This is a genomic window from Kribbella sp. NPDC056861, from assembly GCF_040687575.1.
Lineage (GTDB): Bacteria > Actinomycetota > Actinomycetes > Propionibacteriales > Kribbellaceae > Kribbella.
In genome coordinates, this window is the sequence record NZ_JBFBNQ010000001.1 from 962390 (window position 1) to 1019657 (window position 57268).

The 57268-nt window shown below is 68.7% G+C and carries 54 protein-coding genes, 1 tRNA gene and 1 pseudogene (2 of these 56 cut by a window edge); 14 read left to right on the forward strand and 42 right to left on the reverse strand.

From position 1 onward, the window contains the following. A protein-coding gene (locus AB0P21_RS04340) for an extracellular solute-binding protein (protein WP_363693633.1) crosses the window boundary here: on the reverse strand, positions 1 to 87 show its 5' portion. 1677 nt of this gene lie to the left of the window's left edge; 87 of the gene's 1764 nt are visible here — the first part of the coding sequence; the start codon lies at positions 85 to 87; the stop codon falls past the left edge of the window. 152 nt (positions 88 to 239) lie between these two features. On the opposite strand from AB0P21_RS04340, the gene AB0P21_RS04345 reads away from it, so the two are divergent. Then, on the forward strand, positions 240 to 710 hold the full coding sequence (locus tag AB0P21_RS04345) for an NUDIX domain-containing protein (RefSeq protein WP_363693634.1): 471 nt from the start codon (positions 240 to 242) through the stop codon (positions 708 to 710). Here the strand turns inward: AB0P21_RS04345 and AB0P21_RS04350 are convergent. Beyond that, positions 707 to 1582 (reverse strand): hypothetical protein, encoded by an 876-nt coding sequence (locus tag AB0P21_RS04350; protein WP_363693635.1) that lies wholly within the window; start codon positions 1580 to 1582, stop codon positions 707 to 709. The genes AB0P21_RS04345 and AB0P21_RS04350 overlap by 4 nt on opposite strands. 120 nt (positions 1583 to 1702) lie before the next feature. Beyond that, positions 1703 to 4414 (reverse strand): DNA polymerase I, encoded by a 2712-nt coding sequence (polA, locus tag AB0P21_RS04355; protein ID WP_363693636.1) that lies wholly within the window; start codon positions 4412 to 4414, stop codon positions 1703 to 1705. Positions 4415 to 4510: 96 nt separating this feature from the next. Between polA and AB0P21_RS04360 the strand changes: the two genes are divergently transcribed. Further along, entirely contained in the window at positions 4511 to 4939 is a 429-nt protein-coding gene (locus AB0P21_RS04360; protein ID WP_363693637.1) for a hotdog fold thioesterase, read from the forward strand. Here the strand turns inward: AB0P21_RS04360 and AB0P21_RS04365 are convergent. Then, complete coding sequence (locus AB0P21_RS04365; RefSeq protein ID WP_363693638.1) at positions 4902 to 5561, reverse strand: GNAT family N-acetyltransferase; 660 nt, start codon at positions 5559 to 5561, stop codon at positions 4902 to 4904. The genes AB0P21_RS04360 and AB0P21_RS04365 overlap by 38 nt on opposite strands. Positions 5562 to 5702: 141 nt before the next feature. On the opposite strand from AB0P21_RS04365, the gene AB0P21_RS04370 reads away from it, so the two are divergent. Continuing rightward, complete coding sequence (locus AB0P21_RS04370) at positions 5703 to 6443, forward strand: DUF554 domain-containing protein (RefSeq protein WP_363693639.1); 741 nt, start codon at positions 5703 to 5705, stop codon at positions 6441 to 6443. A gap of 70 nt (positions 6444 to 6513) precedes the next feature. On the opposite strand, the gene AB0P21_RS04375 is transcribed toward AB0P21_RS04370, so the two are convergent. The 10 genes and pseudogenes from AB0P21_RS04375 to AB0P21_RS04420 all read right to left on the reverse strand — a co-directional run bounded on the left by AB0P21_RS04375 (position 6514) and on the right by AB0P21_RS04420 (position 14544). Next, positions 6514 to 7230 (reverse strand): ABC transporter ATP-binding protein, encoded by a 717-nt coding sequence (locus tag AB0P21_RS04375; protein WP_363693640.1) that lies wholly within the window; start codon positions 7228 to 7230, stop codon positions 6514 to 6516. Then, positions 7227 to 8108: an ABC transporter ATP-binding protein gene (locus tag AB0P21_RS04380; RefSeq protein WP_363693641.1), complete on the reverse strand. Its 882-nt coding sequence runs from the start codon at positions 8106 to 8108 to the stop codon at positions 7227 to 7229. Before AB0P21_RS04380 ends, AB0P21_RS04375 begins: the two co-directional genes overlap by 4 nt. Then, positions 8105 to 9814, reverse strand: coding sequence for a branched-chain amino acid ABC transporter permease (locus AB0P21_RS04385; RefSeq protein ID WP_363693642.1), 1710 nt, complete (start codon positions 9812 to 9814; stop codon positions 8105 to 8107). Before AB0P21_RS04385 ends, AB0P21_RS04380 begins: the two co-directional genes overlap by 4 nt. Beyond that, complete coding sequence (locus AB0P21_RS04390) at positions 9811 to 10740, reverse strand: branched-chain amino acid ABC transporter permease (RefSeq protein ID WP_363694419.1); 930 nt, start codon at positions 10738 to 10740, stop codon at positions 9811 to 9813. Before AB0P21_RS04390 ends, AB0P21_RS04385 begins: the two co-directional genes overlap by 4 nt. A 33-nt stretch (positions 10741 to 10773) precedes the next feature. Beyond that, positions 10774 to 11127 (reverse strand): annotated as a pseudogene (locus AB0P21_RS04395) (branched-chain amino acid ABC transporter permease); the annotation flags it as partial. 83 nt (positions 11128 to 11210) lie between these two features. Next, positions 11211 to 12440, reverse strand: a complete 1230-nt coding sequence (locus AB0P21_RS04400; RefSeq protein WP_363693643.1) for a branched-chain amino acid ABC transporter substrate-binding protein — start codon at positions 12438 to 12440, stop codon at positions 11211 to 11213. A gap of 373 nt (positions 12441 to 12813) precedes the next feature. After that, positions 12814 to 12987, reverse strand: a complete 174-nt coding sequence (locus AB0P21_RS04405) for a hypothetical protein (RefSeq protein ID WP_363693644.1) — start codon at positions 12985 to 12987, stop codon at positions 12814 to 12816. Between the two features lie 51 nt (positions 12988 to 13038). Then, a complete protein-coding gene (locus AB0P21_RS04410; protein WP_363693645.1) occupies positions 13039 to 13629 on the reverse strand; it encodes a response regulator in 591 nt (196 codons plus the stop codon). Between the two features lie 16 nt (positions 13630 to 13645). Beyond that, positions 13646 to 14428, reverse strand: a complete 783-nt coding sequence (locus tag AB0P21_RS04415) for a transcriptional regulator (protein WP_363693646.1) — start codon at positions 14426 to 14428, stop codon at positions 13646 to 13648. 33 nt (positions 14429 to 14461) lie between these two features. Then, positions 14462 to 14544 (reverse strand) — tRNA-Leu (locus AB0P21_RS04420). Positions 14545 to 14680: 136 nt separating this feature from the next. Between AB0P21_RS04420 and AB0P21_RS04425 the strand changes: the two genes are divergently transcribed. Then, entirely contained in the window at positions 14681 to 15082 is a 402-nt protein-coding gene (locus AB0P21_RS04425) for a transposase (protein WP_363693647.1), read from the forward strand. A 411-nt stretch (positions 15083 to 15493) separates the two neighbouring features. On the opposite strand, the gene pyk is transcribed toward AB0P21_RS04425, so the two are convergent. From pyk to hisI, 17 genes are all read right to left on the reverse strand, one after another. After that, the gene (pyk, locus tag AB0P21_RS04430) at positions 15494 to 16936 is read right to left on the reverse strand and encodes a pyruvate kinase (protein WP_363693648.1); all 1443 of its coding nucleotides are present in this window, start codon (positions 16934 to 16936) and stop codon (positions 15494 to 15496) included. Between the two features lie 75 nt (positions 16937 to 17011). Further along, a complete protein-coding gene (locus AB0P21_RS04435) occupies positions 17012 to 18562 on the reverse strand; it encodes a metallophosphoesterase (protein WP_363693649.1) in 1551 nt (516 codons plus the stop codon). 112 nt (positions 18563 to 18674) lie between these two features. Next, positions 18675 to 20141, reverse strand: a complete 1467-nt coding sequence (locus AB0P21_RS04440) for a glutamate synthase subunit beta (protein WP_363693650.1) — start codon at positions 20139 to 20141, stop codon at positions 18675 to 18677. Then, positions 20141 to 24679 carry a glutamate synthase large subunit gene (gene gltB, locus AB0P21_RS04445; protein ID WP_363693651.1) on the reverse strand — a complete coding sequence of 1513 codons (4539 nt, stop codon included), beginning with the start codon at positions 24677 to 24679 and terminating at the stop codon, positions 20141 to 20143. The genes AB0P21_RS04440 and gltB overlap by 1 nt, the downstream gene beginning before the upstream one ends. Positions 24680 to 24884: 205 nt before the next feature. Beyond that, positions 24885 to 25697, reverse strand: coding sequence for a hypothetical protein (locus AB0P21_RS04450; protein ID WP_363693652.1), 813 nt, complete (start codon positions 25695 to 25697; stop codon positions 24885 to 24887). A gap of 10 nt (positions 25698 to 25707) precedes the next feature. Then, on the reverse strand, positions 25708 to 26436 hold the full coding sequence (locus tag AB0P21_RS04455) for a VIT1/CCC1 transporter family protein (RefSeq protein WP_363693653.1): 729 nt from the start codon (positions 26434 to 26436) through the stop codon (positions 25708 to 25710). Then, positions 26429 to 27583, reverse strand: coding sequence for a prolipoprotein diacylglyceryl transferase (gene lgt, locus AB0P21_RS04460; RefSeq protein WP_363693654.1), 1155 nt, complete (start codon positions 27581 to 27583; stop codon positions 26429 to 26431). Before lgt ends, AB0P21_RS04455 begins: the two co-directional genes overlap by 8 nt. 72 nt (positions 27584 to 27655) lie before the next feature. Then, positions 27656 to 28432, reverse strand: a complete 777-nt coding sequence (locus AB0P21_RS04465; RefSeq protein ID WP_363693655.1) for a thioredoxin domain-containing protein — start codon at positions 28430 to 28432, stop codon at positions 27656 to 27658. Further along, positions 28429 to 28893 carry a MauE/DoxX family redox-associated membrane protein gene (locus AB0P21_RS04470; protein WP_363693656.1) on the reverse strand — a complete coding sequence of 155 codons (465 nt, stop codon included), beginning with the start codon at positions 28891 to 28893 and terminating at the stop codon, positions 28429 to 28431. Before AB0P21_RS04470 ends, AB0P21_RS04465 begins: the two co-directional genes overlap by 4 nt. Continuing rightward, complete coding sequence (locus tag AB0P21_RS04475; protein WP_363693657.1) at positions 28890 to 29552, reverse strand: SCO family protein; 663 nt, start codon at positions 29550 to 29552, stop codon at positions 28890 to 28892. The genes AB0P21_RS04470 and AB0P21_RS04475 overlap by 4 nt, the downstream gene beginning before the upstream one ends. A gap of 7 nt (positions 29553 to 29559) precedes the next feature. Further along, on the reverse strand, positions 29560 to 30384 hold the full coding sequence (gene trpA / locus AB0P21_RS04480) for a tryptophan synthase subunit alpha (RefSeq protein ID WP_363693658.1): 825 nt from the start codon (positions 30382 to 30384) through the stop codon (positions 29560 to 29562). Continuing rightward, a complete protein-coding gene (gene trpB, locus AB0P21_RS04485) occupies positions 30381 to 31589 on the reverse strand; it encodes a tryptophan synthase subunit beta (protein ID WP_363693659.1) in 1209 nt (402 codons plus the stop codon). The genes trpA and trpB overlap by 4 nt, the downstream gene beginning before the upstream one ends. 51 nt (positions 31590 to 31640) lie before the next feature. Then, entirely contained in the window at positions 31641 to 32447 is an 807-nt protein-coding gene (gene trpC, locus AB0P21_RS04490) for an indole-3-glycerol phosphate synthase TrpC (RefSeq protein ID WP_363693660.1), read from the reverse strand. Positions 32448 to 32463: 16 nt separating this feature from the next. Further along, positions 32464 to 32724, reverse strand: a complete 261-nt coding sequence (locus AB0P21_RS04495) for an HGxxPAAW family protein (RefSeq protein WP_363693661.1) — start codon at positions 32722 to 32724, stop codon at positions 32464 to 32466. 55 nt (positions 32725 to 32779) lie between these two features. Then, entirely contained in the window at positions 32780 to 33310 is a 531-nt protein-coding gene (locus AB0P21_RS04500; protein WP_363693662.1) for a Trp biosynthesis-associated membrane protein, read from the reverse strand. Beyond that, entirely contained in the window at positions 33310 to 34800 is a 1491-nt protein-coding gene (locus AB0P21_RS04505) for an anthranilate synthase component I (RefSeq protein WP_363693663.1), read from the reverse strand. Before AB0P21_RS04505 ends, AB0P21_RS04500 begins: the two co-directional genes overlap by 1 nt. Further along, a complete protein-coding gene (gene hisI, locus AB0P21_RS04510) occupies positions 34797 to 35126 on the reverse strand; it encodes a phosphoribosyl-AMP cyclohydrolase (protein ID WP_363693664.1) in 330 nt (109 codons plus the stop codon). Before hisI ends, AB0P21_RS04505 begins: the two co-directional genes overlap by 4 nt. Before the next feature lie 56 nt (positions 35127 to 35182). Between hisI and AB0P21_RS04515 the strand changes: the two genes are divergently transcribed. Then, positions 35183 to 35629: a hypothetical protein gene (locus tag AB0P21_RS04515; protein ID WP_363693665.1), complete on the forward strand. Its 447-nt coding sequence runs from the start codon at positions 35183 to 35185 to the stop codon at positions 35627 to 35629. A 12-nt stretch (positions 35630 to 35641) separates the two neighbouring features. Continuing rightward, the gene (locus tag AB0P21_RS04520; RefSeq protein ID WP_363693666.1) at positions 35642 to 36754 is read left to right on the forward strand and encodes a dipeptidase; all 1113 of its coding nucleotides are present in this window, start codon (positions 35642 to 35644) and stop codon (positions 36752 to 36754) included. Between the two features lie 3 nt (positions 36755 to 36757). Here AB0P21_RS04520 and AB0P21_RS04525 read toward each other — a convergent pair whose 3' ends face one another. After that, complete coding sequence (locus AB0P21_RS04525; protein WP_363693667.1) at positions 36758 to 37624, reverse strand: GNAT family N-acetyltransferase; 867 nt, start codon at positions 37622 to 37624, stop codon at positions 36758 to 36760. A 116-nt stretch (positions 37625 to 37740) separates the two neighbouring features. Between AB0P21_RS04525 and AB0P21_RS04530 the strand changes: the two genes are divergently transcribed. Then, complete coding sequence (locus tag AB0P21_RS04530) at positions 37741 to 38037, forward strand: Fe-S cluster assembly protein HesB (protein WP_363693668.1); 297 nt, start codon at positions 37741 to 37743, stop codon at positions 38035 to 38037. A gap of 56 nt (positions 38038 to 38093) precedes the next feature. On the opposite strand, the gene AB0P21_RS04535 is transcribed toward AB0P21_RS04530, so the two are convergent. Next, complete coding sequence (locus AB0P21_RS04535; protein ID WP_363693669.1) at positions 38094 to 39890, reverse strand: ABC transporter ATP-binding protein; 1797 nt, start codon at positions 39888 to 39890, stop codon at positions 38094 to 38096. Beyond that, positions 39887 to 41740, reverse strand: coding sequence for an ABC transporter ATP-binding protein (locus tag AB0P21_RS04540; protein WP_363693670.1), 1854 nt, complete (start codon positions 41738 to 41740; stop codon positions 39887 to 39889). The genes AB0P21_RS04535 and AB0P21_RS04540 overlap by 4 nt, the downstream gene beginning before the upstream one ends. 99 nt (positions 41741 to 41839) lie before the next feature. Between AB0P21_RS04540 and AB0P21_RS04545 the strand changes: the two genes are divergently transcribed. Next, positions 41840 to 42481 carry a TIGR03085 family metal-binding protein gene (locus AB0P21_RS04545; protein WP_363693671.1) on the forward strand — a complete coding sequence of 214 codons (642 nt, stop codon included), beginning with the start codon at positions 41840 to 41842 and terminating at the stop codon, positions 42479 to 42481. 13 nt (positions 42482 to 42494) lie between these two features. Here the strand turns inward: AB0P21_RS04545 and AB0P21_RS04550 are convergent, their stop codons facing one another. The 4 genes from AB0P21_RS04550 to AB0P21_RS04565 all read right to left on the reverse strand — a co-directional run bounded on the left by AB0P21_RS04550 (position 42495) and on the right by AB0P21_RS04565 (position 47498). Then, entirely contained in the window at positions 42495 to 43112 is a 618-nt protein-coding gene (locus AB0P21_RS04550) for a VTT domain-containing protein (RefSeq protein WP_363693672.1), read from the reverse strand. Continuing rightward, entirely contained in the window at positions 43109 to 43876 is a 768-nt protein-coding gene (locus AB0P21_RS04555; RefSeq protein WP_363693673.1) for an MBL fold metallo-hydrolase, read from the reverse strand. Before AB0P21_RS04555 ends, AB0P21_RS04550 begins: the two co-directional genes overlap by 4 nt. 2 nt (positions 43877 to 43878) lie before the next feature. Continuing rightward, entirely contained in the window at positions 43879 to 46032 is a 2154-nt protein-coding gene (locus AB0P21_RS04560; protein ID WP_363693674.1) for an alkaline phosphatase family protein, read from the reverse strand. A 155-nt stretch (positions 46033 to 46187) separates the two neighbouring features. Next, positions 46188 to 47498 carry a family 43 glycosylhydrolase gene (locus tag AB0P21_RS04565; RefSeq protein ID WP_363693675.1) on the reverse strand — a complete coding sequence of 437 codons (1311 nt, stop codon included), beginning with the start codon at positions 47496 to 47498 and terminating at the stop codon, positions 46188 to 46190. A 126-nt stretch (positions 47499 to 47624) separates the two neighbouring features. On the opposite strand from AB0P21_RS04565, the gene AB0P21_RS04570 reads away from it, so the two are divergent. From AB0P21_RS04570 to AB0P21_RS04585, 4 genes are all read left to right on the forward strand, one after another. After that, positions 47625 to 48512, forward strand: coding sequence for a MurR/RpiR family transcriptional regulator (locus tag AB0P21_RS04570; protein WP_363693676.1), 888 nt, complete (start codon positions 47625 to 47627; stop codon positions 48510 to 48512). Between the two features lie 125 nt (positions 48513 to 48637). Next, positions 48638 to 50203, forward strand: a complete 1566-nt coding sequence (gene dacB, locus AB0P21_RS04575) for a D-alanyl-D-alanine carboxypeptidase/D-alanyl-D-alanine-endopeptidase (RefSeq protein WP_363693677.1) — start codon at positions 48638 to 48640, stop codon at positions 50201 to 50203. Between the two features lie 40 nt (positions 50204 to 50243). Beyond that, a complete protein-coding gene (locus AB0P21_RS04580; RefSeq protein WP_363693678.1) occupies positions 50244 to 51197 on the forward strand; it encodes a GNAT family N-acetyltransferase in 954 nt (317 codons plus the stop codon). After that, positions 51197 to 52138 (forward strand): GNAT family N-acetyltransferase, encoded by a 942-nt coding sequence (locus AB0P21_RS04585; protein WP_363693679.1) that lies wholly within the window; start codon positions 51197 to 51199, stop codon positions 52136 to 52138. The genes AB0P21_RS04580 and AB0P21_RS04585 overlap by 1 nt, the downstream gene beginning before the upstream one ends. A 42-nt stretch (positions 52139 to 52180) precedes the next feature. Here the strand turns inward: AB0P21_RS04585 and AB0P21_RS04590 are convergent, their stop codons facing one another. Beyond that, positions 52181 to 52786, reverse strand: a complete 606-nt coding sequence (locus AB0P21_RS04590) for a hypothetical protein (RefSeq protein WP_363693680.1) — start codon at positions 52784 to 52786, stop codon at positions 52181 to 52183. Further along, positions 52779 to 53294 carry a sigma-70 family RNA polymerase sigma factor gene (locus AB0P21_RS04595; RefSeq protein WP_363693681.1) on the reverse strand — a complete coding sequence of 172 codons (516 nt, stop codon included), beginning with the start codon at positions 53292 to 53294 and terminating at the stop codon, positions 52779 to 52781. The genes AB0P21_RS04590 and AB0P21_RS04595 overlap by 8 nt, the downstream gene beginning before the upstream one ends. A 96-nt stretch (positions 53295 to 53390) precedes the next feature. Here AB0P21_RS04595 and AB0P21_RS04600 point away from each other — a divergent pair, with 96 nt between their 5' ends. Then, positions 53391 to 53978, forward strand: coding sequence for an ArsR family transcriptional regulator (locus AB0P21_RS04600; RefSeq protein WP_363693682.1), 588 nt, complete (start codon positions 53391 to 53393; stop codon positions 53976 to 53978). 17 nt (positions 53979 to 53995) lie between these two features. Next, positions 53996 to 55261: an MFS transporter gene (locus AB0P21_RS04605; RefSeq protein ID WP_363693683.1), complete on the forward strand. Its 1266-nt coding sequence runs from the start codon at positions 53996 to 53998 to the stop codon at positions 55259 to 55261. Positions 55262 to 55264: 3 nt separating this feature from the next. Here the strand turns inward: AB0P21_RS04605 and AB0P21_RS04610 are convergent, their stop codons facing one another. Beyond that, positions 55265 to 56851 (reverse strand): MDR family MFS transporter, encoded by a 1587-nt coding sequence (locus AB0P21_RS04610; protein ID WP_363693684.1) that lies wholly within the window; start codon positions 56849 to 56851, stop codon positions 55265 to 55267. Further along, positions 56851 to 57268, reverse strand: the 3' portion of a protein-coding gene (locus tag AB0P21_RS04615) for a MarR family transcriptional regulator (RefSeq protein WP_363693685.1). 68 nt of this gene lie beyond the right edge of the window; only the last 418 of its 486 coding nucleotides appear in the window; its start codon lies beyond the right edge, outside the window; it ends in the stop codon at positions 56851 to 56853. The genes AB0P21_RS04610 and AB0P21_RS04615 overlap by 1 nt, the downstream gene beginning before the upstream one ends.

Sequence of the window (57268 nt, forward strand, 5' to 3'; positions counted from 1 at the left end):
GGCACCCGCCGCGGCGGTGATTCCCAGCGCTCCCGCGACAAAAGAGCGCCGGCGTACTCCGTCCTGCTGAGCCTGATCTTCTGTCATCCCGCCTCCTGATGCAGATGATGAGATATCCGATAGGATCTCGGATTCTTGTGAGCAGACTGGCACAGAACGTTTAACCAGGGAAGGGGGTAACGCTTTCCAAGCCCGGCTCCAGGCGGTGAATTCACCCCTGGCTGGCTAGGCTCGCCGCTATGACGACGCCGAAATTCATCCTTGAACTCCGCGAGAAGATCGGCCACGATCTGCTCTGGCTGACCGGGATCGCCGGGGTGGTGCTCGACGACCAGGAGCAGATCCTGCTGGTCCGGCGGTCCGACACCGGGCGCTGGTCGGTACCGGCCGGCATCCTCGAGCCCGGCGAGCAGCCGGCGATCGGACTGCTGCGCGAACTCCAGGAGGAGACCGGCGTCGAGGCGGAGATCGTCCGCCTGCTCAGCGTCGAATCACTGCCGCCGAACGCCTATCCGAACGGCGACCAGGTCCAGTTCCTCGACCTCTCGTTCCTCTGCCGTCCGCTGCGCGGCGAGGCGCGAGTCAACGACGACGAGAACCTGGAGGTCGCCTGGTTCCCTCTGTCCGACCTGCCACCGCTCCCCGACTACAGCCTCACCGTGATCGCTCACGCGTTGGCGCCCACCGACCAGCCACTCTTCGCCCGCTAGCGTCGCAGCTCCACCTGGAGCTCACGAGACCACCGCTCACCGGTGGTCGGCTCCTTCGCCATCCCCGCCGCCAGCTGCCGACGTACTTCGGCTGATCTCCCCCGCTCGACCAGCAGCGCGGCTTCGGCCAGCGCGTACCGCGTCCCGCGATCCCGCCGCGGTACGCCGACCTTCGGATCACTCCACCTGGTACGCCGGAACGACACCGCGGTCTTGGCTTGGTGGTTGCCGAAATAGCTCCAGACCCGGCCGTCCAGCGACACATTGCGGATCGACGACGCGGGCAACTCCGCTGTCCAGTCCGCGTGCTGCTGCCAGCGCCACGCCTTCGGACTGGTCTTGTCCCGCCAGGTGATCCCGACGAACCGCAGTTGCCGCCGGATCACGTCCCATTGCGCGCGGTCCTCGTCGATCCAGTCGCGCAGCAGCTCGTAGAGGTTTTCGAAGGTGGATCCCTGGTAGACCAGGTCGACGAAGACCGTCGGACGGCCCCGCATCAGATCCGCCGGGGTCAGCCCGGCCGCAGTGAGGTTTGTCCGCAGCTGGGCCGTCTCGGCGGGGGTGAGTCCTTGGCCGTCCAGTCCGTATAAGGACAGCGGCAAGGGGTGCAGGCGGTCCTGCCAGGTGGTGTCGACGAGGGCGCCACTCAACAAGTCGAACAAGCTGTCCACCGAGCGTCCGACGAAGTACAGGTCACCGCCGGCGGACTGGGCGAGAACACGCCCCGCACAGGCGACCAGCTCGTCGACGTACCCGAGACTCACCTCGGGTACGTCGTCGAGCAAGGAGCCGAGCTGGTCCGGCCGGACCAGATCCCACCGGAACGGCCGGTTCGGCTCCCCGGACAGCAGCTCTGGCTCGTCGCCGGACATCAGCTCAGCTCGCAATACGGCCCGCCGTCGCCACGAGGCTCGGGCTCGGGCTCGGGCTCGGGCTCGGGCTCGGGCTCGGGCTCGGGCTCGTCGGACATCAGCTCAGTCGGCGGCCGGGGACTAGTGCGCGGCCTCGTGCCAGGTGCGGCCCACGCCGACCGAGACGTCCAGCGGGACCGCCATCTCGACGGCCGCGCCCATGTCGCGGCGGACCAGCTCCTCCAGCGCCTCGCGCTCACCCGGGGCGATCTCGAAGACCAGTTCGTCGTGGACCTGGAGCAGCATCCGCGACTTCAGCCCGGACGCCTTCAGCGCCGCGTCGACCTTCAGCATCGCCATCTTGATCACGTCCGCCGCCGACCCCTGGATCGGCGCGTTCAGCGCCATCCGCTCGGCCATCTCGCGCCGTTGCCGGTTGTCACTGGTCAGGTCGGGCAGGTAGCGCCGACGCCCGAGGATCGTCTCGGTGTACCCGCTCTTGCCCGCCTCGAGCACGATGCTGCGCAGGTAGTCACGGACGCCGCCGAAGCGCTCGAAGTACTCGTCCATCAAGCCCTTCGCCTCATCCACGCCGATCTTCAGCTGCTGACTCAACCCGTACGCCGACAGGCCGTACGCCAGGCCGTAGTTCATCGCCTTGATCTTGGCGCGCATCTCCTGCGTCACCGCGCCGGGCTCCACCGAGAAGACCCGCGCGGCGGTCACCGAGTGGAAGTCCTCACCGGAGTTGAAGGCGTCGATCAGCCCTTGGTCCTCCGACACGTGCGCCATGATCCGCATCTCGATCTGGCTGTAGTCGGCCGACATCAGCGCCTCGAAGCCCTCGCCGACCACGAACGCCTCGCGGATCCGGCGGCCTTCCTCGGTCCGGATCGGGATGTTCTGCAGGTTCGGGTCGGTGGAGCTCAGCCGCCCGGTCGCCGCGATCGTCTGGTTGAACGTGGTGTGGATCCGCGCGTCGGACGGGCTGATCGTCTTCAGCAGCCCCTCGACCGTCTGCCGCAGCCGGGTCGCGTCCCGGTGTGCCAGCAGGTAGGCCAGGAACGGGTGCTCGGTCTTCTCGAACAACGACTGCAGCGAGTCCGCGTCGGTGGTGTAGCCGGTCTTGGTGCGCTTGGTCTTCGGCATCTGCAGCTCGTCGAACAGCACCACCTGCAGCTGCTTCGGCGAGCCGAGGTTGATCTCCTTGCCGATCACCTCGTACGCCGCTGTCGCGGCCTCCCGGACACCGGTGGCGAAACGCGCCTCCAGCTCCTCCAGATACGGCCGGTCGACCGAGATGCCGTCCCGCTCGAGCGCCGCGATCACGTCGATCAGCGGCAGCTCGACATCGGCGAGCAGAGCAGTACCGGCCTGCTTCTCCAGCTCGGCGTCGAGCGTGTCGGCCAGATCGGCGATCGCCCGCGCACGCAGCATCGTCGCGTCCGCCGCCGGGCCGCCCTCGATGTCGTCGAAGCTCAGCTGGCCGTTGTCGACCTCTTCGGTGCGCAGCTCACGCTTCAGGTAACGCACCGTCAGGTCGGCGAGATCGTAGGACCGCTGGTCCGGGCGAGCCAGGTAGGCGCTGAGCTGGGTGTCGGAGGTCAGTCCGCCGAGCGTCCAGCCGCGCTCCAGGAACCCGAGCAGCGGGCCCTTCGCGTCGTGCAGCGCCTTCGGCTGGTCCTTGTCGGCGAGCCAGGCCTGCCACGCCGAGTCGTCATCCGGAGTCAGCGTGCCCGGGTCGAACCAGGCCGCCGCACCCGTGGACGTCGCCAGCGCGAGACCGGTGATCTCACCGGTCCCCCGCCCCCAACTCCCCTGTACTGCGACGCCGGTGCGCGCGCCGGTGGAGACGTGCTCCTTGATCCAGGCTCCGACCTCACCGGGCTTGAGCTGGGTGCCCTCGAGGTCGAAGCCTTCCTCGATCGTCTCCTCGACCTGCTCGTGCTCGGCGACCAGCCGCTCGCGCAGTACCCGGAACTCCAGGCTGTCGAACAGGGTGTGCACCTTGTCCCGGTCCCACGGATGCCGGACCAGATCGTCGACCGAGACGTCCAGGGTCAGGTCGCGGACCAGCTCGTTGATCTGCCGATTCCGGATCACGTCGGACAGGTGCTCGCGCAGCGATTCGCCGGCCTTGCCCTTGATCTCGTTCACCCGGTCGATCACGTCGTTCAGCGAACCGAACTGGTTCAGCCACTTCGCCGCGGTCTTGTCGCCGACCCCGGGCACGCCGGGCAGGTTGTCGCTCTTCTCCCCCACCAGCGCCGCCAGGTCGGGGTACATCCGCGGCGGGATCCCGTACTTCGCCTCGACCGCGGCCGCGTCCATCCGGGCGATCTCGGAGACGCCGCGTTTCGGGTACAGCACGGTGATGTTGTCGTTGATCAGCTGGAACGAGTCGCGGTCGCCGGAGCTGATCAGCACCTCGAAGCCCTGCTCGTCGGCCTGGGTCGCGAGGGTGGCGATGACGTCGTCGGCCTCCCACCCGTCGATCTCGGTGGTCGGCACCCGGAGCGCCTCCAGCACCTCCTTGACCAGCGAGACCTGCCCCTTGAACTCGTCCGGCGACTTCGACCGGCCGGCCTTGTACTCCGTGTACTGCTCGGCGCGGAAGGTCTTGCGGGACACGTCGAAGGCGACGCAGATGTGCGTCGGCTGCTCGTCGCGCAGCATGTTGATCAGCATGGAGGTGAACCCGTACACCGCGTTGGTGTGCTGACCTGTGGTGGTGGAGAAGTTCTCCACCGGCAGCGCGTAGAACGCCCGGTACGCGAGCGAGTGCCCGTCCAGCAGCAGGAGCCGCGGTCGCGCGGTGGAGCCCTCCACCGTCACACCCGGTTCCTTGGTCATCGTCGAAGAGTCTGTTTCAGGAGCCACGGAAAGACTCTAGTGGACCCCGCCGACAGTTTTCGCATGCGCACGCTGGGGCTCACGTAGCCTGCTGCCATGAGTGACGACAAGAGCGCGGCCGACCTGCCGTCGGGGATGCAGACCACGGGAACGCTGCTCGATCTGATGGGCATCGTGATCACCGAGGCGACCCCCGAGCGGGTGGTCGCGACTATGCCGGTGAAGGGCAACACCCAGCCGTACGGGTTGCTGCACGGCGGCGCGTCCTGCGTGCTGGCCGAGAGCATCGGCTCGATCGGCTCCGCGCTGCACGCCGCGGCGTTCGGGAGGGTGGCGGTCGGCGTCGACATCAACGCGACCCATCACCGGGCCGTCCGCGAAGGAGTGGTCACCGGCGTCGCCACCCCGATCTACCTCGGCCGGACCACCACGTCGTACGAGATCGTCATCACCGACGAGCGGGACAAGCGGGTCTGCACCGCGCGGATCACTTGCCAGCTGATTCAGGCGCCGCCGGGAGCCTGAGCTCGCCGAGGTCGTCGCCGTACTCCGCGTCGTCGTGACCCTCGGTCAACGGCGCGCGGGCGAGCTGGGCGCGGCGGGCCATCACCGACCGCCGGGACGACAGCAAGGCCAGCAGGTTCGGCGCGTGCTCGGCCGCGAGCCGGCGCCGAACGACGTGGGTGCTGGCGAACCGCAGTACGCCGGCCTGGCCCAGCCCCAGCCGGGCCAGGAACCTGTTCGCCTCGCGGGCGACCGGTGGCGCGACGACGGCGAGGTGCGGGCAGTTCTCGTGCTCAGCCCAGGCGGCGGCCTCGGCGATCAGCGCCTTGCCCAGGCCGTGGCGGCGCGCGTGGTCGCTGACGTGCAAGTACTCGACGGTGACGGTGACCTCGTCGTGCAGCGGGCTGATCGCGGCCTGGCGCAGATAGGCCATCCCACCGACTTCACCGTCGATCTCGCCGACAACCAGTCGACCTGCCGGGTCCACCGCGTGCCTGGCCACGGAGGCCTGCGCGGACTCCACGGACGGCGCCGCCAGCAACCTGGCCTGGTGGCCGGCCCCGACCGCCATCTCACGCCACAGCGTGACCAATGCGCCCGCGTCGTCGGGGCGGGCGTCGCGCACCTCGATGGCTGGTGCCACGTGGCCCTCCTAGATTTCTGATCCACCCCCGAGGTGAACAGATCTGAGCCGATACGCTCATCCCCCGCGCAACAGTAGGGCTTCCAACGTCACTTGCAAAGCTGTGACTCGCCCATGCCCGCGGGCGATCGGAGACCAGGTTTGTTCATCGGAATCGGTACTGTCGTCAATGTCGCGACAGTCCTCGTCGGATCCCTACTCGGCGTACTCATCGGCCATCGATTGAGTCAGCGCACCCGCGATCTGGTCACCGACGCGCTCGGCCTGGTCACCCTGCTGATCGCGATCATGTCGGCACTCACCGTGGCCGACCAGGCCCTCAGCGACGCGGTCGGCGACAGCGCGCCGGTCCTGATCGTGCTCGGCGCGATGCTGATCGGCGGCATCACCGGCTCGCTGCTGCGGATCGAGCAGCGGCTGGAGGGTTTCGGCGCCTGGCTGCAGCACCGATTCAGCCGTGGCGACGGAGAAAGCACCTTTGTCGAGGGCTTCGTGTCGGCGTCGATGGTGTTCTGTGTCGGACCATTGACCTTCCTGGGCGCGTTGTCCGACGGGCTGGGCCGCGGTGCCGACCAGCTTCTGCTCAAGTCGGTGCTGGACGGCTTCGCCTCGATCGCGTTCGCCGCGTCGCTGGGTTGGGGCGTGGCGGCGTCCGCGGTCGTCGTACTGGTCGTCCAGGGGTTGATGACGGCTGTTGGCGCAGTACTGGGTGACGTGCTGCCAGAGGCCCACGTGACGGCTCTGGGCGCCACTGGCGGGCTGCTGCTGATCGGTGTCGCGCTACGGCTGCTCAAGATCAAGCAGATCGCCGTCGCGGATCTCCTGCCGGCGCTGATCGTCGCGCCGCTGCTGGTCCAGCTGCTCGTCGTCGTACGCAACTAACTTCGTTGTCAACAGCAAGGAGCCCCGGTCACCAGACCGGGGCTCCAAGCAACATCAGTACCGCGGACAGTCAGTCCTCGCCGAGGTACGCCTTGCGCACGTCGTCGTTGACGAGCAGGTCGCGTCCGGTGCCGGACAGCACGATCTGCCCGACCTCGAGCACGTAGCCGAAGTCGGCGCGCTTGAGCGCCGCCTGGGCGTTCTGCTCGACCAGCAGGATGGTGGTGCCCTGCTTCTGCAGTTCGGAGACCGTCGACATGATCCGCTTCATCATGATCGGCGACAGCCCCATCGAGGGCTCGTCCAGCATCAGCAGCTTGGGCTTGCTCATCATCGCCCGGCCCATCGCCAGCATCTGCTGCTCACCACCGGAGAAGGTTCCGGACGGCTGCTTGCGGCGCTCCCCCAGGATCGGGAACAGGTCGTACGCCGCCTGCAGGTCGGTCCGGATCGCCGCGTGGTCGTTGCGGGAGAACGCGCCGAGCAGCAGGTTCTCCTCCACCGACAGGCGGGGGAAGATCCGGCGTCCCTCCGGCGAGTGCGCCAGCCCCATCGTGACGATCTCGTGGGCCGGCATCTGGTCGATCCGCTGACCCTGGAACAGGATCTCGCCGTGGGTCGGCCGGATCAGCCCGGAGATGGTCCGCAGCGTGGTGGTCTTTCCGGCGCCGTTGGTGCCGATCAGCGAGACGACCTGGCCCTGCTCGACCGAGAAGCTGATCCGCTTGACGGCAACGATCTTGCCGTAGGCGACTTCCAGGTCCTTGACCTCGAGCATCGCGGTCATGCTTTGCCCTCCTCCTCGGCGACGGTGCTGTCCTGGACGTGCGCGGACGTGGTGTCCACCTCGTCCTCGTCGTCGTCCTCACCGGTGCCGATGTAGGCCTCGATCACCCGCGGATCGGACTGCACCTCACCTGGGCTGCCCTCGATCAGGGCCTCGCCGCGGACCAGGCAGAGCACCCGGTCGCACAGGTTGAAGATGAAGCGCATGTCGTGCTCGATGACGACCACGGACAGGCCGGAGTCCCGGATCTTGAAGATCAGGTCACTGGCCTGCTTGGTCTCCTGCGGGTTCATTCCGGCCGTCGGCTCGTCCAGCAGGATCAGCTTCGGGTCGGTGGCCAGCGCCCGGGCGATCTCGAGTCGTCGCTGATCGCCGTACGGCATGTTGCGGGCCAGGTTCTCGGCCGACTTGCCGAGCCCCACGAACTCCAGCAGTTCCTGCGCCCGGGCCCGGGTGGCGGCCTCCTCGCGGCGGAACTTCGGCCCCCGCAGGACCGAGGTGATCGCACCGGAGGAGGTCCGGCAGTACCGGCCCACCATCACGTTCTCGAGCGCCGTCATGTTGGCGAACAGCCGGATGTTCTGGAACGTCCGCGCCATCCCGGCCCGGACGACCGCCCGCGGCTTGGGCGGCAACGGCGTACCGGCGAACCGGACCTGACCGCTGGTCGGCTTGTAGAGGCCGGTCAGACAGTTGAAGAAGGTCGTCTTGCCGGCGCCGTTGGGGCCGATCAGTCCGACGATCTCGCCCTCGTTGACGGTCAGGTTGACGTCGTTGACCGCCAGCAGACCACCGAACCGCATGGTCACGCCGGAGGCCTCCAGCACCGGTACGGCCGAAGCCGCAGCCGGTACCGGGGTCGTGTCGGTGACGGTCATTTCGCCTCCTCGACGAGTTCGCTCTCGATCGCGACGGCGAGTTCCTCGTCGTCTTCGTGGAACTCGAGCTGCCTGCGTCTGCTCGCCACCAGCCCCTCGGGCCGGAACCGCATCATCAGCACCAGCAGCAGACCGAACAGCAGCAGCCGGTACTCCGAGAAGAACCGCAGCTTCTCCGGCAGCAGCTTCAGAATCGTTGCTCCGAGCAACACACCGGCGATGGTTCCCATTCCGCCCAGCACGATCGCCGCGAGCAGGAACGCCGACTCGAGGAAGATGTACTGGTCGGGGCTGATGGCAACATCCTGGTGGGCCTTGATGGTGCCGGCCAGACCGGCCAGGAAGGCGCCGATCGCGAACGCCAGCAGCTTCAGCCCGAAGACGTTCACCCCCATCGCCTCGGCGGCCTTCTCGTCCTCGCGGATCGCCACCCAGCCGCGGCCGATCCGGCTGTCGTTCAGCCGGGCGAAGACCAGGATGACGAAGCCGATCAGGAGCAGCAGCAGGAAGTAGTAGTTCGAGAAGCGCCCCAGCTCGATGCCGGCGAGGGTGTGCTCGTCGCCGAAGTTGAAGCTGCCGATCTCGAGCTCCGGGATGCCCGGGATACCGTTCGGGCCGTTGGTCAGCAGCGGTCCGTTGGTGCCGTCCAGGTTGAACATCGCCAACCGGAAGATCTCACCGAAACCGAGCGTCACGATGGCCAGGTAGTCACCCGAGACCCGCAGCGTCGGCGAACCGATGATGAGACCCAGGGTGGCTGCCACACAGGCGCCGAGCAGCACGACGACCGGGAACGGCGGGTGCCAGTCGATGGTCGCGAACGCCGACTCGGACAGCATCGCCGCGACGTACGCGCCCGAACCGAGGAACGCGATGTAGCCGAGGTCCAGCAGGCCGGCCAGACCGACCACGATGTTCAGGCCCATCGCGGTGGCCGCGAAGATCAGCACCTGGGTCGCGATCGACATGTTGGCGTCCGACCCGTTCTGGGTGAACGGGAAGAAGAACGCCACCGCGAACGCGGCCAGCGTGAGCACCTTCTTGTGCCGCTGCGCGACGTGACCGAACCAGCCCATCACGCCGGTCCGGAACAGCGCCGCGATCACGGCCGCGATGAAGACCAGGCAGAGCACGAAGTTCCAGGCGTCGGTCAGGCCCAGCGCGTACGCCGCGCCGAACAGCACCGCCGCCATCATCAGCGCGATGGAGAGAATCTCCAGCCAGCCGGGCAGCTTCGCGTGGCTCAGGTCACGCAGCTGCCGCAACGGCAGCAACCGCGAGCTGACCAGGATCAGCACGGCGCCGACCAGGCTGACGTAGCCACCGGGGTTGACGTTGATCAGGCCGTCGGACTCGACGGTGATCGCGACCAGCACCAGCACCATGAACAGCGTCAGCACGATGCCGAGCGACCGCAGCCCGAGCGTCGCGTCGAGCCATGGACCTACCCGCTTGGCCAGCGGTCCCTTCTCGATCAGCAGCAACAGCAGGCTGAGCACGGCGAGGATGATCGCCAGGATCTGCAGCGAGCCCGGGTAGAAGTTGATCGACAGGTCACCGAGGATCGAGCCGTCGTAGCTCCAGGACAGGAACGATCCGATGATGACGAAGGCGACACCGGCCAGGCCGAGTGGCCAGGCGACCGGATGCCCGCCGGAGTGCACCGGCGCCTGCGTCGCCGACGAGGTTGTCAGGTCGTCGCTCATGCGCGGTCCACCACCCTTGCTCCGAGAAGACCTTGCGGCCGGAAGACCAGCACCAGGATCAGGATGGCGAAGGCCCAGACGTCCTTCCAGGAACCACCACCGAACTGACCCGGGATGTACTGCGTCGCCATCGACTCGACGACGCCGAGGACCAGACCACCGACGACCGCGCCCTGAATGTTGCCGATACCACCCAGAACCGCGGCGGTGAAGGCCTTCAGACCGGCCAGGAAGCCCATCCGGAACTCGATGTTGCTGTTCTGAAAGCCCTGGGAGATACCGGCCACCGCGGCCAGCGCGGCGCCGAGGGCGAACGCGACCACGATGATCCGGTCGACGTTGATCCCCATCAGCCGGGCAGTGTCCGGGTCCTGCGACACTGCCTGCATGCCCCGGCCGAGCCGGGTCCGGTTGATGAAGTACCACAGCAGCACCGAGCAGATCGCCAGCGCCACGATCGTGAAGACCGCGGCCCGCTGGATGGTGACCCCGCCGATCTCGATCGCCTTACCGGTGACCACGTCGATCTGCGGGAACGGGATCCGCTGCTTCGCGCTCGGCCATTCGACCTTCGCGAGCAGATCCTTGTACGCGAGCCAGGCGATCTCCAGCAGCACCGCGGTCACGGCGGCGATCGCCACCAACGCCTTGACCAGCGACTGCGCCCGCTCCGGCCCACCGGTGAACCGGGCGACGAGGAAGGCGATCGCAGTACCGAGGACCACGCCACCGACGACCACACCGATCGTCGCGACGATCGACAGATCGCGCTCGGCCAGCCGGGCGCCGGCCCACACCAGCAGCGCGACACCGGCCGCGACGAGCAGCGGCGCACGGTCGCGCCACTTGGTGATCGGGTGGTTCAGCGGCACCGTCGTCAGCCGGGTTCCGACCAGGTACGCCAGGCCGACGGCCAGCGCGGCCATCACCGGCACGGTCCAGGCCGGACGCTCGTAGAAGATCCGGATGAACTCCTGCAGGAACACCGAGATGCCGATCGCGGTGATCAGCGGTGCCAGCCGGGGCGCGTTCCGCAGGGGACGGTACGCGACCCGTTCCATCAGCACCGCGGTACCGACCGAGGCGATCATGGCTCCGATGACCATCAGCGGCAGGATCCACACGCTGGTCTGGCCCTCGAAGAACAACAGGTACGTCGTCAGTGCGCCGAACGCACCGATCATGAAGACCTCGCCATGGGCGAAGTTGATGAGCTGCACGATGCCGTAGACGACGGTGTACCCGACCGCGATCAGGGCGTACAGCGATCCGAGAGTCAGCCCGTTCACGAGCTGCTGAAAGAACTGGTCCACGTCGACCTCCCAACTGACTCAGATTTGGACATGCCACGGGGGTGGGACGGAGCTCGTCCCACCCCCGGGGTCATGAGGCCGAACTACTTGGTTTCGAAGTCCTTCGTCTGCACGGTCGCCCACTTGCCGGCGGTGACCTTGTAGACCGTCAGGACCTTGGAGGTGGTGTCGCCGTACTGGTCGAAGGCGACCTTGCCGGTGACACCGTCGAAGCTGACCTTGCCGAGCGCGTCGACGGTCGCCTGACGAGCGGACTCGACGTCCTTGGCGTCCTTCAGGGACTCCTTCAGCGCGGCGATGATCGAGTTGGCCGCGTCGTAGGAGTAGCCGCCGTACGCGCCGAAGGGCTCCTTGAAGCCGCCGGCGTTGTAGTCGGCAACGAACTTCTTGGCCGAGTCGAGCGCCTCGGTCGGCGCACCGACGGAGGTGGCGAGGTCGTTGTCACTGGTCTTGCCACCGAGCGAGACGTACTTCGGGTCGAAGATGCCGTCGCCACCCATCAGCGGGACGTTCAGACCGGCGGCCTTCATCTGCTGCGAGAGCGGACCGGCCTGCGGGTACTCGCCACCGTAGTAGACGGCCTGCGGGGCGGACGGCTTCACGGCCGAGATGACGGCGGTGTAGCTGGCGTCGTCCGGGTTGATCGTCTCGGCGGCGACAACGGTGCCGCCCAGCTTCTTGAACTCCTCGGTGAAGGTGCCGACCAGGCCTTGGCCGTAGGCCTTCTTGTCGTGGATCGTGGCGACCTTGGTGATCTTCGCGGTCTCGAAGAGGTACCGGGCAGCGAACGGACCCTGGACGGCGTCCGTGGTGCAGGTACGGAAGTACGTCGGGTAAGGACGCTTCGGGTTCTTCTGCCAGTCGGCGCCCTGGGTCAGGCCCGGGCCGGTGTTGGCCGGTGAGACCTGGACGATGTTCTTCGGCGCGAGCACCGGCTGAACCTGCTGGCTCACGCTGGTGTTCAGGGTGCCGACGACTCCGATGACGTCCTTGTCGGAGGACAGCGCGGTCGCCGCGTTCTTGCCGACGTCAGGCTTGGCCTCGTCGTCCTTGGCGTCGACCTCGAGCTTCCAGCCAGGGATCGCGTTCGAGTCGTTGGCCTGCTTGACGGCCAGCTCGACCGAGTGCTGGATACCCAGACCCAACGCCGACAGGTCGCCCGACAACGGTGCGATGACGCCGATCTTGGCGACCTTCGTGTCGCCGCCGGAGCCGCCACCGTTGTCGTCGCCGCTGCGTGAACCGCAGGCAGTCAGGGCCAACGACGCAACGATCAGCGACGCGCCGACCCGTACTACGGAACGCTGCTGCACTGTTCCTCCAATGTCTGGATAGTCCGAGCAAACCCTCGGACTCCCGCGATTGCCGCGAGCATCCGCAGGTTAGACCGCGGGATGACCAACATGCGAACGTCACACAGCGTGTGTTGTGAGGTCGTTACCGCCGTAAGCACCATGGGCACAGGTGACGACTGTTACTAGCCGTTTTGCGCTCATCTGAGCCCAACAGAGAGTGATATGACGGTCACTATCAGCCTTGTCAAGATCCAACCAGCCACTCAAATGGACCGAAAGTCCTTCCTCCAAGGCGGCCGTTTGGTTGCCTTCAGCACCGTCCGTGACCGGCCCCGCGGCACGCCGCTACCGCCGACCGGGGTTGGATTCCGTTGGTGTGGCGCTCGCGAGATCAGCGGTAGCGCAGCCAGCGGTACTCGTTGCCGCTGCCGCATTGCCAGTTGATCCGCAGGTGCTGGCCGTCCTGGCCCGGACGCTCGGCGCGATCCCTGGGCAGCCGTTGGCGGGGCGGCACGGGCGTTCGCAGTACGGCGCTCGTCCCGGTCGGCAGCACCTTCTCGTCCATCACGTCTGGGTTGACGCGTTGAGGGTCCGAGAAGGTTGGCTGCCGTCCTGATCAGTCGGTGCCGCCGGCTTCGTCCACCACCAGCTCGGCCACCTGACGCATCGAGACCCGCTTGTCCATCGCGGTCTTCTGGATCCACCGGAACGAGTCCGGCTCGGACAACCCGAACTTGGTCTGCAGCACCGACTTGGCCCGGTCGACCAGCTTGCGCGTCTCCAGCCGCTCGGCCAGATCCGCCACCTCGCGCTCGAGCTCGGCCAGCTCGACGTACCGCGACGCCGCGATCTCGATCGCCGGCAACAGATCGGCCTTGGAGAACGGCTTCACCAGGTACGCCATCGCCCCGGCGTCCCGGGCCCGCTCCACCAGCTCCCGCTGCGAGAACGCGGTCAGCATCAGCACCGGAGCGATCCGCTCCCCCGCGATCTTCTCCGCCGCGCTCAACCCGTCCAGCTTCGGCATCTTCACATCCAGGATCACCAGATCCGGCCGATGCTCGATCGCCAGCCGAATGGCCTCCTCACCATCACCGGCCTGGCCGACCACGTCGTACCCCTCCTCGGCCAGCATCTCGGCAAGATCCATCCGGATCAGAGCCTCGTCCTCAGCAATCACGACCCGTTTGGCATTCACACAGGCCACCTTATCGATCCCCTGCTCAGCTCTTCCCCCCGACGAACCGATCGAGCGCGTCGACCCCCTCCCGCCGACTCACCGCCACCACGTTCACCCGCGGCTTCCGCCAGGGAATACCGAGCAGCTCCAGGGCATCGGTCAGTATGTTGCGGATGTCCTCGGACTCGTTGGAGAACATGTACCGGACGTAGAAGTACCGCTTGCTGCCACCGTCCACCGCCGGTTTGCTGGCCCAGTTCACGAACCGGCAACCATCCGAGTGGAACAACCCCCGCAGCAGCTTTTCGGGGTACTCGGCAACTATCTCCCGCTGCCAGTCCGCCAGCTCGATCCTCCGCAGATGCTTCCGCCCCGGACCGTGCTGAGGAAACAGGCAAGGCCAGTGCTTCCACCGCACCTCGATCCGGGTAGCGGTGGACCCGCCTCTCAGACAGGGGCTCGCAGTCGGCTTGACCAACCGCATCGTCGCCGCCACCTCGTCACTCAGTACCGGGTACTTCTGATCGTTCGCGATCTGCAGGGTGTACACACCACGCTTCGCCGCCACGATGTGCCCGTCACCCAGGTACCAGCCCAGCAACAACGCGTACGCCGCCTCATCGAGCTCGGCACCGTCGCACCGCGGACACGGCGTGGGCCTGAATCCGGTCCCCCGCGGCAACCCCAACTCCTGATATTGCCGCCGCCACCGCTTGATGGTCTTGACCGCGACGTCATGGATCTGCGCGTTGACCCGATCGCTGACGCCGCTGTCCGACATCCGCAACGCGGAGTCAACCGTCTCCTGCGACCTGAAGTGAGGCATGCCCAATGGTGGCGCGAGCCACCGACATTCTTGTGCCGAGTGTGGGATTCGAACCCACAAGCCCTTGCGGGCAATGGTGTTTGAGACCATCGCGTATGCCGTTCCGCCAACCCGGCAAGGTTGCAGAGAAACTCTAGCGGGTCCGGGTTCAACCTTGCACCTTGCCCCCTCCAGCGACGTGCGTGTCGTCCACGCCGACTCTTCGCATGCCACCACAAGCCGACTGTCGGTGGCCGCTGACAAGCTTGGCTCGTGCACGACGGGCGAACGCGGCGGCTGGCGAGGCAAGCACTCGCGGCCGGCGAGAGCTTGAGCTCGGTGAGCCGGCGAACCGGGGTGAGTCGCGCCACGCTCCGGGACTGGCGGAACAAGGTCGGTGCGGAGTACGAGGTGGTTGATTGCCCGCTCTGCGCCGGCAGGAGGCCGCTTGCGGCGCCATACGCGTATTTGCTCGGCTTGTACCTCGGCGACGGCTGCTTGTCCGAGGGCAAGAAGCAGGTCTACGCGCTGCGGATCGCGTGTGATACGAAGTACCCGCGGCTGATCGACGAGGCAGCCACCGCGATCGCGGTCATCCATCCCAGTCGGCCGGTGCACAGGATCCAAGCGGTTGGCTACACGTCACTAGTCTCTTACTGGAAGCACTGGTCTTAGTTCTCCAACGAGTCAGCCGACATCATGGCGCTCTGCCAATGGGCTCTGGACCTGCTCGGGATTCCCTGGCGAATGTCCCGCACCAGTGTCTTGTCCGTAGCCCGACGTGAGGGTGTCGCCGTACTCGACAGGCACGTCGGTCCGAAGTCATAAGCAGGTCGTCCGGCTGCCTTGGCCACAGCTCCGCAGCTTGTCACTGCGGCTGAACCTGGTCTCTACGTGCTTCGCCACCTGCGGTGCACACCTGACATGCCGCCCGAGCCACCACTTCAAAAACTTCTTCTTGGCTTGTCTTTGCTGTTGTTGCTCTTCTTTCGCACGTCGAGGCAGCCGTTCAAGTAACCGGCTGCCTCGAGTACAGCTCACTGAATTTCTTGTTGTTCTTTTTTGGCTTTAATGCCTGGTACTACCTCAGACCCGGTACGCCGGGGCTGCGCCGCCGATGGCGTCGCCCATGCGGTGGACGCGGAGCGCGTTGGTGGAGCCCGGGATGCTGGGCGGTGAGCCGGCCACGATGACGACCAGGTCGCCCTTTTCGAGCTTGCCGAGTTCCAGCAGCCGCTGGTCGACCTGGCGGACCATGTCGTCGGTGTGCTGGACGGTGGGGACGATGTGGGTTTCGATGCCCCAGACGACGCTTAGCCAGGCGCTGACGGACGGGACCGGGGTGAACGCGAGCACCGGGATCTCGGTGCGGTAGCGGGCCAGCCGCAGGGCGGTGTCGCCGCTCTGGGTGAAGGCGACCAGCATCTTCGCGTTCAGGGCTTCGGCGACGTCGGCGGCCGCCTTGGCGATCACGCCGCCCTTGGTTTTCGGCTCCCACTCGATCTCGGCCACCCGGCCGAGGCCGTGCTGCTCGGTGGAGGCGACGATCCGGGCCATCGTCTTGACGGTGTCGATCGGGAACCGGCCGACGCTGGTCTCGCCGGACAGCATCACCGCGTCGGCGCCGTCGAGCACCGCGTTGGCGACGTCGGACGCCTCGGCACGGGTCGGCCGGGGGGCGGAGATCATCGACTCCAGCATCTGGGTGGCGACGATCACCGGCTTCGCGTTCAGCCGGGCCTGGTCGATGATCAGCTTCTGGACCAGCGGGACCTCCTCCAGCGGGAGCTCCACGCCGAGGTCGCCGCGGGCGACCATGAAGCCGTCGAAGGCCTCGATGATCTCGTCCAGGTTGGCGACCGCCTGCGGCTTCTCGATCTTGGCGATCACCGGGATCCGGTGACCCTCCTCGTCCATGATCTTGTGCACGGCCTGGATGTCGGCGGCACGCTGGACGAACGACAGCGCGATCATGTCGGCCGGCAGGTGCAGCGCCCAGCGCAGGTCCTCGGCGTCCTTCTCCGACATCGCCGGCACGCTCACCGTGACGCCGGGCAGGTTGATGCCCTTGTTGTTCGACACCGGTCCGCCGACCACCACCCGGCAGATCACGTCGGTCTCGGTCACCTCCTCGGCGACCAGGGCGATGCGGCCGTCGTCGATCAGCAGCTGGTCACCGGGACTGACGTCACCGGGCAGCCCGTCGTACGTCGTACCGCAGATGGTCACGTCACCGGGGACCTCCCGGGTGGTGATGGTGAAGCGCTCGCCGTAGGTCAAGGTGACCTTGCCTTCGGCGAACTCCGCCAGCCGGATCTTCGGGCCCTGCAGGTCGACGAGGATGCCGACGTTTTTGCCGGTCTCCTCCGCTGCAGCGCGAATCCGGTGGTAGATGCGCTCGTGCTCGGCGTGGGCGCCGTGGCTCAGGTTCAGCCGTGCGACGTCCATGCCAGCTTGGACGAGTTCCAGGATGCGCTCCGGGGCGGCCGTAGCCGGGCCGAGCGTACAAACAATTTTTGCGCGACGCACGTCACAAAACCCTACTCCTACAAGACCACTGCGCCGCTGGTCCGCCCCCGGTTACTGACTGGTCAACCTCCCGTTTCAGGCGGCCAGCGGCTTGTACGGACCTACCGTGACCTCGCCCGTCAGCTCCGCGACGACCGTCTGCAGGCCGACCGGCCGGCCCTTCACGTAGGTGACCAGGGTGACCTCGCCGGGCCGCCGCAGGGTGTACCCCAGAGCGAACGCGTACGCCGCTCCGCCGGTGGTCCCGTTGGTGAAGGTGGTGACCGCTTCGCCGCCGATGATCTTAGTGTCCGGCCCGACCTGGCGATGCAAATGCCCGGACAAAAGAAGCGAGGCGCAGCCTCGGTTCGCGGTGTCCTGGAACGACGACGGGTCGTGTACGACGAAGGTCGAGATCCGCTCGTCCTCGGACTGCTCGCAGGCCACGTCGGCCAGCCGCTTGGACTGCTCGGCGGTGGTCTCGTCCCCCGCCGAGTCCGCGCTGCCGAGGCCTGTCCGGGTCGGGTCGCTGTCCCCCAGGAACCGGATCCCCTCGACCTCGACCGGCTTGCTGTCCAGCACGGTGAACTTGTTCTTCCGCATCGCGTCCTCGATGTGGCCGCCCGCGTCGTGGTTGCCGGCCACCGCGACCACCTTCAGGTCCTTGAAGTGCTGGGCCAGCGAGTTGATCGAGAACACCTCCCACGCCTGGCCCGAGGACGAGTCGTCACCGGCGTCGATCAGCACCTTCGCGCCGGCCACCTTGGCGACCTCGGCGGCGAACGGGTCCATCCCGATGTTGTCGTGCCGGTCCGAGACCAGCAGCGCGATCGTCTCGCCCTCGGCCGCCTGGTGGATCCGGCCGCCGACCCGGCTGACCCGGTCGCGGAGCTGACCGTAGAACTCGGTGGACCGCTCGTAGGTCTCGACCGCGGTCTTGATCACGCCGATCCCGCCGGTGGTGGAGAAACCGGAGGCGACCTCGACCGTCTTCAGCCGGTCGTCGAACGACACCTCCGGCAGCAGCTTCGACAGCGGCTGCCACTCGGTCGGCGGCGTCTCCGGGGTCCGCATCCGGCCGGGCCCGAAGATCGACGCGATCGTGATCAGCATCGCGACCAGTACGACGATCGCGCGATGCTGCACCCGCCGCTCGGACTTGTGCACCGCGACCCACAGCTCGCGGCGGCGACGCGGGCCGACCATCGCCCACGAAGTCGCCGCCACCACCGCGACCAGCAGCCCCGAACCGGCCCCGGCCACCGCGTTGTCGACGGCCATCTCGCGGACCACCTGGCGGATCCGTGCGATCTCACCGTCGGGCTGCGAGGCGATCAACGCGTCCCGGCTGAGCAACGCGGTCAGGTTGTCGGCGTCGGTCTCCTGGATGTCGATGTTGATCCCGAGATCCGCCGGCAGGTCGGTCTGCAACCGCAGCCGCGGCAGCACCGCGCCGAGATCGAGGGTCGCGTGCCCGTCGAAGGTCGGCGAGACGTTGGCCGCGTGCGCGCCGATGGTGACCCGCTCGGAGTCGTTGGCGAACCCGAGCAGCCCGACCGAGACCGACACCACCAGCCAGAGCAGTACCAACCCGGCCCATGGCGCCGCCTTACGGACCCGAGCCCTGCTCACCAGCCGTCCAGACACAGGCACCAACCTATTGCGCGCGATCAAACGGATGCATCCCGGCACGCTGAAACACTCCCCGTACTACGAACGCCGGCCGGCCGCCAGCGTCCGTAGTACGAGGCAACGAACCTCAGACCACCAGCGGGCGAGCCGTCGGCGGGATCGGCGTCGGCAGGGTCGACGAGCCGGTCAGCAGGGTGTCCACCCCAGCCGCGCAGGAGCGACCCTCCGCGATTGCCCAGACGATCAGCGACTGGCCCCGGCCCGCGTCACCGCAGGCGAAGACGCCGTCCACCGAGGTCTGGTAGGACTTGTCGCGCTTGACGTTGCCGCGCTCGTCCAGCTCGACGCCGAGCTGCTCCAGGAAGCCTTCCTTCTCCGGACCAAGGAAGCCCATCGCCAGCAGCACCAGCTGCGCGGGGATGGTCCGCTCGGAGCCCTCGACCGGGGTGAACCGGCCGTCGACCAGCTCCACCTCGACCAGGTCCAGACCAGAAACGTTGCCCTCGGCATCGGCGACGAAGTTGTTGGTGGAGACCGCGTAGACCCGGTCGCCACCCTCCTCGTGCGCCGAGGCGACCCGGTACGTCATCGGGTACGTCGGCCAGGGCTGACCGGCCGGCCGTTCCTCGGAAGGACGCGGCATGATCTCCAGCTGAGTGACGCTGCGGGCGCCCTGACGGTGTGCCGTGCCGAGGCAGTCCGCGCCGGTGTCGCCACCGCCGATGATCACCACGTCTTTGCCGGTGGCAACGATCTGGTCCTCGACCGTCTGCCCCAGCGCGACCTTGTTGGCCTGCGGCAGGTACTCCATCGCCTGGTGGATGCCGCCGAACTCGCGGCCCGGCACCGGCAGGTCACGCGCCGCGGTGGCGCCGGTGGCGATCACGACCGCGTCGTACCGCTGCTTGAGCTGGGTGCCGGTGACGTCCACGCCGACGTTGACGCCGGAGCGGAAGACGGTGCCCTCCTCCTTCATCTGCTGGATCCGGCGCTCGACCTGCGCCTTCTCCATCTTGAACTCCGGGATGCCGAACCGCAGCAACCCACCAGGCGCCGAGGCACGCTCGTAGACCGCGACAGTGTGACCCGCCCGGGTCAACTGCTGGGCGACCGCGAGCCCGGCCGGGCCGGAGCCGACGACCGCGATCGTCTTGCCGGTCAGCCACTCCGGCGGCTGGGGCCGGACGTCGCCGGACTCCCACGCCTTGTCGATGATCGCGACCTCGACGTTCTTGATCGTGACCGGCTCCTGGTTGATGCCGAGCACGCAGGCCGGCTCACACGGCGCCGGGCAGAGCCGGCCAGTGAACTCCGGGAAGTTGTTGGTCGCGTGCAGCCGCTCGATCGCCCCGGTCCAGTCGTCGCGCCAGACCAGGTCGTTCCACTCCGGGATCAGGTTGCCCAGCGGGCAGCCGGAGTGGCAGAACGGGATGCCGCAGTCCATACAGCGGCCGGCCTGGTTGGTGATGATCGGCAGCAACGCCTTGCCGGCCCCACCGGGGTAGACCTCTTTCCAGTCCTGCTTGCGCTCCTCCACCGGGCGGCGGTCGGCGACCTCGCGCGGGGTGGTCAGGAATCCCTTCGGGTCAGCCATCAGATGGCCTCCATCATCGCTCGCGTGGTGGCGTCCTCGTCCAGCCCGTCGCGTTCGGCAGCCGCCTTGGCCGCCAGTACGCGGGCGTAGTCGCGAGGCATCACCGTGGTGAAGCGGGCCGCCGCGGCATCCCAGTCGGCGAGCAGCTTGGCCGCCCGTTCCGAGCCGGTCTCCTCGTGGTGCCTGCGGACCAGGTCCTGCAGCAGTTCGGACTCGTCCTCGGTGAGCGGGAGCAGGTCGACCAGCTCCGGGTTCACCAGGGTGCGTTCCAGATCGAGCACGTGGGCCACACCGCCCGACATGCCGGCCGCGAAGTTCCGGCCGACCGCGCCGATCACGACGACGCGGCCACCTGTCATGTACTCGCAGGCGTGGTCGCCGACCGACTCGACCACGGCGGTGGCGCCGGAGTTCCGCACGCAGAACCGTTGCCCTGCGCCACCACTGATGAACAGCTCGCCCGAGGTCGCGCCGTACGCGATGACGTTGCCGGCGATGATCTGGTCGGCCGCGTCGAACCGCGCGTTGCGGTCCGGGCGGATCACTACGCGACCGCCCGAAAGGCCCTTACCGACGTAGTCGTTGGCGTCGCCCTCGAGCCGCAGCGTGACACCGCGGGGTACGAAGGCGGCGAACGAGTTGCCGGCCGACCCGGTGAAGGTCAGGTCGATGGTGCCGTCGGGCAGCCCGGCGGCGCGGTACTTCTTGGTGATCGCGTTGCCGAGCATGGTGCCGACGGTCCGGTTCACGTTCCGGATCGGCAGCTGCGCCCGGACCGGCTCGCCGTTGTCGATGGCCGGCGCGCAGATCCGGATCAGCTCGTTGTCGAGCGCCTTGTCGAGGCCGTGGTCCTGCAGCACGGTCTGGTGCCGCGAGGCGCCTTCCGGCAGCGAGGGCACGTGCAGGATCGGGGTCAGGTCGAGGCCGTCGGCCTTCCAGTGGTCGACGGCGCGCTGGATGTCCAGCACGTCGGCGTGCCCAATCGCCTCATTGAGGGTCCGGAATCCCAGCTCGGCCAGGTACTCGCGGACCTCCTCGGCGATGAACTCGAAGAAGTTGACCACGAACTCCGGCTTGCCCGCGTAGCGCTCACGCAGTACCGGGTTCTGGGTGGCGACGCCGACCGGGCAGGTGTCCAGGTGGCAGACCCGCATCATGATGCAGCCCGAGACGACCAGCGGAGCGGTGGCGAAACCGTACTCCTCGGCGCCGAGCAGCGCCGCGATGACGACGTCCCGGCCGGTCTTGAGCTGGCCGTCGGTCTGGACCACGATCCGGTCCCGCAAACCGTTCAGCAGCAGGGTTTGCTGGGTCTCGGCCAGGCCCAGCTCCCAGGGACCGCCCGCGTGCTTCAGCGAGGTGAGCGGCGCCGCACCGGTACCACCGTCGTGACCAGAGATCAGTACGACGTCCGCGTGCGCCTTGCTGACCCCGGCCGCGATCGTGCCGACTCCCACCTCGGAGACCAGCTTGACGTGGATCCGGGCCAGCGGGTTGGCGTTCTTCAGGTCGTGGATCAGCTGCGCGAGATCCTCGATCGAGTAGATGTCGTGGTGCGGCGGCGGCGAGATCAGGCCGACGCCAGGCGTCGAGTGCCGGGTGTTGGCCACCCACGGGTAGACCTTGTGGCCGGGCAGCTGACCACCCTCGCCGGGCTTGGCGCCCTGGGCCATCTTGATCTGGATGTCGTCGGAGTTCGTCAGGTACTCCGAGGTGACGCCGAACCGGCCGGACGCGACCTGCTTGATCGAGCTGCGCCGCTCCGGGTCGTGCAGCCGGTCGGAGTCCTCGCCGCCCTCACCGGTGTTCGACTTGGCGCCGAGCCGGTTCATCGCGATCGCCAGCGTGGTGTGCGACTCGGCGCTGATCGAGCCGTAGCTCATCGCGCCGGTGGAGAACCGCTTGACGATCGCGGAGACCGGCTCGACCTCGTCGATCGAGATCGGCTCGCGCCCCGACTTGAAGCCGAACAACCCTCGCAGCGTCATCAGGCGTTCCGACTGCTCGTCGACGCGGGACGTGTACTGCTTGAAGATGTCGTACCGCCCGGTGCGGGTGGAGTGCTGCAACCGGAACACGGTCTCGGGGTCGAACAGGTGCTGCTCGCCCTCCCGGCGCCACTGGTACTCGCCGCCGACCTCCAGCTTGCGGTGCGCGGCCAGGATGCCGTCCGCGGGGTACGCGCGCAGGTGCCGGCGGCGGACCTCCTCGGCGATGACGTCGAGACCGATGCCGCCGAGCTTGGACGACGTACCGGTGAAGTAGGTGTCGACCAGGTCGGCCGACAGCCCGTTGGCCTCGAAGATCTGCGCGCCCGTGTACGACGCGACGGTGGAGACGCCCATCTTGGACATCACCTTGAGCACGCCCTTGCCCAGCGACTTCACCAGGTTGCGGACGGCCTGCTCGGGCTCGACGCCCGGCAGGTAGGTGCCGCGGCGGCAGAGGTCCTCGACGGACTCCAGCGCCAGGTACGGGTTGACGCCGGCCGCGCCGTAGCCCATCAGCAGGGCGACGTGGTGCACCTCGCGGACGTCGCCGGCCTCGACCACCATGCCGACCTGGGTACGGGTCTTCTCCCTCACCAGGTGGTGATGAACCGCGGCGGTCAGCAGCAGCGACGGGATCGGCGCCTGCTCGGCGTTGGAGTGCCGGTCGGACAGCACCAGGATGCGGGCGCCCTGGGCGATCGCCTGGTCGGCCTCGGCGCAGATCTCGTCGATCCGGGCCTTCAGCGACGCGCCGCCGCCCTCGACCTCGTAGTGACCGCGCAGCACCGTCGTCGCCAGGCCCGGCAGGTCGCCGTCCAGGTTGATGTGGCGCAGCTTGGCCAGCTCGTCGTTGGTGATCACCGGGAACGGCAGCACCACCTGACGGCATGAGGCCGGGGTCGGGTCGAGCAGATTCGCCTCGGGACCGAGGGACGAGGACAGCGAGGTGACGAGCTCCTCGCGGATCGCGTCCAGCGGCGGGTTGGTGACCTGGGCGAACAGCTGGGCGAAGTAGTCGAAGAGCAGCCGTGGCCGGTCGCTCAGGATCGCGATCGGGGTGTCGGTGCCCATCGAGCCGATCGGCTCGGTGCCCAGCTTGGCCATCGGGGTCAGCAGGACCCGCAGCTCTTCCTCGGTGTAGCCGAACACCTGCTGGCGCCGGGTGACCGAGGCGTGGCTGTGCACCACGTGCTCGCGGTCGTGCAGGTCCTCGAACCGGATCAGGCCGGCGTGCAGCCATTCGTCGTACGGGTTCTCGGCGGCCAGCGCCGACTTCACCTCGTCGTCGGTGATGATCCGGTGGCCCTCGACGTCGACCAGGAAGATCTTGCCCGGCTCGAGCCGGCCCTTCTGGACCACGGTGGCCGGGTCGATGTCGAGCACGCCGGCCTCGGACGCCAGCACGACGAGTCCGTCCTCGGTGACCCAGTACCGCGAGGGGCGCAGGCCGTTGCGGTCGAGTACCGCGCCGACCTTGGTGCCGTCGGAGAAGACCACCGAGGCCGGTCCGTCCCAGGGCTCCATCACGGTGGAGTGGAACTCGTAGAACGCGCGCCGCTTGGGATCCATCGTGGCGGCGTTCTCCCACGCCTCCGGGATCATCATCAGCATCGCGTGCGGCAGCGACCGGCCGCCCAGGTGCAGCAGCTCGAGCACCTCGTCGAAGGACGCGGAGTCGGACGCTCCCGGAGTACAGATCGGGAAGACCTGCTCCAGGTCGCCGGGGATCAGGTCGCTGCTGAGCAGCGCCTCGCGGGCCCGCATCCAGTTCCGGTTGCCCTGCACGGTGTTGATCTCGCCGTTGTGGGCGATGTACCGGTACGGGTGGGCCAGCGGCCAGGACGGGAACGTGTTGGTGGAGAAGCGCGAGTGCACGATCCCGATCGCCGAGGCGAGGTCGGGGTCGGTCAGCTCGGGGAAGAACTTGTCCACCTGGTCGGTGGTCAGCATCCCCTTGTACGTGATGGTGCGGCTGGACAGCGACGGGAAGTAGGTCTCGGTCTCCTTCTCGGCGCGCTTGCGCAGCCGGAAGGCCATCCGCTCCAGCGCCAGGCCGAGCACCCGGCCGACCTTGGCCGCCACGAACAGCTGCCGGAACACCGGCATCACCGAGCGCGCGGTGGCGCCCAGCAGCTCCGGGGTGATCGGCAGCTCGCGCCAGCCCAGTACGACGAGGTTCTCCTCGGCGGCCAGCTCCTCGATCCGCGCGACCGCCTTGGCGGCGTCGTCGGGATCCTGCGGGAGGAAGGCGATCCCGGTGGCGTAGCTGCGGGCGACCGGCAGCTCGAAGTCGCACACCTTGCGGTAGAACGCGTCCGGGATCTGGATCAGGATGCCGGCGCCGTCACCGGAGTCCGGCTCGGCGCCGGAGGCGCCACGGTGTTCCAGATTGCGCAGGGCGGTCAAAGCCTTGGCCACGATGTCGTGACTCGGTACACCCGTCAGGGTTGCGACGAAGGCGACACCACACGCGTCGTGCTCGTGGCGTCCGTCGTACAGACCCTCGCTGGGCCTCTGCCTGATGAAACTGGGGGCGCGACCATACATTCAGGAGCTCCCGTCGTCCTACGGTCAACTACTGGCCGCGGGACAACACTGGCCCAAGCCGGGAGTCCCGAGACTACCTCATGACGCCCAGCAGATGGACGAACATTCCACCGCCTGAACGCCTTTCACAGTCCACAATCGGGGTGCTGTCACAGCCCGTAAGCAAGCGCTCACTCCGTCGTCTACCCATAGTGACACCAGTCGGTTAATTCCTGGTGCTGCCGACCGCGGCGCGCCACGCCGCATGGAAGGCGCTGTAGCTCGGAAATCTGCTGGTGACGGCTTCCTGGAGTACGGCGTACAGGTGGTCGGAGGCTTTGCATGCCGGGCGGTCGAGGGTGCCGTCGGAGAGGAAGACCAGGGCTGCTCGGGCCATCACGAAGGCGGTGGTGCGCTCGTCGATCGGCGCGCCGAGAGAGAACTCCTCGGGAGCCATGAAGCGGGCCGAGCCGAACATCCGGCCCATGTCGTTGCGGTAGGCACCGAGTCGGTAGTCGTCGAGATCCATCGCGGTGAGCTGCCGGGTGCCGAAGTCGTAGAGCAGCGAGCCGTCGTAGAAGTCGCCGGCCACCCAGCCCTGCGAGGTGAGCAGGTCGTGCAGGTCGTACAGCTGGTCGAGCGCCGCCGTGATCTGCTCGCTGGGCAGCTCGCGGAATCGCTGGTACGCCGACCCGGGCTGCTGCGAGCTGCCGAGGTGCTCGCCGTCGCGCCATTCGTAGACGAGCAACGGGCCGCTGGGCGACTCGATCAGGCCGTGGTACTCCGGCAGCAGCGGGTGGCTGATCATGTCGGCCAGTCGCGCGGCGTTGCGCAGGATCGCTTCCCGGCGCTCGAAGGTGGAGAACGGCTTCGGGTCAGCGGGATCGCCTGCCGTCTTGACGAAGTACCGCTGGCCGGCCAGCTCGACGCCGTACGAGACGTTGCCGGAGTCCTGCGTGGTCGCGTCGAACCGCGCGAACACCTGGCCTACCTGGTCGAGATAGCTGTCTGGTCGCTGGTCGATCGTCGCGGGAAACACCCACGAGAGGCTAGCCGATGCCGGGGCCTACCAGGGTGCCGACGAAGTACGTGAGGGCCGCGGCGGCGCCGCCCAGGATCAGTTGACGCAGGCCGGAGTACCACCAGGAGCGGGTGGTGACGCGGCTGACCACTGCACCGCAGATGAAGAGCGCGGTGAGGGACATGACCAGCGCCGGGATGACTGAGGTGGCACCGAGGAGATACGGCAGGAGCGGGATGAGGGCACCGACGGCGAAGCAGACGAAGGACGAGCCGGCCGCGACGACCGGTGAGGGGAGGTCGTTGGGGTCCAGGCCGAGCTCTTCGCGGACGTGCTCTTCGAGAGCCTGCTCCGGGTTGGCGTGGAACTGCTGGGCGACCTTGTCTGCCAGCTCGGGGTCGAGACCCTTGTGCTGGTAGGTCTCCGAGAGCTCGCGCTCCTCGTCATTCGGGTGCCGCTGGATCTCGCGCCGCTCGACCTCGATCTCGGCCCGGGCCAGCTCGCGCTGCGAGGCGACCGAGGTGTACTCCCCCGCCGCCATCGAGAACGCACCAGCCGCCAGACCAGCCAGCCCCGCCAGTACGACGAACCGCGAACCGCTCTCGGTGCCGCCGTCCATCCCCGCGATCAACGCGAAGTTGGAGACCAGCCCGTCCATCGCGCCGAACACCGCAGGCCGCAACCACCCACCGGTCACATCCCGGTGGGTGTGGTCCCCCGAGTGCTCGGAGGCACCCGAGTTGGCGCTCTCAGTCACGCGGTCCAGCCGGGTCGGCCTTCACTTCTTCCCCCGGCAACGGACTGTGCGGCCCAGTCTCCTCGAGAATCGGCGCTGTCGCGCCGGAGGCGTCTGACGCGGTCGCGCTCGTCCCGGCGGGCACAGTCGTGCCCGTCGCGCTCGCCCCGGCGGCGGCTTCGTGTGGCTCCGTAGTAGACGGATCGGAGCCGGCGGCGGGTAGTCCGGCGGACGGGTTGCTGGTTGCAGCGGTCTCGTCGGACGGAACATCATTCGAGCTGGACGCAGCGTCGGTGGCGGTAGCTGTGGGCTCTCCCCCGCCAGCTGTGCCTGAGATGTCTTCTATGCCGGGCCTCAACCGGGCGCTGACCACGAAGAAGGCGACCGCGAGGACGAACAGGATGAGCGACGTCCACACGTTCAGCCGCAGGCCGCCGAACTCGTTCACCGTGTCGATGCGCAGGTTCTCGATCCACGCGCGGCCGGCGGTGTAGCCGGCGACGTACAGCGCGAAGGCGCGGCCGTGGCCGAGCTTGAAGCGGCGGCCGGCCAGGATCACCAGGGCGATCACGCCGAGGTTCCAGAGGGCTTCGTACAGGAACGTCGGGTGGAAGGTGCCGAAGTCCTGGAAGCCGTCGGGGCGGTGCGCCGGATCGATCTCCAGGCCCCACCAGTGGTTGGTCGGGCGGCCGAAGAGCTCCTGGTTGAAGTAGTTGCCGAAGCGGCCGACCACCTGGGCCAGCGCGATCCCGGGCGCCATCGCGTCGGCGACGGCGAGGAACGGCACCTTGTGCCGGCGGCAGGCGATCCACGCGCCGAGGGCGCCGAAGCCGACCGCGCCCCAGATGCCCAGCCCGCCGTGCCAGATCTTCAGCGCGTCGATCGGGTGCTTGCCCTCGCCGAAGTACAGCTCGGCGTCGGTGATCACGTGGTAGATCCGGGCGCCGACCAGACCGAACGGCACCGCCCACATGATCACGTCGGCGAGCACCTCGGCCGAGCCGCCGCGGGCGACCCAGCGTTTCCGCCCGAGCCAGTAGCCGGCGAAGATGCCGATCAGGATGCAGATGGCGTAGGCACGCAGCGGCAACGGGCCGAGGTGCCAGACGCCCTGGCTGGGACTGGGGATGAACGCCGGAACGATCACGGCGGGCAGCTGACTAGACATGGCAGTCGGGAATCTACCCGCCCCGCACCGACCGCGACCACCAACCCCATGGTCACGATTGGGAACGGAGCGTCAGCTGACTCCGCTGACGGCGGCCTTGATGCCGTCCACGGTGAGCTGCTTGCTGTCCAGCCGCTTGCCGTTCACGAACACCGTCGGGGTACCGGTCACCTCGCGCTTGGTGGACGCGTCGGAGATCGAGTCCAGCCAGCCCTTGTACGTGTTGTCCTTCACGGCGGCCTCGAACTTCGCGTCGCCGATGCCGAGCTTCTGCCCCAGCTCGAGCAGCTGCTCGGTGGTCCACACCTTGGTGAAGTCGTTGAACATCTCGTCGGCGTAGCTCAGCGCCTTGCCGTTCGCGGCGGCCGCGGCGAAGGCGTTCGCCAGCCGGGGCGACGCCTCGGGGTTGACGAAGTCCATCGGCCAGTAGGTCAGCGTCGCGGTGCCGTCCTCGACCAGCTCGTCGATCACCGGCCCGGTCTCCCGCTCGAACTCCGCGCAGTGCGGGCAGCGGAAGTCGAGGTACAGGTCGATGTGCGCCTTGGCGTCGTCCTTGCCGACCGTGACGCCCTCGCCGCTCTTGCCCGGCCCGGTGATGACGGCCGGCTCGACCCGGCCGTTCGAGCTCAGCTCGACCGAGGAGTTCTTGCGCCAGTAGTCGACGCCGACGGCCGCGATCAGGGCCAGCACCACGATGCCGACGATGATGATGCCGGGCCCGATCCGGCGCTTCTTCTCCTGCACCAGCGGGTTCACCGCCGGCCGCGACGGACCCTTGACGGTGGGCTTCGACGGACCGTTGGCCGGACGCTTGGCGGCACCCTTGCCGCCCCCTTTGGACTTGCTCACGACGCTGTGTCTCCTGATGATTCGAGCGCGAACTTACTGAACGGCTGCACGAACAGCCAGACCGCCAGAGCCAGCAGACCGGCGTCCCGCAGGATCTCCTGCAGGTACTTCGTCTGACCCGGCGCGACCTGACCGCCGCCGCCGAAGCAGCCGCAGTCGATCGCCAGCCCACGGGCCCAGGCCGACGACACAGCGGCGATGAACAACAGCATGAAGACCCCGGCCGCCACCGCCGCCGGGCGGACACCGTAACCGACGATCAGCAGCAACCCGATCGCGATCTCCAGGAACGGCAGCAACAACCCGACGATGCCGTCGAACCCCTGCGGCAGCAACTCATAGGCCCGCACCGCTTGGGTGGCAGCCTCTGGATCGGTCACCTTCAACGCGCCGGCCACCAGCATCACGCCGCCGAGGACCAGCCGGGCGACCAGCGAGACCCAGGGGAACCACGGCCTCACCGGTTGTCCTCCACCAGCTTGCCGAAGTCGTGGGCCAGGTCGCCGATGGCGGCGTTCGACAGCCACAGCACGCCGGCCTTGTCGTTCTTGCCGAAGCCGAGCACCTGCGCGCCGTGCCCGACCTCGTAACCGCCCGACGGGAGCTTCTTCATCCCCTCGACCGGTACGCCGACCGCCTTGGCGATGTCCTTGATCGACCCCAGCGGCCCGGTCAGCCCGACGAACGCCGGATCGAACCGGTCCAGGTACTTGCGGATCACCGGCCCGGAGTCACGCGACGGGTCGGTGGTGATGAACAGCACCTGCACCTGGTCACGCACCGACTGGTCCAGCTTGGTCAGCGCGGACGCGACGTCGGCCATCACGGTCGGGCAGACGTCCGGGCAGTTGGTGTAGCCGAAGAAGACCAGCGTGACCGGCTTCTTGGTCGAGGTGACCAGGTTGAACTCGTTGCCTCCGGTATCGGTCAGCACCTTGGCCGGCAGCGCGTACGGCCGGTCCAAAGTTGCCCCGCGCAACCCGTTCGGATCCCCTGCCGGGGTTCGGATGATGGCCCCGCCGGGGTTGTCCGCTGTCTGCTTCTGCCCGCCACTGCAGCCCACCAGGGCAAGCAGAGCCACCGCGGCGAGGAGAACAGCCGCGTTTCTGGTTCGACTCACGGCTGGTTCAACGGTCAACCGGCGTGCGGGGTTCCCGCCGAACGCCCTCGGCCAGGCTTTCGGTCAGTTTCCGTACGCCGGTCGCGCCGTCCGCGTCCAGCGCCTTCACGAAGGCCGACCCGACGATCACCGCGTCCGCGTACTTCGCGACGCCCGCCGCCTGGTCCGCGTTGGACACCCCGAGCCCGACGCCGACCGGAATCCCGGTGGTCGCCTTCGTCCGGTTGACCAGCGGCGCGGCCAGGTCGGAGGCCTGCTCACGCGCCCCCGTGACGCCCATCACCGCGGTGGCGTAGACGAATCCCCGGCAGTTGGAGGTGGTCAGCGCGATCCGCTTGTCCGTCGAGGACGGCGAGACCAGGAACACCTTGTCCAGCTCGTTCTTGTCTGCCGCCGCGATCCACTCGGCACCCTCGTCCGGGATCAGGTCGGGCGTGATCAGGCCCGCTCCCCCGGCCGCGGCGAAGTCGGCCGCGAACCGGTCCACGCCGTACCGCTCGATCGGGTTCCAGTACGTCATCACCAGCACCGGCACGTCGGAGTACGCCGCGATCTTCTCGACCGTGGCCAGCACGTCGCGGGTCCGCAGCCCGGCGGCCAGCGCCGTCTCGGCCGCGCGCTGGATCGTGATGCCGTCCATCACCGGATCGCTGTACGGCAGGCCGATCTCGAGCACGTCGGCGCCGCCGTCGACCAGCGCCTTGATCGCGTCGATCCCGCCGTCGATCGACGGATAGCCGGCCGGCAGATAGGCGACCAGCGCCGCGCGGCCCTCGTCGTTCGCCTTCCGGATCGCCGCCCCGGCGTTGCCCAGGGCAACCACGTCGCTCATGCCTTGCCGTCCCCGTCGATCAGGCCGAACCAGGTGCCGGCCGTGTCCATGTCCTTGTCGCCGCGGCCGGACAGGCAGACCAGGATGGTCGCGTCCGGGCCGAGCTCCTTGGCGATCTCCAGCGTGCCCGCGATCGCGTGCGCCGACTCGATCGCCGGGATGATGCCCTCGGTCTTCGCCAGCAGCCGCAGCGACTCCATCGCGTCCGCGTCCGACACCGGCCGGTACGACGCCCGCCCGGTCTCCGCCAGCCACGAGTGCTCCGGGCCGACGCCCGGGTAGTCCAGTCCGGCCGAGATCGAGTGCGACTCGATCGTCTGGCCGTCGTCGTCCTGCAGCAGGTAGGACCGGGCGCCGTGCAGTACGCCGATCTGACCCGCGGTGATCGTCGCCGCGTGCCGGCCGGTGTCGTACCCGTCGCCGCCCGCCTCGATCCCGTACAGCTTCACCGAGCTGTCCGGCACGAAGGCCGCGAACAGGCCGATCGCGTTCGAGCCGCCGCCGACGCAGGCGACCGCCGCGTCCGGCAGCTTGCCGAGCAGCTCCAGCGACTGGGCTCGCGCCTCGTCGCCGATGCCCCGGACGAAGTCGCGGACCATCGCGGGGAACGGGTGGCCGCCGGCCGCCGTACCGAGCAGGTAGTGGGTGTTGTCGACGCTGGAGACCCAGTCCCGCAGGGCCTCGTTGATCGCGTCCTTGAGCGTGCGGCTGCCGGTCTTGACCGGGATCACCTCGGCGCCAAGCAGCTTCATCCGGGCCACGTTGAGGGCTTGGCGTTCGGTGTCGACCTCGCCCATGTAGACCACGCACTCGAGATCCAGGTAGGCGCACGCGGTCGCCGTGGCGACACCGTGCTGCCCGGCGCCGGTCTCGGCGATCACCCGGGTCTTGCCCATCCGCTTGGTCAGCAGCGCCTGGCCGAGCACGTTGCGGATCTTGTGCGCGCCGGTGTGGTTCAGGTCCTCGCGCTTGAGCAGGATCCGGGCGCCGGCCACCTCGGACAGCCGGGTCGCGTCGTAGAGCAGGCTCGGGACGCCGGCGTACTCGCGCAGCATCCGCTCGAACTCGTCCGTGAAGGACTTGTCGGCCATCGCTTCCTGCCAGGCGGCCGTCAGCTCGTCGAGCGGCGCGATCAGCGCCTCCGGCATGAACCTGCCGCCGAAGCGGCCGAAGTGCCCGAGCTGGTCAGGCAACACAGCAGTCATGTCTTGGCCTTCCAGAGAATTTCCCCTGCCGGGGCAGGGGAATCTCGACGTCTAGTGACGCTGCTGGATGGCGGGGTGCGATCCCGCAGCGACGAGATCGGCGACCGAGGCCCGCGGATCGCGGCCGGTCACCAGGGTTTCACCGACGAGGACGACATCGGCCCCGGCGCGCGCGAACTCGATTACATCATGCGGACCCCGGACGCCCGACTCCGCCACCCGGATCAGGTTGGTCGGGATCACCGGGGCGACCCGCGCGAAGGTCGAGCGGTCCACCTCCAGCGTCTTCAGGTTGCGGTTGTTGACGCCGATGATCTGGGCCCCCGCGTCCACCGCACGCAGGGTCTCCTCCTCGTCGTGCACCTCGACCAGCGGGGTGAGCCCGATCGAGGACGCCCGCTCGATCAGCGAGACCAGCGCCTCCTGCTCGAGCGCGGCGACGATCAGCAGGATCATGTCGGCACCGGCCGCGCGCGCCTCCCAGAGCTGGTACGAGGAGACGATGAAGTCCTTGCGCAGCACCGGCACGTCGACCCGGCCGCGAACCGCGCGCAGGTCCTCCAGGCTGCCACCGAACCGGCGGCCCTCGGTCAGCACGCTGATCGCGGCCGCGCCGCCCTCGGCGTACTCGTACGCCAGCGCGGCCGGGTCGTCGATGTCGGCCAGCGCGCCCTTGGACGGGCTGGACCGCTTCACCTCGGCGATGATCGCGATCCCGTCGCCCCGGAACACCGGCATCGGGTCCTTGGCGTCAGGCTTGCGCTGCGCCTCCAGCTTCAGGTCGTCCAGGCTGGTTCGCGCCTGGCGCTCCGCGAGGTCCTCCCGGACCCCGGCGAGGATGTCGTCAAGCACAGTCATGATTTCGGTCCGTCCGTCAGGAGTGGTCGCTGGACTTGGCACCGAAGCCGAGCAGCTGCATCACCTTGCCGACCAGGCCGCCGGCTACGGCGATCCCGACCGAGATCCAGAACAACAGCCAGTTCGGGCCCATCACCATCGCGATGGCACCGAGCGTGAAACCCGCCAGCACGATCACCACGGCGGTCCACGCCGCCGGAGTGCTGCCGTGGTGCCCGCCCGCGTGAGCTTCGTCGCTCTCGTAGGTCACCGGTTGATCCGTGGTCGTATTGTCCATCGTTGGGCCACTCCTCGTCGTCGTCCAGTCCTATTGTGGCGGTTGCCTCCGACAGTCAGATCGTCGGGTCCTCACCTGCGTCGATCGCCTTCCACTGATCCGCCGGTGTCACGGCTGGATCACGCTCGTACCGCTGGGTGGCACGGCGCCATCGGTGCGCGGTCAGCGCGGCAACGATGCCCGCCGCGACCAGCGCGATGCCGCCTGCCAGCGCCAGCCAGGGCGCAGGGCCGGTACTGAGCGAGACAGAGTCGGTCACGGCCTGGCTGAGCTCCGGCCGGAGCCTGCTCAGCTCGGCCGCGTCAGGCCGCACCTGCAGCGCCACCGAGATCGCGGCGACGCCCAGGACGACCAGCAGCACGGACAGCACCCGGCGCAGCGCAGTACCGGCGAGTTTGGTGACGATCACGGCCACCACCGCGGACAGCGCCAGCGAGACCGGCGCACGTGTCACGTCGTGGCCCTTGAAGTTCACCAGCGGCCGGCCGCTGCCCGGGTCGGCGATCGACCAGTTCAGGTACGCCGCGAGCGCCAGGAACGCGAGCGCCACCAGGGTCAGCAGGTCCACCAGTCGTTGTGGGCGCATCAGACCTCGGAGAACGTGCCGGCGACGGCGATGGCGTTCAGGACCGCGGCGGCCTTGGTGCGGCACTCCGCGTCTTCCGAGGCCGGATCCGAGTCCGCGACGATCCCCGCACCCGCCTGGACGTACGCCGTGGTGCCGCGCAGTACCGCGGTCCGGATGGCGATCGCCGTGTCGGCGTCACCGGCGAAGTCGAGATAGCCGACCACCCCGCCGTACACGCCGCGGCGGGTCACCTCGAGCTTGTCGATGATCTCCATCGCGCGCGGTTTCGGTGCCCCCGACAACGTTCCGGCCGGGAAGGCGGCGGTGAGCGCGTCAAAGGCGGTCTTGCCGGCCTGCAGGCGGCCGGTGACGGTGGACTCCAGGTGCATCACGTGGCTGTACCGGCGGACGTCCATGAAGTCGACCACCTCGACCGTGCCCGGCGCGCAGACCCGGCCGACGTCGTTGCGGCCGAGGTCGACCAGCATCAGGTGCTCGGCGCGCTCCTTGGCGTCCGCGCGCAGCTCCTCCTCCAGCGCCCGGTCCTCCTCCGGCGTCGCGCCGCGCGGGCGGGTGCCGGCGATCGGGTGCAGGATCACCTTGTTGTCGGTGACCTTCACCAGCGCCTCGGGGCTGGAGCCGACGATGTCGAAACCGTCCAGGCGGACCAGGTACATGTACGGGCTCGGGTTCGACCGGCGCAGGACCCGGTAGATGTCGAGAGCGCTGGCCGAGGTCTGCAGCTCGAACCGCTGCGAGACAACGATCTGGAACGCCTCGCCCGCCCGGATCTCCTCCTTGGCGGTCTCCACCGCCTCCCGGTACTCCGCGCTGGAGCGCTGCCGGTGCGGGTCGGGCAGCGCCTGCTGGTCCGCGCGCACCACGTACGACGGGGTCGGCTGGGCCAGGTCGCGCTCCATCGCGTCGAGCCGGCGGACGGCGTCGGCGTACGACTCGTCCACCCGCTCGTCGGAGTCGTCCCAGTTGACCGCGTTCGCGATCAGCCAGATCTCGCCGGTCTCGTGGTCGAGCGCGGCCAGGTCGGTGGCGAACAGGAAGGTCAGCTCGGGCAGCCCGAGGTCGTCGATCGTTGTGTCCGGCAACTTCTCCAGCCGGCGGACGGCGTCGTACCCGAGGAAGCCGACCATCCCGCCGGTCAGTGGCGGCAGGTCGGGCAGCCGGGGCGTGTGCAGGATCTCCAGCGTCTCCCGCAGCGCCTGCAGCGGATCACCGGTCTGCGGCAGGCCGACCGGCGGCTTGCCGGTCCAGACCGCCTCGCCGTTGCGCTCGGTCAGCGTCGCGGCACTGCGGACGCCGATGAACGAGTACCGCGACCAGACGCCGCCGTTCTCGGCCGACTCCAGCAGGAAGGTGCCCTCGCGCTCGGCCGCGAGCTTGCCGTAGACGCCGATCGGGGTCTCCGCGTCGGCCAGCAGCCGCCGTGTCACCGGGATGACGCGCCGGTCCTTGGCGTACTCGCGGAACGTCTCCAGGTCGGGAGAGCTCATGCCTTGACCTCGAATTCACCGTGCTCGAAGCAGCTGCGGGTGCCGGTGTGGCAGGCCGGACCCTCTTGGTCGACCAGCACCAGCAGGGTGTCGGCGTCGCAGTCGACCAGAATCTGCTTCACGTGCTGGCGATGCCCGGACGTCTCACCCTTCACCCAGTACTCCTGCCGGCTGCGCGACCAGAACGTGCTGCGCCCGGTCTCGGCGGTCCGGCGTACTGCCTCGGCGTTCATCCAGCCGACCATCAGCACCTCGCGGGTGTCGTACTGCTGCACCACCGCGGGGATCAGCCCGTCCGCGTCGAAGGTGAGTTCTTCGGTGTCCACGACGTCATTGTCTCGCACTCCACTGACGGTCCCGACCGCGCGGGTACTCTGCCCGCGTGGTGGACCTCAAGGCGTACTACGCGGAGAACCGCCGGCGCGGCGAGATCGCGAAGCAGGAGTTCGCGGCTCGCACGCACGGCTGGCGCTTCGGGCTGTCCCCGTCGGCAGCGGCTTGGGCGGCCGGGCAGACGGTGATCTCAGCAGGTCAGCCAACAGCGGTCGAGGCGTGGCTGACCGAGCTGGTGCGGGCGGCTGATGCTGCCGGGGTGTTCGCGAAACCCGAGCCCGGGCAGCTCCGGACGGCGTTTGCTTCGCGGGACCCCTTGAGCGAGGAGACGACCGGGATCGGGTTCGGGTTCTGGCCGTCCTCGGCGGAGTACCTGGTGGTTCACGGCAGTGCTGTGGTGGCCTTCACGGAGCTGGGATCGACGTCGGCGTACGACGTACTGGCCGCGGTCGTGGAGAGCCTCGGCGTACCCCGTGCGAGGTCAGAGCAAGCCTGACAAGATGGCGGGATGACCTCCAGTGTTGCCCGGGTGCAGGGACTGTTGCAGGACCATCCGCTGGTCGACGGCCACAACGATCTCCCGATCGCCTTCTACGAACTGGCCGAGTACGACCTCGACGCGTACGACCTGAGCATCTCGGTGCCGAAGCTGCACACCGACCTGCCCCGGCTGCGGCTCGGCCAGGTCGCGGCGCAGTTCTGGTCGTTGTGGGTGCCGCAGGACGAGCACGCCGTGGTGCGCACCTTCGAGCAGCTCGACTTCGTCCGCAAGCTGGTCGCGCGGTTCCCCGAGGCGTTGCAGCTGGCCGTCACCGCCGACGACGTCGACGCGTGTTTCAAGGAGCGCCGGATCGCCTCGCTGATGGGGATGGAGGGCGGCCACTCGATCGGTCAGTCGCTCGGCGTGCTGCGGGTGATGCGCGAGCTGGGCGTGCGGTACATGACGCTGACCCACAACAACAACGTCTCCTGGGCCGACTCGGCGACCGACGAACCGGTGCTCGGCGGGCTGAACGACTTCGGTGAGCAGGTCGTCCGGGAGATGAACCGGATCGGCATGCTGGTCGACCTGTCACACGTCTCGGCCGACACCATGCGGCACGCGCTGCGGGTGACGAGCGCGCCGGTGATCTTCAGCCACTCGTCGGCGCGCGCGGTCTGCGACGTCCCGCGGAACGTGCCCGACGACGTGCTGCGGACGCTGACCGGCAACGACGGCGTCTGCATGGTCACCTTCGTCCCGTACTTCGTCTCGCAGGCGTACGTCGACTGGGTCGCGGGCGTCCGCGAGGTGGCCGGCCAGCTCGACCTCGATCCGCTGGTGCCGGCTCAGCAGAAGCAGCTCAAGGCGGCGTACGACGTACCGAAGCCGCGGATCACCCTCGACGACGTGGTGGCGCACGTCGAGCACGTGCGCGAGGTCGCCGGGGTGGACCACATCGGGCTGGGCGGCGACTACGACGGCTGCCCGGAGTTCCCGGACGGGCTGCCGGACGTCGCGTCGTACCCGTCGCTGTTCTACGCCCTGGCCGACCGCGGCTGGAGCGACGAAGACCTGGCAAAGCTTGCCGGTGGCAACATTCTTCGGGTACTCCGGGCCGCGGACGAGGTCGCTGGATAACTGTCAGCCGGGGCGGACCATGTCGCGGACCAGCGCCAGCGGCTCGAACCCGCCCGCCTGGTAGGTGGCGACCGCGCCGATGTTGGACAGCGGCGTCGAGACCTGCGCGGTCGACGCGCCGAGCTCGTGCAGCGCGACGGCCGCGGCGCGGGTGATCGCTTCGCCGTACCCATGGCCGCGATGGTCACGGTGCACGCCCATCGGCTCGATCAGGCCCGGCCTGCCCTTACCCGCCGACCACACGGTCACGCACGCGACCGCGGTGCCCTGCTCATCGCGCCCGACCAGACACCGGGCTGCGGCGTACGGCGTACCGGCGGCCATCGCGTGCCAGCGCTCGTCCGTGAAGGTCGAGCCGTCGAAGGACGCGCGCTGCAACGCGGTGCGCTCGGACACCGCGTCGGGGCTGACGATCTCGATCGCCAGAGCGGACTGCTCCAGCGGCTCGGCGAGCTCGTGGCGCAGTGGCTGCCACGGGTCGTCCGGACTCCAGCCGTCCTTGAACAGAAGCTCCTGCAACAACGCGTCGGTCGGCGCCTCGAGGTACACCTTGCCCTCGATCAGTACGCCGCGCTCCGGCTCGCGGCAGTCCTCGAAGATCCGCTGGTTCAGCTCCTCGTCCTCGAGCACGCCTGGCGCATAGGCGAGCCGCAGCAGGTCAGGCTCGTCCAGCATCCCGATCGCGAGTGGCTCACCGTCGCGCTCCCAGACCCGCACCGCATCCGCCGTCCGCTCAGCCCCGAACCGCCAGAACCAGCCGAGATCGCCCGGATGCAACTGCACCGGCCCCGCTTCGCTCTGCCACTCCCCCAGCTTCCCCGCCACACCCGCGAGCCCGTCCACACCGGGTGTCCCCAACCGAATCGTCATGCGCCCATCTCACACCACCACGACGCCGGGACGCACCCGACTTTCCGGACGCGTTGTTTGCGGTTCTGGACACGGGGCACGGGGCTGATTCACCGCAATCGATGCTAGGAGAAGCAGTGCTTACCCTGACTGAGAACGCCACTCTGGTGATCAAGAGCATCACGGGCGTCGAGGGCGCTCCCGAGGGTGCCGGGGTCCGGATCTCCCAGGAGAACCCGGCCGACCCCGCGCTGGCCGTCACGACGACCGAGTCGCCGCTGCAGGGCGACCAGGTGCTGGAGGAGAGCGGCGCCCGGGTCTTCCTCGAGCAGAACGCTGCCGCGGCCTTGGACGACAAGATCCTCGACGCGGCGGTCGACGAGAAGGGCGGGGTCGAGTTCCTCCTCGTCCCGCAGGCCGGCGCAGTGCAGTAGTTAAAGAGCAGATGGATGTGGGCCGGTAGCGCGAAGCTACCGGCCCACCGCCATGTCTAGGGAGCGGAACGCTGAGCGATCCAGCTGGCATGCAGACGCGTGTAGATACCGCCCGCGGCCACCAGCTCAGCGTGCGGACCGCGCTCCACCACCCGGCCGTCATCGAAGACCAGTACCTCGTCAGCCGCCTCGGCGGTGGACAGCCGGTGCGCGATGGTGACCGACGTACGACCAGCCATCAGCCGCTCCAACGCCGCATTCACCCGTACTTCGGTCCCCGGGTCGACCGCCGAAGTCGCTTCGTCCAGCACCAGCAGATCCGGGTCGGCGATGTTCGCCCGCACCAACGCGACCAACTGACGCTCACCGGCGGAGAGCGACTCGCCGCGTTGACCCACTGGCGAATCAAGACCATCCGGCAGCGACTCGAGCCAGTCGGTCAGCCCGAGCGACTCGAACGCATCCAGCAGCTGCGTGTCGGTGACATCAGGCCGGCCGAACCGGACGTTGTCGGCCAGCGACGAGTCGAACAGATACCCGTCCTGCGGCACCATCACCACCCGCTCGCGCAGCGACGCAAACGCGATCTCGCGCGCATCCACCCCGTCCAGCAACACGGCGCCCAAGGTCGGGTCCATCAGCCGGGTCAGCAGCTTGGCGAAGGTGGTCTTCCCCGACCCCGTCTCGCCGACCACAGCCACCCGGCGATGCGGCTCGAGTCGCACGTCGACATCACGCAGTACGAGGTCGCCGTCCGGGTAGGCGAAGTCCACGTCACGGAACTCCACCGTCACCGGCCCACGCGCCTGGTGCACCCCGGACTCCCCTGGGTCGACCACATCGGCCGGCGTCGCGATCACGCCGAGCACCCGCCGCCAGCCGGCGAAGGCGCTCTGCGCGTCAGTCAGCACCTGCGTCGCGATCTGCACCGGGTCGGAGAACAACGCGACCAGGAACATGAACGCGAGAATCTCCCCCAGCGTCGCCTTCCCGTCGACCCCGAGCAGCACGCCGGCCGTCAGCACGCCGGCGTTCGCCAGCCCGGCCGCCAGCCCGCCGATCGAGAAGGTGATCCCGGTGATCGCCTGCGCCTTGGTCGCGGTCTTGCGGTAGTCCTCGATCGAGGCGTCGATCCGCTGCTGCGTCCGCTGCTCGATCGCGTACGCGCGCACCACCTGCGCGCCGACGACCGGCTCGGCGATCGCCGACAGCATCTCGCCGACCTTCGCCCGCACCACGCCGTACGCCGAGGACATCAGGCCCTGCAGCGCCTTGAGGCTCGCGAACAGCGGCAGGAAGCAGATCAGCACCACCAGCGCGAGCTGCCACGAGTAGATGAACATCACCACGGTCGCGAGCACCATCTGCCCGATGCTGACCAGGAAGATGAACCCGCCGAACTGCAGGAACTGCGACACCGTGTCGACGTCGGAGGTCACCCGGCTGACCAGCGCACCACGGCGCTCGGTGCTCTGGGTCAGCACCGGCAGATCGTGCACGTGCCGGAACGCCTTGATCCGCATGGTCGCCAGGCCGCGCTCGGAGTTCGTCGCGAGCCTGACGGTGGTCAGGAACGACGCTCCGGCCGTCACCAGCACGCCGCCGAGGCAGGCCAGGCACATCCACGCCACGAACGACATGTCCGGCCCACCAGGACCCGACAATCCCTTGTCGATGGTCTGCTGAACCGCGATCGGTACGACGATCCGCCCGCCGGTCATGGTCAGCGCGAGCAGCCCGGTGATCCACCAGCCACGCGCCAGCTCCGGCGAGATCCGCAGCCCCTGGCGAAGGGTCTCCAACCCGCCCGCGTTGTCGCCTGCGTCAAGCCGGCTGGACGATGCGGCGCTCACCTGGACACTCCTTCGGAATCAAGATCATCGAGCTCGGCCTCGAGAGCAGCCTCTTCCTCACGCCGCTCCGCATCCTTCTCATACGCGTCCACCAAAGCCCGGTACGCCGCCGACCGCTCCTGCAGCTCGACATGCGACCCCTGGTCCGCGATCCGCCCCTCGTCGAGGAACAGCACCTCGTCGGCCAGCGAGATCGTCGCCTTGCGATACGCGATCACCAGCACGGTCGTGGCCGCCTCAGCCCCCTGTACCGCGGTGCGCAGCCCGGCCAGGATCCGCGCCTCGACCTGCGGATCCACCGCGCTGGTCGCGTCGTCGAGGATCAGCAGCCGCGGCCGCCGGACCAAGGCCCGGGCGAGCGCGATGCGCTGCCGCTGCCCGCCGGACAGCGTCGTACCGCGTTCGCCGACCTTCGTGTCGAGCCCGTTCGGCAGTGACTTCACGAACCCGTCGCCCTGCGCGATCCGCAGCGCGGCCCAGACGTCCTCGTCGGCGTACTCGCCGCCGAGCGTGATGTTGCCGCGGATCGTGTCGTCGAACAGCCACGCGGTCTGGGCGACCAGCGCGACCGATCCGGCCAGTTCGTCGCGCGCCAGTGAGCGCAGGTCGAGCCCATCGACGGCGACCGTGCCCTCCTCGGGATCCACCAGCCGGGTCAGCATCGTCGTCAAGGTGGACTTGCCGGAGCCGGTCGGCCCGACGATCGCCACCGTCCGGCCAGGCTCGACGGTGAAGTCGACTCCGGCCAGCACGTCACGGCCGGGGAGATACCCGAACCGCACATCGGAGACCTCGACCCGAGCGGCCGACGTCGCCGTCAGCCGCTGGTCGCCGTACTCCATCTCGCCCTCGGCGGTGAGCACTCGCTGCACCCGATCCCAGCCGACCACCGAGCGCGGCAGCTCACCGAGCACCCAGCCCAGCGCCCGGATCGGGAAGCCGATCAAGGTGAACAAGAACGCGACCTGCACGACATCACCGGCGTCGGCGGCACCCGAGCGAACCCGCCCGACACCGACCAGCAGCACCGCTAGTACGCCGATCCGCGGCAACCCCTCGATCACCGGGTCGAAGGCGCCGCGAGCCCGGTTGACCGCGATGTTCGCGTCGCGCAGCGCGTACGTCGGCTCGCGGAAGCGCTCCGTCTCGGCGGCCTCGCGGCCCAGCGTCTTGACCACCAGCGCGCCGTCGAACGACTCGTGCGCGACCTCGGAGACATCGGCCCGCAACTCCTGGGCGCGGGTGGCGAGCGGCTGCAGGGTGCGCTGGAAGATCACGTTCGCGATGAAGACCAGCGGGAAGACCAGGCAGCCGACCAGCGCCAGCCAGACGTCGGCGGCGAACATCGCGGCGGTGGCGAAGCCGAGCATCGCGATCACGCCGATCGCCATCGGCAGCGGGGCGATCACGAACCAGATCGACTCGACGTCGGAGTTGGCGTTGGACAGCAACTGCCCGGTCGGGTGCCGGTGATGCCACTCCAGCGGCAGCTTCAGGTACTGCCGGGTGACCCGGCGCCGGTACGTCGCCTGCAGCCGGTACTGCATCACGCCGGCCCCGATCCGGCGGCCGACGACGCCGATGGCGCGCAGGATCGCGATCCCGAGGAACAGCGAGACCAGCGACGCGAGCGCGCCGAAGGTGGTGTCACCGCGCTCGAGGGCCGGCCGGATCACGTGGTCGGTCGACCACCCGAGCGCCCAGCCGTCGGCGACCGTCATCGCGCCGTACAGCATGCTCGCGGCCACCGACCAGGCGAACACCCACGGCTCTTCCCAGATCGCCACCCGCAGGACCGCGAACCCCCGCCGGGTCACGCTCCCCTTGCTGGGAACTCTCGGCTGTGGCACGCAAACATCCTTAGGACGACGCTGTCAGGGGCGTAGCCAGCCAGAGAGCTGACAACGACCGCCATTCTGCCACTGTGCACCGACAACTACGATCGAGTTGTGACCGACTACAGCAAGGTAGAACGACTCGCCCTGTGTGACCTGTTCGACCAGCTAGGGCCTGATCAGCCCACTCTGTGTGACGGGTGGAACACCCATGACCTCGCGGTCCACCTGTACGTCCGGGAGTCCGACCCGATCGCCGGGCCGGGGATCATGATTCCGGCCCTCGCCGACACCACCGCCAAGCGGTCGGCGCAGACGAAGGCGAAGTACAGCTTCACCGAGTTGGTCGACAAGGTGCGCAACGGGCCGCCGACCTTCTCGATCTACTCGTTCCCGGGGCTCGGGCACAACCTGAACACCACCGAGTACTTCGTCCATCACGAGGACGTCCGCCGGGCCCAGCCCGACTTCACGGTCCGCGAACTGCCCGTCGCCCAGCAGAAAGGCCTGTGGGGAGCGGTGAAGCTCGGCGCCAAGGCGATGACCCGGAAGGCGCCGACCGGCATCGTGCTGCGGCTGCCGAACGGCACCGAGGCGGTCGCGAAAAAGCCGACCGAGGCAGGCTCCGTCACGCTGACCGGCGAAGCGGCCGAGCTGGTGCTGTTCTGCTTCGGCCGCCAGAGCGTCGCGAAGGTCGAACTGGACGGCACGCCCGGCGCGGTGGAACGGCTCCAGGCCGCTTCGTTCGGATTCTGACGCAGGCCCGCCGCTACTCCGCGGCGGGTTGCCCGGTCGCGGGCTCCGTCGTCTCGGCGGCCGACTTCTTCTTCCGCCAGCGCTGCACCAGGCTGCTGACCACCGTGGTCAGCAGCACCAGCGCGATCGCCGCGACGACGCCCTGCCACGGCTCGGGGAACAGCGCGTACCCGAGCAGTCCGATCGCCATGTAGACAGCCGCCCATGCCGACGAGGCGGCCAGGTCGACCACCGCGAACCGATGCCAGCGGTACCCCGCCAGCCCTGCGGCCAGCAGCACCGGGATCCGCCCGCCCGGGATCAGGCGCGAGGTCAGCAACACGGTGATCTCGTGCTCGGCCAGCCGCACCCGCAACGCGTCGAGCGCTTCGTTGTCCCGCAACCAGCCGACCCGTTTGGCCAGCTTCTCCCCGCCCGCCCGGCAACCGGCGTACACGATCAGGTCGCCCAGATACGCGCCACCGGCACCAGCGATCAGTACGCCGACCAGCCCGATCGGATTGTCATGCGACGCCAGTACCGCGCCCGCCGACACCGCCGCACCGGTCGGCAGGATCGGCAGCACCGCGCCGATCAGCACCGCGCCGGCCAGCGCCGCGAGATAAACCCAGCCGAACTCTTCACCCGTCATTGCCCGACCACCTCGGTCGACTCTCCTGGCTGCAGCAGCTCCACCTTCACGGCGGCATCCACCTCGGCCATCGCTTCCTTGAACTTCTCCCCCGGCGGCAGGAACAGGTCCGGCCGCAACCGATCGCACCCGATCGGCCAGAACGTCCCGAAATGCACCGGTACCGCGATCCGCGCGCCAACCCGCCGAACCGCCTCGGCCGCGCGCACCGGGTCGAGATGCCCCGGCCCGAGCGACGGTCCCCAACCGCCGACCGGCACCAACGCCAGGTCGACCGGAGCCACCTCGGCCGACAGGTCGTCGTACAGGTCGGTGTCGCCGGCGAACCAGACACTCGGCGAGCCCTCGACCCGGAACCCGAGCGCGGGGCCGCGATGCGCCGACCAGGGCAGCCGCCGCCCGTCGTGGTCGGCCGTGACGACCGTGATGTCGAGACCGCCGATCCGAACTTGGTTGCCTGGGGCAACCTCAATGCAGCGGTCGGAGTAGAACGCGCCGCTGTCGGCGTGGATCAGCTTCGCCGCGCCGCGCGGTACGACCAGGGCGGCGTCCGGCGAGACCAGCGGCAGCGACGTCAGGTGCAGGTGGTCGGCGTGCATGTGCGAGATCAGTACTGCGTCGCACTGGCCGGCCTCGGGTGTCGGCGCCGGGCCTCGACGCCGCCGGACGTGCGCGATCCGGGAGGTGAGCACCGGGTCCGTCAGGAGCCGGGTGCCGCTCTCCTCGATGGTGGTGGTGCTGTGACCCCACCAGGTGATCCGCACTCTCAGGCCTCCACGCTTGCGTCCGTCGAAGTGGGCACCTGGTCAGGTTCTTCGGCCGCTGTTTCATCGACCGCAGCCTTGCGCTGACCGAGCTGGTCGAGCCAGCTGATCAGCAGGTGGTGCACCGCGTCGGAGCCTACGGGTGGCTCGTCGACCACCCAGCGGCGCGGGTGCACGAGCACGGCCTCGGTCTGCCAGCCGCCGATCCCGCCGTGGCAGCCGACCAGCTCCTCGAACGCGGCCACCTCGCGGGTGTAGTCGTCCAGCCGGGAGATCACCACGATGTCGCCGTTGTGCGGCATCTCGGCCTGCCGGAGCATCGACACGGCCGCCATCGGGCCGTAGCGCTCCAGCGGGTCGACGCCCTCGATCCGGCCCGACCGCAGGACGTGGACGCCGGAGCTGCCGATCGCGACCGGTCCCTCGGCGAGCGATTCGACCACGACGAATCCGATGCCCGGGTGCGTCGCGAGCCCCGGGATCAGCCGGGGATGCTGCAGCTCGATCTCCTCCAGCGGCACCCGGCCGGGCGTCTTGGCCAGATAGATCAGCGCGAGGTTGCCCGAGGCCGTGACGATCATCTGCTCGTCGGCCGCGACTGCCGGTTCGCAGTCGGCAGGCCCGAGCTCCACCTCGCCATGGGGCGCCCTGCCGTGCAGCGCCTTGCGGGTCACCTTGCCGCCGACGCTCGCGCGCAGGCTCAGCTCGGTCAGGAACGCGTTGACCGGCCCCCAGCCCTCGGACCGGCCGGTGGCGGCGACCGGCTCCTTAGTGGTGTCGACCAGGTCGTCGATGACCTGGGTCAGGGTCCGGCCGTAGCGCTGCAGAAAGGTCGATCCCTGGCTCTGGCCGTGGTCGGACAGGATCACGATCTCGTACGAGTGCGGCAGCAGGTCGATGATCCGCTTGAGCGCTCCGAGCACTCGGTCGAGCCCTTCGAGGGTCTGCAGCGACTCCGGCCGGGTCGGGCCGGCGTGGTGCGCGACCTCGTCGTAGTCGACGAAGTCGCAGTAGATCACCGGGGTGCCCTTGACCAGCTCGTCGGTGATCAGGGAGACGTTCAGGTCGCGCAGCAGCACGTTGGAGATGGCCCGCAGGAAGATGTACGAACCGCCGCGGTTGACCCGCGGCACCAGGTCGCGCACCCGCTGCCGGCGGGCCTGGTGGAGTTCCTTGATCATCTCGGCGACACACAGCACCAGCCCGCGGGCAGCGCCCTGCGGACTGGAGAAGAACCGGACGTACCCCCGGCTGCGGCCGGTGGGCAGCGCGGCCCGGCTGAACACCAGCTCCGACTTGGGCGCGTCGCCGGACCAGTTGTTGCTGATACTCGCGCCACCGTCGGCGAGCAGGCCGCGACCGGTCGACATCCGCGCCTCGATCTCGGCGGCGTCCCGGGCCCGGTTGGTCACCATCACCCGGCCGGTCTCTTTCTCGTACCAGCGGAAGGCCGGGATCTGCCCCGAGCCGCCGTGCAGGATGCCCGCCTGGCTGGCCGGTGTGGTCGCCGGCACTCCGGTGTGCCACTCGACCATCGAGTGGCTGCCGTCCCGGATCCAGCCGCCGAGATGCGGCAGGTTGCCCGACATCACCATCCAGTTGAGCAGCGGCGCGGACAGCCCGTCCAGCTGGATCACCAGCATCCCGGTCTTCGGCGCCGCCTGGAGCTTGCGGGCCCGGCGGCGCACGACGCGCATCACCTCGGACACGTAGGCGTCGTCGCTGCCGGCGTACGCGACCCAGCCGACGAACGCGCTCACCGACGACATCACGATCGAGACCACCAACGGCGCCTCGACCCCGCCGTGCAGGTGCACCCCTGGATCGATGTTGACCGCCAGGTAGACGACCCCGAACTGCGAGAGCAGTCCACCGACCAGCACGCCGACCGAGCCGATCAGCACCGCGATCCCGGCCAGGATCCAGCGCACCACCAGCCCGACCACGGCGAGGATCACCACCAGCCGCAGGATCGGCAGCGCGCCGTCGCTGGTGCTGATCTGCGGCAACGTCCAGAAGGTGATCAGCAGCGAGATCAGCGAGGCGAGCCCGCCGAGGACCATCGCCTGGATGCCCCGGGTGGTACGACGCAGGTCCAGCCAGACCGGCCGGCGCTGCCGACGATCACTGGAAACCTGCTCGGGTGGTTTAGCCATCAGGTACTTCGGACTCCCCGTTCGCGCGTTTGTGCCAGACCGAGCCTACGAGCCCGGGTCCAGCAGCGGCGTACTCCGCCACGCACCGAACGGGTTGATCCAGGGCGAACCCGGACCCCGGGCCGGGGAGAACCCCCGGCCCGGAGCCGCGCAGGTCACTGGACCTCTACGTAGTCCACTTCGGCGAACTGGGTGCCCTTGGTCAGCCGGACCGTGTTCCAGCCGGCGTTCAGGGTGACCGGGACGGAGGCCTGCCGCCAGTTGTCCCAGCCGGCCGCCGGGTAGCTGATCGAGCCCTGACTGTTGCCGTTGACAACCACGCCGTGACTGGCGGTCGCGCCCATCCCGTTCGCGTAGCCGACCGACAGGGTGTGGCCGCCGGCCGACGCGGCGAACACCGAGACCTGGACCCAGGAGTCCGCGAAGTCGATGTAGGCGGCGACCGCCCCGCCCGAGGCGCCGGCCGCGCCGGTCCGGACCGAGCAGTGGTTCAGCGTGCCGCGCTCAGCCTCGGTCCGGACCCGGCTGCCGCGGACCACCGGGAAGTCGTTCGCCCAGCCGAGGTCGGCGACGTACAGGTGCCGTGAGCCGTTCACCCAGCCGTGCAGGAAGACCTTGTTGCCGACGAAGTCCGCGCCGCCGGGGCCGCAGACGTGGTTGTCCATGCTGGCCGTGGTCATCAGCGGCCGGAAGGCGTTGGTCCACGGGCCGTTGAGGCTCGGCGCGGTCGCGTACGACGTCTGGTAGTTGCAGTCCGTGTAGCCGCCGCTGGAGTAGAAGAGCACGAACTGGCTCCCGCGCTGGACCAGGTCCGGCGCCTCGATCACGCCGCTGGCCGTCAGCATCGCGGTGTTGCCGCCGGTCAGGGCGGTGCCGTTGTTCGTGGTCCGGGTCAGCCAGAGCGTGGACGGCTGGCCGATCGCGTTGCCGTCGTTCTTCCAGGCCAGATAGCGGACGCCGTCGTTGGCGACGAAGGTGTTCGCGTCGATCGCCCCGCCCTTGTCCAGCGGGCAGATCAGCGGCTGGCCGCCGAGCGGGGTGAACGGGCCGAGCGCCGAGCTCGCGGTGGCGACGCCGATGCACTGCCGGCCGGAGGCCTTGTGCCAGGCGGTGTAGGTGAGGGTGAAGCTGCCGTCCGGGTTGGGGTGGACGTCGGGCGCCCAGGTGCGACCGCCCTGGGCCCAGCTCGCCGACGGGCCACCAGGCATCGCGTCGCCGCGGATCGTCCACGGTCCGTTCGGGCTCGAGGCAGTGGCCACCGGAACGTTGCCGCGGCCGTTGTTGGTCGAGTACGCGTACCAGGTGCCGTTCTTCTCGAACACGTCCGGATCGGGGAAGTCCTCGCCGATGACGGTGGCCGGGAAGGTCGCGGCGGTCGTTCGCTGGACCGCTGCGTCGGCGGGGGCGGAGAGCAAGGTCAGGGGCAAGGCGAGGGCGGCGATCGCCGCCAGGATTCTGCTGCGCATGAAGGGCTCCTCAGGTGGGGCGGTACCTGTGGACGACACTTTTACATCGATTCACCTAAGAATCGATAGCTGGAAATCATTTCGATCCATTGACAGTGCCTAGTCGCTGGTGGAAATTTCTTTCACATGGACGACATCCTGCAGCGGCTGCGTGGTCTGCGCCCCACCATGGGCGGCGCGCTGATCCGGATCGCCGACTTCCTGCTGGCCGAGCCCGCCGAGGCCGCCCGGCTGACCATCACCGATCTCGCCGACCGGACCGGCACCTCGCCCGGCACCGTGACCCGGTTCTGCCACACCGCCGGATTGTCCGGCTTCGCCGCCCTCAAGGTCGCGCTCGCCGAGCAGGTCGGCCGCTCCGGCACCAGTCGCTGGAGCACTGACATCGGCCGGCAGATCGACCCGGGCGACGACCTCGACCAGGTGCTCAAGGTGATCGTCGCCGCCAACACCCAAGCACTGCTCGGTACTGCGGACCAGCTCGATCTCGCCGTCGTCGACCAGGTCGCGGGGGCGGTCACTGACGCACGCGCGATCCATCTCTTCGGCGTCGGCACCAGCGCGATCACCGCCGACGAACTGCGGATCCGGTTGCAGCGCATCGGTTTCGCCTGCTGGCTCTGGCCGGAGGTGCACGGCGCGCTGGTTGCGGTCGCGTTGGCCGACGAACGCGACCTGGTGATCGGCATCTCTCACTCCGGCCAGATCTCCGAGACCATCGAAGTACTGCGCACCGCCGCCGGGCGTGGCGCCCACACCGTCGCCATCACCAACGACCCGACCTCCGCCCTGGCCGCAGAGGCCGAACTGACCCTCACCACCGCCCAGACCGGTGATGAACCAGCCGACGCGCTCGCCGACCGGCACGCGCAGCTCCTCGTCCTCGATGTGCTCTACACCCGGGTCGCCCAGCTGAACCACGCCCGCACGCTGGCCGCCCTGGAGACCACCGCCGCGGCCATCGACCCCCGACGGGTCCCGAAGCCGAAGCGCCGCCGCACTCCCCCGAGCTGAAGCATCCGCTGAACCTCGAACAGATCGGGCGCGATCACTGGACCGGACGACCGGCGGGATAGAGACTCCGGGGTAGTTGGTTTCCGCCTGAGCGTTGAGGGGTTCTTGTGAGGAAATTACCGAGAGTGTCGGGCCGCGGGTTGGTGGCGTTCGCGGCGGCAGTGGCGGCGACGGCCGGGCTGGTGGGGCAATCGGCCGGTGCGCCGGCCGCAGTACAGCAGGTGCAGGCGACCGGGCTGCAGCAGCAGTTGGACACGCTGCTGTCCGACGCGCGATTCCAGGGCTCGCTGGTGGGCTTGGTCGTGCGGGACGCGACCACCGGCGAGACCCTGTACGACCGGAACGGCAGCACCCGGTTGCTGCCCGCGTCGAACACGAAACTCTTCAGCTCGACCGCCGCGATGCACACGCTGGGCGCCGGCTTCCGGTTCCACACCGACGTACTGGCGACCGCGCCGGTGAAGAGCGGCAAGTTGCGTGGAGACCTTTATCTGAAGGGCTTCGGCGACCCGACCGCGTTGGAGTCCGACTACGTCGCCCTCGCCCAGAAGATCGCCGCGGCAGGCATCAAGCGGGTCGACGGGAACGTGATCGCCGACGACACGTACTTCGACGCGCAGCGCCTCGGCGACAGCTGGGCCTGGGACGACGAGCCGTTCTACTACAGCGCCCAGATCTCCGCGCTGACGCTCGCCCCCAACACCGACTACGACTCCGGCACCGCGATCGTCGAGAGCCTGCCCGGCGCGAAGGTCGGAGCGCCGGTGAAGCTGAAACTCGTCCCGGCCACCGGCGTGCTCAAGCTGGTCAACACCGCGAAGACCGGCGCGGCGGGTTCGGCGAACACGCTCAGCATCGAGCGTGACCACGGCACCAACGTCGTCCGGATCACCGGTTCGGTCCCGGCCGACGACACGGTCGGCCAGGAGTGGGTGACCGTGTGGGAGCCGGCCCTGTACGCCGCCGACGTCTTCCGCCGGGCCCTCACGGCGCAGGGCGTCCGGGTCGACGGGAACGTCCGCGCGGCAGCCACGCCGACGACGGCCCGCCAGTTGGCTCGCGACGAGTCGATGACGGTCGGCGAGCTGATGAACCCGTTCCTCAAGCTGTCGAACAACATGCACGGCGAGACGCTGGTCAAGGCGATGGGCGCGGTCGCGAAGGCCGAGGGCAGCTGGTCTGCCGGCCTCGGCGTCGTTACGCAGTACGCGCAGAGCGTGGGGGTCGCCACCTCGACGATTCGGCTCTCCGACGGGTCCGGCCTGTCCCGCAAGGTGAATGTGACGGCCAAGAGCGTCACGGATCTGCTGGTCGGAGTACAGAAGGAGCCTTGGTTCCAGCAGTGGTACGACGCGCTGCCGATCGCCGGCAACGCGGATCGGTTCACCGGTGGCACCCTGCGCTCGCGGATGGCCAACACCCCGGCCGCGAACAACCTGCACGGCAAGACCGGCTCGCTGACCGGCGTCACGGCACTGTCGGGCTACGTGTCGACCAAGGACGGCCGCAAGCTGGTCTTCTCGATGATCAGCAACAACTACCTGACCACGCCGCGGCCGGTCGAGGACGCGGTCGGCATCACGCTCGCCTCCTGGACCGACCAGGCGCCGGTCGCGGCGACCAAGGCGGCAGTCAGCCCGCAGACGGCCGACGACGAATGCGGCGGCAACGACTGGTTCAAGCCCTGCTAATCGGTTAGACAGGACGGCGGTCGTTCAGCACGATGGGTGAATGACCGCCGCACTGCCTCCGGGGCACACCTTCCGCCGGCCGACCACGGACGATGCGGAGTTGATCTTCGCGCTGGTCGCGGCCCGCAACACCGCCGTCATCGGCGAGGCCGACTTCACCCTCGACGACATGGCCGACGAGCTCGCCGAGCCCGGCTTCGACCTCGAGCAGGATGCCTGGCTGGTCTTCGCCGGGGACGACCTGGTCGGCTATGGCACGGTCACCGGTCATGGCGATCACCACCTGCTCGACATCGACTTCTACGCCGCGGACAGCGAGGTCCGCGAGTGGCTGCTGAGCGAGATCGTCGACCGCGCCAAGGAGTTGGCCCAGGCTCATGGGCAGACCGAGGTCTCGCTCGACGCCGGCGTCTACCGGGCGGACGAGACGATGCGCGAACTCCTCGGCGCCCACGGCTTCACCGCCGGTACGACGTTCCACCGGATGCGGATCGACCACACCGGCCCGGTGCCGGTGCCCGACGTACCGCAGGGCGTGGTGTTGCGTCGGGGCGTTGCCGACGAGGAGACGCGGCGGGTGGCGCACGGCGTGTACACCGAGACCTTTACCGGGCAGTTCGGGTTCTCGCCTCAGCCGTACGAGGAGTGGTTCAAGGCGAGGGACGCGCAGTCGACCTTCGACTGGTCGCAGCTGACCCTGCTGGAGCTGGACGGCCGGACAGTCGGGTTCGTGGAGAACAACGACCAGTTCATCGAGGACGAGAACTGCAACTACGTCAGCCGGCTCGGCGTCCTCAAGGAGGCCCGGGGTCGCGGGCTGGCCAAGTTCCTGCTGCGCGACGCCTTCGCCGCCGACGCGGAGGCCGGGCGGGATGGCACGATTCTGCACGTGGACACCAACAACCCGACGCCGGCGCTGGGCCTGTACCTCTCGGTCGGCATGCAGCCGGTCCTGGTCATCGACGTTTGGCGGCGCACGCTGCCGGTCGGCTGATGGCCGAACTGCCGGCCGGCGCGATCGTCGGGCCGATGAGGCTCGACGAAAGCCCTGCGCTGCAGGCGTTTCTGGCCGGTCGCAGCATTAGGCTGATCGGCGTCCACCAGTACAGCCCGGAGGGTGTCGCCAACTTCCTCCGCAACCCGGTGCTCGACCTCGAGTCCGACACCTGGGTGGTCACTGCCGACGGCGCGATCGTCGGCACCGCGGCCACCGTGCACCACTCGGACAGTGTCGGCATCGACGTCTCCTCCGCCGACCGGACCACCGCCGAGTGGCTGCTCGACCGGGCGACCGAGCGGGCGGCCGAGTTGGGCCGGGAGGCGGACGCCGCCGAGCTGCCGCTGTCGATCAACATGATCGGCGCCGACCGGCTGCTGGCCGAGCTCGCGGCCGAGCAGGGCTTTACCCACGCGACCTCGATCCAGCGGATGAAGATCCTGCACTCCGGCCCGATCAACCCACCGGCGCTTCCCGACCGGACCGTGATCCACCGCGGCGCGGACGACGAGCAGAGCCGGCGAACCGTCCATCGGCTGGTCGTCGAATCGTTCGCGGAGCAACCCGACGCGAGCCCGCCGGAGTACGACGAATGGGTGGCGTCACGGGAGGCCCGGACCACGTTCGACTGGTCGCAGGTGACCGTGCTCGACCTCGACGGGCAGCCGGTCGCGGTCCTCGAGTACGACACGAACTTCGTGAACTCCGAGGGCTGCGGGTACGTCGGCCGGCTCGGCGTGCTGAAGCAGGCGCGGGGACGCGGGCTGGCGAAGTACCTGCTCAGGGACCAGTTCGCCCAGGATGCGGCGGTGGGGCTCGCTGGGACGCTGCTGCACGTGAACAGCTCGAACCCGACGCCCGCGGTCAGTCTGTACCTGTCGGCGGGGATGACGCCGGACATCGTCAACGACGTCTGGCGACGCACCTTGACGCTCTAGACTTCCTCGCCGGGGCGGTCGCGGTCCACCCCGGCGAGGTCGTCAGTTCAGGACGGCCCGGTCGCCTGTGCTCCCGGCAACGACCTTGCGGCCACCCAGCTCCCAGCGCAGGTTCAACGGGATCTTCAACGGCCCGCCCTGCGGTTTGACGCACTGCACGCCTTCCGGCGTCTCCGGTGCGACGGAGTAGCGGTAGGCCGCGATCCGGGCCTGGTCCGCGGTCTGCGAGAGGATCCGCACCACCGTGTGCGGCAGGCAGGTCGCCGAGTCGCCGCGAGGCACCTCGACGATCAGCCCCGAGGTGCTGTCGGGATCCCGGAGTACGGCGGTCACGGGGATCTCGCGGTCGAGGATCATCGTGGTCGAGCCGTACTTGAACTGCACCGGCGGCGGCCCGTCGTCCAGCACCCCGGCGACCGGTACGGACGTGGTCGGCTGCTCGGCCGGCTGGGTGTCAGCCCGCTGGACGCCGGTGGCGGCGAAGGCCGCTCCCCCGGCGACGACGACCGCCACCACGGCCGCCGTCAGCACTTTCCGGGTACGCCGCTGCCGGCGCACCGCGCGTTCGACGTACTCGAACGGTGGCGCCTCCGAAGGCGTCTGCTCATCGACGTACTCGATCAGCAGCTCCGTCTGCGGGTCAGGCATGATCTGGTACCTCCTCCTGGACCGCCAGCAACGGCGCGAGCGCCTGACGGGCCCGGGCCAACCTCGACTTCACCGTGCCGGGTGGCAGTTGCAGTTCATCCGCGATCTGTTCGATCGGCAGATCCATCACGTAGTGCATCACCGCCACCGCGCGTTGCGCCGGAGTGATCCGGGCCAGCGCGGCGGCCATGTCGAGCGCGTCCCCATCGGGTCCCTGCACGTCGGCCGTCCGTCCGGTCAGCCTGGCCAGCGCCCGGTGCGCCACCTGCTGGCGGCGCAATCTGCTGATCAGGGCCCGGACCGCGACCGCTCGCACCCAGGCCTCCGGATCGTCGTACCGGCGGATCCGGTCCCAGTGGTCGAGCAGCTTCACGTACGCGTCCTGAGCGATCTCCTCAGCGTCGGCACGTGAGCCCCCGATGGAGACCAGCAGGCCGATCAGGCGTGGCCAAGTACGGCGGTAGAGCGCCGCCACCTCGGTTGCCGGATCGCTGTCGATCTCCCTCACACCCCTAACACGCGCTGGCCGGGTGCCAGGTTCCATCGGATCCCCGACTTTTTCCAGCGGTTGCGTTCCGGGGATGTGAGAGATTACTCTCGAAACATGTCTCTCAGAAATCCGTACGGCGATTTCGAGATCACCGACCCGCAGGCGATGCGTGCGTTGGCGCATCCCGTCCGGCTCGCCGCGCTCAGCTATCTGCAGAAGAACGGCCCGGCCACGGCGACCCAGCTGTCGGTGCACGTCGACGCCTCGCCGTCGGTGACCAGCTGGCACCTGCGGCATCTGGAGTCGTTCGGTCTGGTCAGCGACAGCCCTCCCCCCGAAGGCGGCGCCGACAAGCGGCAGCGCTGGTGGAAGGCGGTCGCCCGCGGCTTCCGGTTCCAGATGCCCGAGACGGCGGAAGGTCTCGAGGCCGGCCGGCTGCTGCGCACCGAGATGATGAGCCAGGCGCTCAACCACGCCCAGCAGTGGATCGCCGAGACCGAGCCCGTCCTCGACCCGCGGTGGAGCCGCGCCACCGGCTCCTCGAACACGCTGCTGACCATCACGCTGGCCGAAGCCGAAGCGCTCGAGAACGCGATCGAGCAGCTGCTCGCGCCGTACGTCCAGCGCGGCACCGCCGGCGCCCCCGACGACGCGCAGCCGGTCCGGATGATCCGGATGGCGTTGCCCGAGGCAACCAACTGAGCTGTGAGGACCCCGCCATGACCACCTCAGCGTCTTCCCCTGCGACAACCCTCTGGCGCGACCGGCGGTTCCGTACCTTCTGGTCGGCTCAGGGCGTCTCCGAGTTCGGCGACCGGATCAGCGAGCTCGCCCTCCCGCTGATCGCCGTCACTCTCCTCGACGCCTCCCCCAGCCAGGTCGGCTTCCTGACCGCCGCGGTCTGGCTGCCCAACCTGGCCTCACTCTTCATCGGCAGCTGGGTCGACCAGCACCGCGACAAGCGCCCCTTGATGATCGCCGCCGACCTCAGCCGTACCGTGCTCCTACTCTCACTCCCAGCAGCGTACTGGCTGGACCTGCTCACCCTCGGCCAGCTCTATGCGATCGCGATCCTGGCCGGCACCGCACACGTCGTCTTCAACACGGCGTACGCGTCGTTCTTCGTCCGGCTGGTCAATCGCGATCAGTTCCTGGAGGCGAACAGCAAGCTGTCGGCCACCCGGTCGATCTCCTTCATGGCCGGCCCAGCCGTCGGCGGTCTGCTGGTCCAGTGGCTCACCGCGCCGATCGCGCTGGTCGCGGACGCGTTGACGTTCCTGTTTTCCGCGCTGCAGATCAGCCGGCTCAAGGTCCCGCCCAGCGACGCCGCCCCCAGCGAAGAGAGCCTGCTGGTCAGAGCGAGGGCCGGGATGGGGTACCTGCTCCGCCACCCCTACCTCCGCGCCAGCCTCGGCTGCGCGACCACCGTCAACTTCTTCAACATGATCGGCCTGGCCCTGCTGGTCCTCTTCGCCAGCCGCAATCTCGCCCTGCCCGCCGGCACCATCGGTCTCGCCTTCGGTATCGGCGCCTCCGGCGGCCTGGTCGGCGCTCTCGCGGCCAAGAAGCTCACCGACCTGGTCGGGGCCGGCCGGCTGATCGCGATCAGCTCGGTCGTCTTCCCCGCCTCGATCGGGATCCTCGCCCTGGCCGACGGTCCGATCTGGCTGCGGGCGGTCATCTTCGCGGCAGCCGAGTTCGTCGGGGCGTTCGCGGTGATGTGCTTCGACGTACCACTGAACTCGCTGCAGGCGGCAGTAACGCACGACCACATGCGCAGCCGGGTGGTCGGCGCGTTCAGCAGCATCAACTACGGAGTGAGGCCGCTCGGCGCGGTGATCGGCGGCCTCCTGGGCACCTGGCTGGGTGTCCGGGAGACGCTGCTGATCTCCGCTGCCGGCGGCCTCTTCGCCGTACTGTGGCTGGTTCGCTCCCCCATCATCCGGACGCGAGACCTCGCTGGTCTGCAGCCTCCGGTGATGTAGAGGTCAGTCCAGCTCGATGGGCTCCTCGACCTTGGCGACCGTCCGGCGCAGCGGGATCTCCTTGATGAAGAGCACCGCGATCAGGCTGACCAGCGCACACGCCGACGCGATCAGGAAGATGCGGCCGGTTGCGTCGCCGTACGACTGCCGGACGAGCTCGGCCAACTGCGGCGGCAGGTTCTTGACGTCCAGCAGGCTGGTGCCGCCCGAACCGCCGTCCTGCAGCTTGCGGGCCGCCTCGGCTCCACCCGGTCCGTGCAGCACGCCTTCGATCAGCAGGCTCTTGACCCGGCTGGCCAGTACCGCGCCGAGCACCGAGACACCGACCGCGCCGCCGAGACTCCGGAAGAAGGCCACCGACGCGCTGGAGGCGCCGATCTCGCTGACATCCACGGTGTTCTGCACCGCGAGGACCAGGTTCTGCATCATGGCGCCCATCCCGATGCCCATCAGCAGCATGCCGAGACCGACGTACCAGTACGGCGTGGTGTGGTCGATGGTGCCGAGGATCGCCAGGCCGACGGTGAGCAGGATGCCACCGGCGATCAGGTACCGCTTCCACTTGCCGAAGCGGGTCACCATCTGGCCGGCGCCGACCGAGCCGAAGAACGAGCCGAGCATCATCGGGATGGTCAGCAGACCGGACTCGGTGGCGCTGTAACCGCGGGCCACCTGGAAGTACTGACCGAGGAAGATCGCGCTGCCGAACATCGCGACCCCGACGGCCATGCTGGCCACGATCGCGAGCGCGGTGGTGCGCTGCCGGACCACCTTGAGCGGGACCAGCGGCTCGGCGACCCGGTTCTCCACCAGCACGGCGAGGACGCCGAACAGGATCGTGCCGCCGACGAAGAGCGCGGACTGCCAGGAGAACCAGCCGAAGTCGTGCCCGGCGAAGGTCACCCAGATCAGCGGCAGGCTGGCCGCCACGCTGATCAGGATCGCACCCAGGTAGTCGATCTTGACCTTGCGCTTGAAGACCGGCAGGTGCAGGTACTTCTGCAGGATGACCAGGCTGATCATGGCCAGCGGCACACAGACGTAGAAGCACCAGCGCCAGCCGAGCCACGAGGTGTCGACGATGACGCCGCCGATGAGCGGACCGCTCACGGTGGCGACGGCCATCACGGCGCCCATGTAACCGGAGTACCGGCCGCGGTCGCGGGGCGGGATCGCCGCGCCGATGATTGCCTGCGCCAGCGCCATCAGGCCGCCCATCGCCAGGCCCTGCAGTACGCGGGCGCCGATCAGGAACGGAACGTTGTGGGCCATGCCGGCCAGGGCCGAGCCGATCACGAACAAGGTGATGGCCAGTTGCACCAGCAGCTTCTTGCTCATCAGGTCGGACAGCTTGCCCCAGATCGGGGTGGACACCGTGGTCGCCAGCAGGCTCGCGGTGAGCACCCAGGTGTACTGCGTCTGGGAGCCTTCCAGGTCGGCGATGATCGTCGGCAACGCGTTGCTGACGATGGTCGAGCTGAGCATCGCCGTGAACAACGCGGCGAGCAGCCCGACCAGGATCTCGAGGATCTCGCGGTGGGTGAGTTCCGGCGCGGCAGGCGCCTGCAGCCGGGTCTCGGTGACAGTCATCAGTCTCCAGTCGATGTGTTTGCGTGCTTCGCGGTCTCGGCGGCCTGGGTGACGGCGACGGCGATCCGGCGCAGCGACTCTGCCGCGGCGGCCATCTCCTCGTCGTCCCAGTCCGCCAGCGCGGAGCGAAGTTGCCGGGTGTATCCGGCGTGCAGAGCCTCCAGCCGGTCCCGGCCGGCCGCACTGAGCTGGACCAGCGACACCCGGGCATCCGCCGGGTCGGGCCGACGGCTCACCAGTCCGTCGGCCACCAGCGCGCTCAGCTGCCGGCTCACCACCGAGGCGTCGACTCCCAACTTCACGGCGATCTCGCCACCTCGCTGCTCGCCGTCCTTGGCCAGCACCTTCAGCACACTCGCGTCGGCCCGCCGCAGCCCGGAATCGGGCCACAGGTGCCGATGCTCGATACACCGCACG

Bases quoted from the DNA above. Each gene is read 5' to 3' on its own strand.
- AB0P21_RS04590 (WP_363693680.1), bottom strand. From the start codon at position 52,786: ATGCCTGACCCGCAGACGGAGCTGCTGATCGAGTACGTCGATGAGCAG.
- gltB (WP_363693651.1), bottom strand. From the start codon at position 24,679: ATGTATGGTCGCGCCCCCAGTTTCATCAGGCAGAGGCCCAGCGAGGGT.
- AB0P21_RS04495 (WP_363693661.1), bottom strand. From the start codon at position 32,724: ATGGACAATACGACCACGGATCAACCGGTGACCTACGAGAGCGACGAA.
- AB0P21_RS04520 (WP_363693666.1), top strand. From the start codon at position 35,642: ATGACCTCCAGTGTTGCCCGGGTGCAGGGACTGTTGCAGGACCATCCG.
- AB0P21_RS04385 (WP_363693642.1), bottom strand. From the start codon at position 9,814: ATGAGCGACGACCTGACAACCTCGTCGGCGACGCAGGCGCCGGTGCAC.
- AB0P21_RS04560 (WP_363693674.1), bottom strand. From the start codon at position 46,032: ATGGCTAAACCACCCGAGCAGGTTTCCAGTGATCGTCGGCAGCGCCGG.
- trpC (WP_363693660.1), bottom strand. From the start codon at position 32,447: ATGACTGTGCTTGACGACATCCTCGCCGGGGTCCGGGAGGACCTCGCG.
- AB0P21_RS04610 (WP_363693684.1), bottom strand. From the start codon at position 56,851: ATGACTGTCACCGAGACCCGGCTGCAGGCGCCTGCCGCGCCGGAACTC.
- AB0P21_RS04550 (WP_363693672.1), bottom strand. From the start codon at position 43,112: ATGACGGGTGAAGAGTTCGGCTGGGTTTATCTCGCGGCGCTGGCCGGC.
- AB0P21_RS04380 (WP_363693641.1), bottom strand. From the start codon at position 8,108: ATGACCGTCACCGACACGACCCCGGTACCGGCTGCGGCTTCGGCCGTA.
- AB0P21_RS04570 (WP_363693676.1), top strand. From the start codon at position 47,625: ATGGACGACATCCTGCAGCGGCTGCGTGGTCTGCGCCCCACCATGGGC.
- polA (WP_363693636.1), bottom strand. From the start codon at position 4,414: ATGACCAAGGAACCGGGTGTGACGGTGGAGGGCTCCACCGCGCGACCG.
- AB0P21_RS04580 (WP_363693678.1), top strand. From the start codon at position 50,244: ATGACCGCCGCACTGCCTCCGGGGCACACCTTCCGCCGGCCGACCACG.
- trpA (WP_363693658.1), bottom strand. From the start codon at position 30,384: ATGAGCGACGTGGTTGCCCTGGGCAACGCCGGGGCGGCGATCCGGAAG.
- AB0P21_RS04600 (WP_363693682.1), top strand. From the start codon at position 53,391: ATGTCTCTCAGAAATCCGTACGGCGATTTCGAGATCACCGACCCGCAG.
- AB0P21_RS04585 (WP_363693679.1), top strand. From the start codon at position 51,197: ATGGCCGAACTGCCGGCCGGCGCGATCGTCGGGCCGATGAGGCTCGAC.
- AB0P21_RS04440 (WP_363693650.1), bottom strand. From the start codon at position 20,141: ATGGCTGACCCGAAGGGATTCCTGACCACCCCGCGCGAGGTCGCCGAC.
- AB0P21_RS04500 (WP_363693662.1), bottom strand. From the start codon at position 33,310: ATGCGCCCACAACGACTGGTGGACCTGCTGACCCTGGTGGCGCTCGCG.
- AB0P21_RS04405 (WP_363693644.1), bottom strand. From the start codon at position 12,987: ATGGACGAGAAGGTGCTGCCGACCGGGACGAGCGCCGTACTGCGAACG.
- AB0P21_RS04345 (WP_363693634.1), top strand. From the start codon at position 240: ATGACGACGCCGAAATTCATCCTTGAACTCCGCGAGAAGATCGGCCAC.
- AB0P21_RS04350 (WP_363693635.1), bottom strand. From the start codon at position 1,582: ATGTCCGGCGACGAGCCAGAGCTGCTGTCCGGGGAGCCGAACCGGCCG.
- AB0P21_RS04565 (WP_363693675.1), bottom strand. From the start codon at position 47,498: ATGCGCAGCAGAATCCTGGCGGCGATCGCCGCCCTCGCCTTGCCCCTG.
- AB0P21_RS04375 (WP_363693640.1), bottom strand. From the start codon at position 7,230: ATGACCGCGATGCTCGAGGTCAAGGACCTGGAAGTCGCCTACGGCAAG.
- AB0P21_RS04415 (WP_363693646.1), bottom strand. From the start codon at position 14,428: ATGCCTCACTTCAGGTCGCAGGAGACGGTTGACTCCGCGTTGCGGATG.
- trpB (WP_363693659.1), bottom strand. From the start codon at position 31,589: ATGACTGCTGTGTTGCCTGACCAGCTCGGGCACTTCGGCCGCTTCGGC.
- AB0P21_RS04605 (WP_363693683.1), top strand. From the start codon at position 53,996: ATGACCACCTCAGCGTCTTCCCCTGCGACAACCCTCTGGCGCGACCGG.
- AB0P21_RS04390 (WP_363694419.1), bottom strand. From the start codon at position 10,740: ATGGCCGCGCTGGCCGTCGGCCTGGCGTACCTGGTCGGAACCCGGCTG.
- AB0P21_RS04360 (WP_363693637.1), top strand. From the start codon at position 4,511: ATGAGTGACGACAAGAGCGCGGCCGACCTGCCGTCGGGGATGCAGACC.
- lgt (WP_363693654.1), bottom strand. From the start codon at position 27,583: ATGTCTAGTCAGCTGCCCGCCGTGATCGTTCCGGCGTTCATCCCCAGT.
- AB0P21_RS04505 (WP_363693663.1), bottom strand. From the start codon at position 34,800: ATGAGCTCTCCCGACCTGGAGACGTTCCGCGAGTACGCCAAGGACCGG.
- AB0P21_RS04525 (WP_363693667.1), bottom strand. From the start codon at position 37,624: ATGACGATTCGGTTGGGGACACCCGGTGTGGACGGGCTCGCGGGTGTG.